Genomic DNA, 43,694 nt, shown 5'->3' on the forward strand with positions numbered 1-43,694 from the left:
CAGCCCTGCAGTGGTACCCCGCGCCGGCGGCGGGCGCGCCGCCGCCCGCCCCCCCCCCCGGCCGCGCGTCAGCCCTCCTGGGAGTTGCGGCGCTCCATCTCGTGGATCTGCTCGACGAGTTCGGCGGCCCTGGCCTTGATGGTGTGCAGCCCCTCCCGCCCCCAGGGCCGCGGTTCGAGGTCCACCACGCAGACGGTGCCCAGCACCATGCCCGTCCGGTCGATCAGCGGCGCGCCGAGGTAGGAGCGGATGCCGATCTCGTCGACGACCGGGTTGCCGGCGAACCGCGGGTAGTCGCAGACGTCGTCCAGGACGAGCGCCTTGCGCCGGTGGACGACGTGCGGGCAGTAGCCGTGGTCGCGGGCCATCACGCGGCTCGGGTGGCCGCTCGGCGGCGCCGGGCCGAGCTCCACGGCCTTGTCGTCGTCCGGCGTGTAGAGCCCGGCGAAGTACTGCTGGTGCTCGTCGATGAAGTTGACCATGGCGTACGGCGCCCTCGTGGTCCGGGCCATCTTCCGCGCGAACGCGTCGAAGGCGGGCAGCGGGGCCTCACCGATCCCGAGGGCGCGCAGCCGGGCGACGCGCGCCGGGGCCTCGTGGTCCTCGGGGGTGAGCAGCAGGTAGCGGGTCGGATCGTAGGAGAGGTAGGGCACGCGCGGGGCGGGAAAGTTCACGGCAGCTCCTGAGTGGCGGTGCGGACGGGGCTGAGCAGGTGCTGGACGAGCGAGACCAGGACGTTGGTCGTGGACCCGCGGTGGCGGGCGTCGCAGAGCACGACGGGGATGCCGGGGTGGAGGTCTATGGCGGCGCGCACCTCGTCCGCCGCGTAGTGGTACGAGCCGTCGAACTGGTTGACGGCGACGACGAACTCGATGCCGCGGTGCTCGAAGAAGTCCACCGCGGCGAAGCACTGGTCCAGGCGGCGGGTGTCGGCCAGGACGACGGCGCCGAGCGCTCCGTCGGACAGCTCGTCCCACAGGAACCAGAAGCGCTGCTGCCCGGGCGTCCCGAAGAGGTAGAGGACGTAGTCCCGGCTGAGCGTGATCCGGCCGAAGTCCATGGCGACGGTGGTGGTGGTCTTGTCCTCGACGCCCGCCAGGTCGTCCGTGCCCACCCCGATCTCGGTGAGCAGTTCCTCGGTGCTGAGCGGCTCGATCTCGCTCACCGCGCCGACGAACGTGGTCTTGCCGACCCCGAACCCGCCCGCGACCAGGATCTTGAGCGCGAACGGGAACGGGTCCTCGGCCCCATGGGTGGCGGGGCCGAAGGGTGAGGGGTCACAGCCGTTCACGCAGTCCATGCAGCACCGCCTCCAGCAGGGCTCGGTCGGTACGGGGCGCGGGGCCGCCGGTCGGGGCCGGCACGGGCGCCCGCGCGGTGAGCGCCCCGCAGGCGACGAGGTCGGCGAGCAGCACCTTGGTGACCACGGCCGGCAACCGTATGTGCGCCGCGATCTCCGCGACCGACACCGGCCCGCCGCACAGGCCCAGCACTTGCGTGTAGTCCGGGCCCTGGCAGCCCGCGGGCCGTTGGCCGGTGGCCATCACCATGGTGAGCAGGTCGAAGTGGGCCGCCGGGCGGGTCCGGCCGTTGCTGACGGTGTACGGGCGGATGAGCCGGCCCGCCTCGTCGTCGACCCAGGCCGGATCCTGACCGCGCCGCCGACGACGACGCACCGCCACGGTCAGCGCCCGCCCGCCGGTGCCTGGTGCCGGGCGGGCGTCGCCAGGTAGGGCCGCACGCTTTTGACGAGCATCCCCATCTCGTAACCGAGCACGGCCACGTCCGCCTCGCGCCCGGCCAGGACGGCCAGGCAGGCGCCGGAGCCGGCGGAGGTCACGAACAGGAACGTGGTCTCCAGCTCGACGACCACCTGGAGGACGTTGTCGCCCTCCCCGAACCGGGATCCCGCGCTGCGCGCCAGGGAGTACAGGCCGGACGCGAGGGCGGCCATGTGGTCGGCGCTGTCCGGGTCGAACCCGTGGGCCGCCTTGACCAGGCCGTCGGAGGACAGCAGCAGTGCGCTGGCGGCGTGCGGCACCCGCTGCACGAGTCCGGTCAGCAGCCAGGACAGGTCGGTGTGGGACCCGCCCTTCCGCTGCGCGTGCGCCTGTGCGTGCACATCACTCACCATGGTTGTGGTCGTCTCCTCGGGGGCGGGCCTCGCGGATGTCGTAGCCGCTGCCGTGATCGGTGTCGGGTCCGGGGTGGTACGGGGAGTCGTGGCCGGTCTTCTCGCCGGTGTCGGAGGGGTCGGATGCCGGGATGCTGACGAAGCTGTCGTCGGCGAGGCTGAGGCCGCGCCGGAAGGTGGCCATGAGGTTGGGGTCGTGGCCGCGCTCGGGGTCCTCGGGGCGGCGGGTGGCCGGCAGGATCGGTCCTTCCCGAAGCTGCGGCACCATGTGCTCCATGCGGCGGCGACGCGGCAGGCTCGGGCGGTCCTCTTCGTCGTCGGCCGGCGACAGCGGGGCGGGCGGGAGCTGGACGGGGCCCGGGTCGGCGGGGGCCGCGGGCTCGCGGGGCAGGGCGGCGGAGGTCCCCCAGGACGTCCGGGGAGCGGGGTCCGTGCCTTCCGGCGGGACGAACTCCGCGGTGGTGCCGGCGGGCTCCGCCGCGGGAGGCTCGGCGGCGTGGCGCCGGGACGCCCGGCGGTGGCCGGTGTCCGCGCCACCCGAGGGAGCGCTGCCCGCTCCGTCGTCGGTGCCGTATCCGCCCGGTCCGTACGCGTCGGCGGGCCGCGCGATCGTCGGAGGGTTGTCCCCGGCCCGGCCGACCAGCGGGGAGGACGGCACGGACGGTGCCGGGAGGTCCGGCTCGGGGGCGGCGGGCTCGCGGGCGGCGCGGCCGAACCGGCGGCGCGCCCGGCCCTGCGTGGCGGGCGGCGCCTCGGCGGCGGGGTGGCCGTTGGCGCCGCTGTGGGCGGGCGCGGGCCCGGGCTGCGCGGCGGGGTGGGCGTTGGGGCGCTCGAAGTAGCCGGGGCGGCGCTCGTCCGGCGGGAGGGAGAGCGCGGCGAAGACGTCGGCGGCGTCCGCCGTCGGGTCCTCGTCCGGTTCGAGCAGCGCCTCCTCGTCCTCGGTGCCCTGCTCGGTCATCGGCCCGAGCAGCCCTTCGGGGAGGACGAGGACGGCCTGCACCCCGCCGTAGATGTTGCTGCGCAGCCGGACGGCGATGCCGTGCCGCCGGGCGAGCGCGGAGACGACGTACAGGCCGATCCGGCCGTCGCTCAGCAGCTCGTCCACGTCGACGTGGTCCGGGTCGTCCAGCAGGGCGTTCATCCGGGCCTGCTCGTCCGCGGTCATGCCGAGCCCCCGGTCCTCGACCTCGACGGCCAGCCCGGCCGTCACGACCTGGGTGCTGAGCTGGACGTGGGTCTGCGGGGAGGAGTAGACCGTGGCGTTCTCGACGAGCTCGGCGAGGAGGTGCACCACGTCGGCGACCGCGTGGCCGCGCAGGGTGCCCTCGATGGGCGGGACGAGCTTGATCCTGGGGTACTGCTCGACCTCGGCGACGGAGGAGCGCAGGACCTCGGTCATGCTGATGGGGCGGCTCCACTGGCGGCGGGAGATCGCGCCGCCCAGGACGGCGAGGTTCTCGGCGTGCCGGCGCACGCGGGTGGCCAGGTGGTCGACGTGGAAGAGGCCCTTGAGCAGGTCGGGGTCCTCGACCCGGTTCTCCAGCTCGTCCAGCAGCCGGATCTCGCGGTGCACCAGGGACTGGAGCCGCCGGGCGAGGTTGACGAAGACCTCGACCTTCTGCTCGTTGCCGTCGGCGTTGCTGCGCGCGATGGCCACCGCCTCGATCACGGCTGCCTCGGCGGCCCGGCCGGCGGCGGTCACCTCGTGGGCGAGCAGGTCCAGGGCGTCGCCGGAGGAGAGGTTCAGCGGCTCGGGGTCGCGCTGCTGAAGCCATTCTCCTTGCCGTACGCGGTGCAGCAGGTCGTACAGGTCGGACTGGCTGCGGGCGCAGACCTGCCGCAGCCGGGCGTAGCGGGTCACGGCGGCGCGCGCCTCGGAGTTGGCGAGCACCGCGGCGACCAGCACCACGCCGCAGACCAGCACGAAGGCGACGAGCAGCACCGCGCCGTCGCGGCCCGTCAGCCGGACGCCACCGACCCGGGCGACGTAGGCGGTGGCGGCCGAGCAGGTCGCGGCGACCAGCAGGCACGGTACGGCGGCGAGCCGCACCAGGCGGGACCGTATGGCCGAATCGGCGGCCGACTCCGGGAACGCGGCCCGGCCGTGCCGGCCGCCGTCCCGTTCGCGTCGCCGTCCGGCGGGGGATGTGGGGGCCGTCCCCCGGGAGTCCTGGGGTTCTTGGAAGCCCTGGGTCTCCGGGGACATCTCCGTCCCCTGGGGGAATACAGCAGGCATCGTGGCTCTCCGGATCGGCCGTCGGCAGTTCGCGGAGCACGCACGCTAGTTGTTGCGGGGGCCCGTTACGGACCCCCTTCGGGGTTTCGCTACCCCACGCCACCTCCTTTGGGGGGCACCCCTCGCACGGCGTTGCGCTTCTTTACGCACTGGCGTTCAGTTGGCGGGGCTCGCGGTCCGCGGGGCCGCGCTCGGGGCAGTCCCGCGCGCCGGGGGCCAGCTCGGCCAGCCGTGCACCGGGGGCACGGCGACGGTGCGCCACCACGGCTCCACCACCTGCTCGTCGGCCGGTTCGAACGGCTTGCCCGGCACCGGCACGGCCACCTTCGCGCCCGCGGCGTACGCCGCCGCGACCGTGCGCTCCGCGGGCTCGGCCCAGGGGTGCGGGGCGAGGTTGAACGTCCCCCAGTGGATGGGCAGCAACGTGCCGCCGCCCAGGTCCTGGTGGGCCCGCAGCCCTTCCTCGGGGGTCATGTGGATGTCCGACCAGAACTCGCTGTAGGCACCTATCTGGATCATCGTCGCGTCGAACGGGCCGTGCGCGGCGCCGATCTCGGCGAAGCCGGGGAAGTAGCCGGTGTCGCCGCTGTGGTAGACCCGGTGCTCGGGGCCGGCGACGACCCAGGAGGCCCACAGCGTGTGCTGCGGCCCGCGCAGGCCGCGCCCGCAGAAGTGCTGCGCCGGCGTGGCCGTCAGCGTCAGGCTCGCCACGTCGGCGGACTCGTGCCAGTCCAGCTCGATGATCCGCGCGGCCGGCACGCCCCAGAACTCCAGGTCGGCCCCGATGCCCAGCGGCACCACGAACACGGCGTCGGTACGGGCCAGTCGCCGCACGGTCGGCATGTCCAGGTGGTCGTAGTGGTCGTGGGAGACGACCACGGCGTCCAGCGGCGGCAGCGCGTCCAGGCCGACGGGGACGGGGTGCAGGCGCCGCGGCCCGGCCCAGGTGAAGGGGGAGCAGCGCTCGCCCCACACGGGGTCGAAGAGCACCCGCCGCCCGTCGATCTCGGCGAGCACACTGGAGTGCCCCATCCATGTCAGCCGCAGGCCGGAGGCGGGCGGCCGGGCCCAGTCGGACGCGGCCGGCCGGTGCAGGGGGACCGCGCCGACCGGGGCGCGGCGCAGCCGTCCCTCGCGGCTGAGCTGGGTGCGGGCCAGGGACAGGGCGGTGCCCCGCGGCAGCGGGCGGGTCGGCACGGGGTTGCGGAACTGCCCGTCCGCGAACTGCGGCGACCGGCGCATCCGCGCCAGCCGCTCCCCCGCGGGCGCCGCGCCGAAGCTCGCCGGTCTGAGACCGGTACGCGGCCCGGGCAGGGACCGGGGGCGCGGCGCCGGGCCGGACGGGGCGCCGGGCACGGGCGGGTTCGCGGGACGGTTACGGGTCACGGCACCTCCACGGTTGGGACGTTCGGGAGGTGAACGGGCCGGGCGGGCGGGAGGTTCCAGGCGGCCGGACAAGGTCCCCGCACGCCCCTCGGCCCGAGGCGTGCGGTCCGGGCGGAGGGGCGTCGGCACCGCGTCCGTCGCCTGTGTTCGACGCGCGGGGAGCCGGGCCCGGGGGGCGGGTGCTCCCCGGCCCAAGGCGCGGGGCCGGGGTCGCGTCAGGAGACCACCCGTCCCGCACCAGGGTGCGGGACCGGGCCCGTCAGCGTGCCGCTCCACCCGGAAGCGGTTCGATGGTCATCGGCGGTGCCGGCAGCCCCGGCAAGCGCGGGAGCAGGAGTGTGCGCAGGGCGACGCGCGGCTTGACGAAGTGGGAGAGCGGCCGGGTCAGGCACAGGACGTCGCGGAACGTGGCGCCGACCACGGCGTCCACGGCGGCGCGGGCGGCCAGGCGCCGGAGGTACCAGGTGGTCACCCGTTCCGTGACCCCCGCCTTCCCGTCCCGTCCGTCCACGTACGGCCGGTCGGCCCCGACCGCGAGGACCCAGGCCGGTTCGGTGGCCCGGGAGATGGCGCCCTGGGCCCGGGCCGAGAGGCCGGGGCCCGGCCCGCCGGCCGCGTCGAGCGTGTGGCGCAGCGCCCGCGCGCCGAGCGCGGCGACCGACATCCCCTGCCCGTAGATGGGGTTGAAGGTGCAGTGCGCGTCACCGAGCGCGACGTATCCGTCGGGGGCGGCGCCGGGCCGTTCGAAGTGCCGGCGGCGGTTGCGGGTGTCGCGGAAGCCGTGGATGGGCGAGATCGGTTTGGCGCCGGTCACCGCTTCGCTGACGTAGGGGTGGGTGACCGTGCCGGTGAAGCCGGCGAAGCCGTCCTCGTCGGTGGGCGGGTGGTGGCCGCGCACTCCGGCGATGGTCAGCAGCCACTGGCCGTCCTCGACGGGGACGTAGATGGCGGCGCGCGGGCAGTCGGGGTGGCCGGGGATGTTGATGCCCGCGTCCGGGGCGGCGGCGGGGTCGATGGGCCGGTACATCCGGGTCGCGTAGGCGATCCCGGCGTCCACCGCCACTTCGCGGGGCGCCGGCAGGCCGAGCTCGGCGAACCACTGCGGGGCGCGGGAGGCGCGCCCGGAGGCGTCCACGACGAGGGCGGCCTCAAGGACGCGTTCGCCCCGGGCCTGCGCGCTCCCGGACGCCCCGGCACGACCCTCCGCGCTCCCGGACGCCCCGGCTCCGTCCTCGTCGTCCGGCGCGGCGCCCGCCCGCCCGTCGGCGCGCTCCGCGCGGGAGCGCACCCGTACGCCCGTCACGTGCCGCGCGTCGCCGGTGAGGCCGATCGCCTCGGTCGCCTCCAGGACCTGTACGCGGGTCGGCGAGTCGGCCGCCGCGCGCAGCGCGCGGTCGCGCACCACGCCGTCCAGGAGGGGGCGGGTGACGCTCATGCAGGGGTGCCGCCGTTCGTCGAAGCGGCGCTGCCAGCCCGTGGGTGTGCAGGTGAGCAGGTCGCGCGGGATGAAGAGCTGCCGGGCGCCGGCCGCGGCGAGCTCCGCGACCGCGCCGGGCAGCAGTTCCTCCAGCGCCCGCTGCCCGCCGCTGAGAAACACGTGCAGGTGGCGGGCCTGCGGGACGCCCTTGCGGAAGACGTGTTCGTCCGGATAGCGGTCACGCTCGACGACGGTGATCTCGTCGACGTGGCCGAGCAGAGCGGCGACGGCCAGCATGCCGCCGAGTCCGCCGCCGATCACGATCGCGGCCCGTGCCGCGCCCGCAGCTTCCCGCATGGCGTCCCCATTCCCCCGTCGCGAATCGGGGACAGCCGTAGGGTCGCCCCCTCGGTTTCAGGTTTCAGGGCGGCGGACGGCCGTGTCAACGGCTTCCCCCGCCCTGCCCTCATGCCTGCGGGAACGCTTTTCTTTTCCCTTGGTAAAACTTTTTCAGGGTTGTTTCGGAAGCGCTCAGCCTTTTGTGCCGACACCACCGTAGAAAACGATGTTGTTGATCTCCTCGGGCGTGCCCACCGGACCGTCCGGACGCCACAGCGGCACCCGGACGACACCCGGGTCCAGCAGCGTGAAGGGGCCGAACAGCGGCTCGATCTCGGCCTTGGTGCGGAGGTTGAGGGTGGCGGTGGACTTCTTGTAGACGTCCACGACGCTGTCCCGGGCCTCCTCGTCCGTCCGGCCCGCCTCGTACGCCTCGTAGGGCTCCCCGGTCGCGTGGGAGAGGACGAGGCGGCTGCCGACGGGCAGCGCCTCGGCGAGGGTGGCGACGATCCCCGCCGGGTCCTCGTCGTCGCGGACGAAGTGGAGGACGGCGACGAGCAGCAGGGCCACCGGCTGATCGAAGTTGATCAGTTCACGGACCGTGGGGTGTTCGAGAATGGCCTTGGGCTCGCGCACATCGCCCAGAACGAAACCGGTGTGATCGGTATTGGTCAACCGCGCGCCCGCGTGGGTGGCGACGATCGGGTCGTTGTCGACGTAGACGACCCGGGTGCCGGGAGCGGCCTGGCGGGCCACCTCGTGGGTGTTGGGCGAGGTCGGTATGCCGGTGCCGATGTCGATGATCTGCCGGATGCCGCCGCGGACGACGTCGCGGACCGCCCGGTGCAGGAAGGCGCGGTTGGCCCGGGCGCTCACCCGGGCCTCCGGGTGCACCTGGATGACGCGTTCGGCGGCCTCCCGGTCCACCTCGTAGTTGTCCCGGCCGTCGAGGTAGTAGTCGTACATCCGGGCGGGGTGCGGCCTGCTGGTGTCGATCTGCTCGGCGGTGAATCCCCCCGGCCCCGGGGTGCCCGGCGTCCCGAGAGACTCCCGTCCCCCGGTAGCCTCCCGCGAGCCTGCTGCGTTGTCCCGGTCGTTCACGCGGTCCTCCGTTCGGTGTGCCCGCAGGGCGCCGCGGTGAGCAGGAAGTCGGCCTCGCCCGCCTTGGCGCCCTCGATGAAACTCTTGATCTCGCGCTGGGTGTAGATCAGCGCCGGGCCGTCGGGGTCGGTGGACTGGCGCAGCGCCACCCGTCCGTCCCCGAGGCGCATCGCCTCCACGCACTCTCCGCCGTTCCCACCGCTCCAAGGCTTGTGCCAGCCTTCGCTGCCCAGCTCCTTGGCGGGCATGCCGTTGTAGATGCGTACGCGATCCATGGTTCAGATCTCCTTGCGAAAGCCACCCAGAAGGTCCTCGGTGGTCTGTGCCGGCGCGGCCTGCGCGCACAACCGGTCCAGGGCCTCCAGGAACTGCGAGACGTCGTCGCGCTGGTCGAAGTACGCGCCCCCGACCAGGCTCTCCGTGTAGGCGATGTCGGGCAGTTCCGGGATCGGGAACCGGAAGATGTGGAACGGCCCGTACATCGCGGGGTGCGGGCCGGCGGCGAAGGGGATGATCTGCAACCGGACGTTGGGCAGCGCGGTCGCCTCGGCCAGCCGGTCGATCTGGTCGCGCATCACCTGCGGGCCCCCGATGGGGCGGCGGAAGACCGTCTCGTCCATGACGACCCACAGCATGGGCGCGTTCTCCCGGGTGAGCAGTGACTGGCGCTCCATCCGGAGCGCGACGGTGCGGTCGATCTCCTCGCGGGAGGCGTGCGGCATGCCGGCGCGCAGGACGGCGCGGGCGTAGTCCTCGGTCTGCAACAGGCCGGGGGCGTAGTGGGGTTGGTACGCCCGGATGAGGTTGGCCTCCCCCTCCAGGCTGACGAAGGCGCTGAACCACTCGGGCAGCACGTCCCGGAAGCGGTGCCACCAGCCGGGCCGGTTGGCCTCCCGCGCCAGGCGGAGGAAGTCCTCTATCTCCTTCTCGTCCGCGACGCCGTAGGTGGCCAGCAGCTTCTCGACGTAAGGGATCTTGAGGCCGACCTCGGCCTTCTCCATGCGCCGGACGGTGGCGTGCGTGACATCCAGCGCGCCGGCCGCCTGTTCGTAGGTCAACCCGGCTTTCTCGCGCAGGTCTTGCAGCCGCTTGCCAAGGACCACCCGCAGGACGGTGGGCGCACCGCCGGACCGTGCCTCGGCCACTGCCGATCCCCTCCTCATCGTGTCAAGTGATCCGCAGTCTGTCATGACGCTCCCCTAACCGAACAGACTGCGATTGCGTTTCTGCAAATTACAGATTGATCCTTGCCATCAGTGACCAACATCGCACATAGTTACGGAGTGGCTTCCTCCAACAACGCTCCTTCGTTAGAGCGCTGTGGCGGCTTCGTCGCCGAGCGCCTTCAGGACGCGTTCCACTTGCCCGCGCGACGCACCTCCGTTCCCGAGGCACGCAGACGCGTCCTGTCGGTGCTGAACGAGTGGGGTGCGGCACAACACGTCCGGGACGACGTGGAGTTGGTGGTCTCCGAGCTGTTCACCAACGCGGTGTGCCACAGCCGGAGCGAGCGGATCGGCTGCGAACTGACCGTCGTCGGCGCCCATGTGCGGGTGGAGATCAGCGACCAGGGACGCGGCACCTCGATGCCGCGCGTCCAGCCCGGCAGTCTGGACAAGGAGGGCGGCCGGGGCCTGTTCCTGGTGGGCGCGCTCAGTGAGAACTGGGGCGTACGGGCCGGGGACGACAGCGCGGGCCGGGTGGTGTGGGCGGACCTGCCCTACAAGGCCGCCTCCCGCGGCGGACACTGAGCCGACGACGGAAACCCGCCGACCCTGAAACGGGCCTCCGGCCGGACAGGCCGACGGGCCCCGTCCTCACCAGGACGAGGCCCGTTCACGACCGGCCGGCCTCAGAGCGGCAGCAGATCCGGACGCTTGGGCTCGACGTGGTCGCCGGAAGACTCGCCGCGCAGCCGCCGCCCGATCCACGGCACCAGGTGCTCGCGCGCCCACTGGATGTTGTCCCGCCGGGCGTCCGCCGCGGTCCGCTCCGCCACCGGGGGCCACGCCTGGTCCGGGTCCGCGGGCACCTCCAGCCCCAGCACCTGGGCGGCACGCAGCGCGACCCGGGTGTGGCCGTCGGCCGACAGGTGCAGCCGGTCGTCACTCCAGGCCCGCCGGTCCTGCACGGAGCGCAGCGACCACAGGTCCAGCACCGGGCAGTCGTGCCGGTCGGCGATCGCCCGCACATGCGCCGTGTACGTCGCGATCTTGCCGCGCAGGTGCTTGAGCACCGGCACGCCGCGGGTGTCGAAGCCCGTGCACAGCAGCACCGTCGGCACCGAGGCCCGCAGGTCGGCCACCGCGGCCTCGTACCGCTCCGCGACCGCGTCCGGGTCCGAGCCGGGCCGCAGGATGTCGTTGCCGCCGGCGCAGAACGTCACCAGGTCCGGGGCCAGGTCCTTGGCCCGCGGCACCTGCTCCTCGACGATCTGGTCCAGCAGCCGCCCCCGGACGGCCAGGTTCGCGTAGCGGAAGTCGCCCTCGCGCCGCCGGTCCGACAGGAGGACCGCCAGCCGGTCCGCCCAGCCGATGAACACGCCGTCCGGGCCGGGATCCCCGACCCCTTCGGTGAAGCTGTCCCCGACGGCCGCGTACGACTCGATGGCGCCGCGTGCGCCGCTGCTCGTCTTCTTCGAATCGTCTGCCACGTTGGGACATCCTTCACCTCTTGAAGTGACTTACGCCACCGTAACCAAGGGTTGACGGGAGGTGATTTATCCCACCCGGTCAATTCTTTCCCAAGTCGGAATAACCTTCGGAACGAGTTGTGTACGGTTCGGCCGCAACCCGGCCAGAGCCGGTCGCGCGGTCGTCGCGCGCCCCGCATCCTGCGTAGATCCGCGCCACATCGTCCCGATTCGGTGTGGGGCCAATGACGTATCGTCGGGAGGCGCCTGTCTCGTCGGCGAGCAGCGTCGGCGGCCGAGTGGAGGAGAGCCCGTGACGCAGCAGACGCCACACGTCCCGTCGACCGGAGTCGAGCTGGCGGAGGTGCGCAACTTCCGTGATGTGGGCGGGCTCCCGACGGTGGACGGGCGGCGGGTGCGGCACGGCCGGCTGTTCCGCAGCGGCCACCTCGCGCACGCCACCGAGGCGGACGCGGCCTTCCTCGGCGGCCTCGGGCTGCACACCGTCTTCGACTTCCGCAACGCCGCGGACATCAGGCTGGAGGGCCCCGACGTCACCCTGCCCGGCGTTCGGAACGTGAACCTCCCCCTCACCGACCCGGCCGACGGCGCCGAGTTCTGGGCCATGGTGCGCGACGGCGAGCTGGGCCTGCTGCGCACGCAGCTCGGCGACGGCAGGGCGGCGAGCAGGATGGCCAGGACCTACCGCGAGATCGTCCGCACCCGTACCGCCGACCACAGCCGGCTGCTGCACGCCCTCGCCGAGGACAGCGTCCCCGCGCTGATGCACTGCGCGGCCGGCAAGGACCGCGCGGGCCTGTCGATCGCGATCACCCTCCTCGCGGTGGGTGTGGAGCGCGACGCCATCGAGGCCGACTACCTGGAGTCCAACGCCCCGCACCGCCGCTACAAGGTCCGCCGTTCGGACAGTTCCGCCGCCCCCATGTCCCCGGAGGTCCTGGAACTGCTCGCACCGCTCTTCGACGCCCGCGCGGAGTACCTGGCCGCGGCGTTCGACACCATGGAGCAGATGTGGGGATCGACGCAGAAGTACCTCACCGAGGGCCTCAAGCTGGCGCCGCTCACCCTGGAGCGGCTGCGCGACCGGCTGCTGACGGACTGAGGGGCGCGCCCGCCCCCTACGGGCACGCCCCCGAAGAGCCCCCAGGCACCGACGACACGCGCTGCCTCCGGGATCGCGGCGCCCCGGTCAGCGGTTCGCCACCGCCTGCTTGACCAGCGTCCGCCCGAAGTCCCACAACAGCCCGCCGCCGCTGTGCGCGTCGTCCATGACGGCCGTGAAGGCGTCGACGAACCGGTCCACCTCGCGCTCGCCGATGATCAGCGGCGGGATGAGCTTGATGACCTCCAGGTGGTCGCCGGAGACCTGGGTGAGGATGCGGTGCCGCTGGAGCAGCGGGACGACGACCATCTGGGCGAACAGGCCCTTGCGGGCCGCCTGGAGCATCGTCCACCGGCCGCGCAGGCCCAGCGACCTGGGCTTGCCGAACTCGATGCCGATCATCAGGCCGCGCCCGCGCACGTCGTGCAGCAGCTCGTAGCGGTCGGTGAGCGCGGCGAGCCGGGTGCGCAGCAGGTCGCCGCAGTGCCGGGCGTTGGCGACGATCTGCTCGTCCTCCATGACCGCGAGCACCGCCAGACCGGCCGCCATGGCCTGGGCGTTGGCGCCGAAGCTGGCGGAGTGCACCAGCACCCGGTCCATGGAGGAGTAGACCTTCTTGAAGATCCAGTCCTTGCCGAGGGTGGCGCCCACCGGGACGTAGCCGCCGGACAGCGCCTTGGCCACGCAGACCAGGTCCGGTTCCACGCCGTCCTCGTGCTGGTAGGCGAAGAAGTCGCCGGTGCGGCCGAGGCCGGTCTGCACCTCGTCGGCGATCAGCAGCGCCTTGTGCCCGCGCAGCAGGTCCTGTGCGGCGCGCAGGAATCCGGGCGGGGTGGGGTGGACGCCCTTGCCCTGGATGGGCTCGACGACGAAGGCGGCCACGTCGCCGCGCGCGAGCTCCCGTTCCAGCGCGGCCAGGTCGCCCATCGGGACCGGGGTGTCGGGCAGCAGCGGGGCGAAGCCGTCGCGGAACCCCTTCTCGCCGTTGACCGACAGCGAGCCGGTGGTCAGGCCGTGGAAGGCGTGGTCGCAGAAGAGGACGCGCGGTTTGCCGGTGGCGTACCGGGCGAACTTCAGGGCCGTCTCGACCGCTTCCGTGCCGCTGTTGCCGAAGAAGACCCGGTCGAGGTGGGGCGCGTAGGTCAGCAGCTTCTCGGCGAGGAGGCCGGGCAGCGGCTGGCAGTCGAAGCGGGTCAGGTCGGCGAGGTTCGCGTCCAGCACGTCGTGCAGCGCCTGGCGGACGACCGGATGGTGGCGGCCCAGCCCCATGACGCCGAACCCGGCGAGCATGTCGAGGTAGTCCTGGCCCTTCTCGTCCCAGAAGTACGCGCCCTCGGCCCGCTCGTAGACCTTGTCGAAGCCGATGGTGTGCAGCATCCGCGGCAACTGGTGGTTCACGTACCGGGCGTGCAGGTCGTAGCGCTCCGCGCCGCGCTCGGCGAGCAGCTTGTTCAGGTCGAATCCGGTCACGAGTCGTTCTCCTTACGGGCCAACGTGGCGCTGATCCGGCCGGCGATCTCCGCCGGGGTCAGTCCGATGTCGGCCAGGACCTCGCCGCGCTTGGCGTGCGGCAGGAACTGTTCGGGTATGCCGAAGGTCCGCAGCGGCACGTCGGCCTCGGCGTCGCGCAGCGCCTGGCCCACCGCCGCGCCCACGCCGCCGTTGCGGCTGTTGTCCTCGACGACGGCGACCACGGCGTGGTCGCGGGCCAGCGCGGGGATGGCGGGGTCGACCGGCTTGATCCAGCGCGGGTCGATCACCGTGGCCCCGGTCCCGCGGGCCGCGAGCAGGTCGGCGGCCTCCAGACAGACCTCGGCCATGGTGCCGACCGCGATCAGCAGCACGTCCGGACGCTCACCGCGCCGCAGCACGTCCACGCCGCCGACGCGCTCCAGCGCGGGGATCGGCGCGCCCACCGACTCCTTGGGGAAGCGCAGGACGGTGGGCGCGTCGTCCACGTCCAGCGCCTCGCGCAGCTCGGCCCGGAGCTGGTCGGCGTCGCGCGGCGCGGCGATGCGCAGGCCGGGGACGACGCCCAGCACCGACAGGTCCCACATGCCGTTGTGGCTGGGCCCGTCGGTGCCGGTGACGCCGGCCCGGTCCAGGACGAAGGTGACCCCGCACTTGTGCAGCGCCACGTCCATGAGGACCTGGTCGAAGGCGCGGTTGAGGAAGGTGGCGTAGACCGCGACGACCGGGTGCAGTCCGCCGGTGGCCAGCCCGGCGGCGGAGACGGCGGCGTGCTGCTCGGCAATGCCCACGTCCCAGACCCGGTCGGGGAACCGCGCGGCGAACTTTCCCAGGCCCACGGGTTGCAGCATCGCGGCGGTGATGGCCACCACGTCCTCGCGCTCCGCGCCGATCCGCACCATTTCGTCGCCGAAGACGGACGTCCAGGAGGGCGGGCCCGGAGGGGCGACGGGCTCGCAGGTCAGCGGGTCCATGGCGCCGACGGTATGAAACCGGTCGGCCTCGTCCTCCAGGGCGGGCCGGTAGCCGCGCCCCTTCTCGGTCAGGCAGTGGACGAGGACGGGGCCGTGGAAGCGGGCGGCGCGGCGCAGCGCGGACTCCACCGCCGCGACGTCGTGGCCGTCGATCGGGCCCACGTACTTCAGGCCGAGGTCCTCGAACATGCCCTGCGGCGCGAAGGCGTCCTTGAACCCCTTCTTGGCGCCGTGCAGCGACTCGTACAGCGGCTGCCCGACGACCGGGGTGCGCTGGAGCAGGTCCTTGCCCCAGGCCAGGAAGCGTTCGTAGCCGTCGGTGGTGCGCAGGGTGGCGAGGTGGTTGGCCAGGCCGCCGATGGTGGGCGCGTAGGACCGCTCGTTGTCGTTGACGACGATGATGAGCGGGCGGTCCCGGGCGGCGGCGATGTTGTTGAGCGCTTCCCAGGCCATGCCGCCGGTGAGGGCGCCGTCGCCGATGACGGCGACGACGTGGTCGGTGCGGCCGAGCACCTGGTTGGCCTTGGCCAGGCCGTCGGCCCAGCCCAGGACGGTGGAGGCGTGGCTGTTCTCGATGACGTCGTGGACGGACTCCTCGCGGGAGGGGTAGCCGGACAGGCCGCCCTTGCCGCGCAGCTTGGAGAAGTCCTGACGCCCCGTCAGGAGCTTGTGCACATACGCCTGGTGGCCGGTGTCCCACAGGATGCGGTCGGCGGGCGAGTCGAAGACGCGGTGCAGGGCCATGGTCAGCTCGACCACGCCCAGGTTGGGACCCAGGTGACCGCCGGTGCGCGCCACCGCGTGCACCAGGAACTGCCGTATCTCCTCGGCCAGCGGGCCGAGCTCGTCCTCGGGGAGCGCCTTGAGATCACGCGGATCCCGGATGTGTTCCAGCAACGACATGCTCGGACCCCTCCACCTCTTCAGCCGACGGTGACGCTCGGGGTGCCGGACGCGGCACCCTCGGCTGCCATCCCGTCAGCGATCTTCATCGCTTCCTCGATGAGCGTCTCGACGATCTTCGACTCCGGAACGGTCTTGATCACCTCGCCCTTCACGAAGATCTGCCCCTTGCCATTGCCCGAGGCCACGCCCAGATCCGCCTCACGCGCCTCACCGGGACCATTGACCACACACCCCATCACGGCGACCCGCAGCGGCACCTCCATGCCCTCCAGACCCGCCGTCACCTGATCCGCCAGCTTGTACACATCCACCTGCGCCCGCCCGCACGACGGACACGAAACGATCTCCAACCGCCTCTGCCGCAGGTTCAGCGACTCCAGGATCTGGATGCCGACCTTGACCTCCTCCGCCGGCGGCGCCGACAACGAGACCCGGATCGTGTCCCCGATCCCCTCGCTCAGCAGCGCCCCGAACGCCACCGCCGACTTGATCGTCCCCTGGAACGCCGGACCCGCCTCCGTCACCCCCAAATGCAGCGGATAGTCGCAGCGCTGCGCCAGCAGCCGGTAGGCGTTGACCATCACCACCGGGTCGTTGTGCTTCACCGAGATCTTGATGTCCCGGAAACCGTGCTCCTCGAACAGCGAGCACTCCCACAGCGCCGACTCCACCAGCGCCTCCGGGGTGGCCTTCCCGTACTTCGCCAGCAGCCGCCGATCCAGCGACCCGGCGTTCACCCCGATCCGGATCGGCACCCCCGCCGCCGACGCCGCCTTGGCGATCTCCTTGACCTTGTCGTCGAACTGCTTGATGTTCCCCGGATTCACCCGCACCGCCGCACACCCCGCGTCGATCGCCGCGAACACGTACTTCGGCTGGAAGTGAATGTCCGCGATCACCGGAATCTGCGACTTCCGCGCGATCACCGGCAGCGCGTCCGCGTCATCCTGCGTCGGGCAGGCCACCCGCACGATCTGGCAGCCCGACGCCGTCAGCTCCGCGATCTGCTGCAACGTCGCCCCGATGTCCGACGTCCGCGTCGTCGTCATCGACTGCACCGACACCGGCGCACCCCCACCGACCGTCACCGGCCCGACCTGGATGGCGCGCGAGGCGCGCCGCTCGGCCAGGGGCCGGGCCGGGACGTCGGGGAGACCCAGCGCGACAGGTTCGCCACTGGTCATGGCGTCACCCGCGGTTTCCGGCGACGGTCTCGCGGGCGGCGCGCAGCGACTCCTTGAGGGAGCCCATCGTGGCGAGGACGGCGGTGGGCTCGTAGCCGCAGTGCGCCATGCAGTTGGCGCAGCGCGGGTCCTTGCCGCGGCCGTACTTCTCCCAGTCGGTCTCCTCGATCAGCTCCCGGTAGGTCGGGACGTAGCCGTCGCTCATCAGGTAGCAGGGGCGCTGCCAGCCGAAGAGCGAGTAGTTGGGGATCGCCCAGGCCGTGCAGGGGAAGTCCGCCTTGCCCTCCAGGAAGTCCAGGAACAGCGGGCTGTGGTTGAGCCGCCAGCGTCGGCGGTTGCCGCCGGCGAACGCCTTGCGGAACAGCTCCCTGGTCTGCTCGACGCCCAGGAAGTGCTCCTGGTCGGGGGCCTTCTCGTAGGCGTAGGCGGGCGAGAGCATCATCTCGTCGACCTTGAGGTCGTCGTTGAGGAAATTCAGGACCTCGATGATGGTCTGCGGGGTGTCGGTGTTGAAGAAGGTGGAGTTGGTGGTGACCCGGAAGCCGCGCCGCTTGGCCTCCTTGATGGCCTCCACCGCCTCGTCGAAGACGCCTTCCTTGGCGACCGACTCGTCGTGGCGCTCGCGCATCCCGTCGATGTGCACCGCGAAGGCGAAATACGGCGAGGGCTTGAACTTGTCCATCTTCTTGCGGAGCAGCATGGCGTTGGTGCACAGGAAGACGTACTTCCGCTTCGCCACGAGCTGCCGCACGATCTCGTCGATCTGTGGGTGCATCAGGGGTTCGCCGCCTGCGATGGAGACCATCGGCGCGCCGGATTCCAGCACCGCGCCGACCGCCTGCGCCACCGGCATCCGCTGCTTGAGCACGCCGGCCGGATGCTGGATCTTGCCGCATCCTTCGCATTTGAGATTGCAGGCGAAAAGCGGCTCCAGTTCGACGATGAGCGGGAACTTCTCGCGCTTGCGGAGCATTTTCTGTTCAAAGAGATACGTACCGACCCGGATGGTCTGACGGAGCGGCATGGCCATCTGGCTCACCTCCTGGGGAGCGACAAAGAACGGTGCCATTCGAAAAAGACAGGTAGGACGGAGCGCAACACCCGAAAAGCCGATATTCCACCGCGCACCGTCCCGAGACGGAGGAGCTCGTGCCGGGGAGCGTCCACGATCACCCGTACGGCCGCGACCGGGCGGTCGCCGTCCCGCGTGGCCGCGCGCAGCGTCGCGGCGGACTCCATGTCCACCGCCACCGCGCCGGTCCGGCGCAGCGCGGCCCGCTCGGCGCCGCGCACGACGTGGTCGCTGCCGCGCAGCAGCCCGGTGTGCACGGTCAGGCCGCGCCGGCGCAGCGCGTCCAGCAGCGGCGCGTTGTCCCGGCAGGCCACCTCCGGCGCGTCCGGCCGGTGGTCGCGGGTGGCCTCGGCGACCACGACGTCCCCGGGGCGCATCCCGGGGACGAGGCCCGCGCAGAAGCCGGTGGCGAGGACCGCGGCGTGCTCGGCCGGGGCGCCGGCCGCCAGCGCCGCGGTGACGGCGCGGTCGGCGGCGTACGGGCCCATGCCGGTGCGCAGCAGCAGCGCGCCGAAGCGGCCGGGTCCGCGCAGCGCGAACCGCTCGACGCCCAGCGCGCAGGCGACCAGCAGCGGCGGCCCGCCGTCCGGCGCGGGCGCGCGGACGGCCGGGACGTCGTCGTGCGGGCGGGCCATCAGGCCCTCGCGGGGGCGTCCGGTGGGCCTCCGTTGACGAAGCGGCCCAGGGCCGTCAGCGGGAAGACCTGGCGGTACAGGTGGTAGTTGATGGAGAAGTCCCACGGGAAGCCGGTCCCGGTGAAGTACGGCTCGTCCCACGACCCGTCCGGGAGCTGGTTCTCCACCAGCCAGCGCACCCCGCGCCGGACCGCCTCGCCGTTCCGCTCACCCGCGGCGAGCAGCCCCATCAGGGCCCACGCGGTCTGCGAGGGGGTGGAGGCGCCGCGGGCGTGCCACCGGCGGTCCTTGTAGGAGCGCTGGTCCTCGCCCCAGCCGCCGTCCTCGTTCTGGACGCGCTCCAGCCAGCCGACCGCCCGGCGCACGGCGGCGTGCGAGCCGGGGATGCCGGCCGCGGCCAGCGCGGGCAGCACGGAACCGGTGCCGTAGACGTAATTCGTGCCCCAGCGCCCGAACCACGAACCGTCCGCCTCCTGCTCGGCCAGCAGCCACGCGATGCCGCGGCGGGTCCGCGGGTGGTGCGCGAGGCCGAGGTCGGCGAGCATCTCCACGACGTGCGCGGTGACGTCGGCCGACGGCGGGTCGATGACCTCGCCGAAGTCGCAGAAGGGCAGCCGGTTGGGGAACGGGCTGGTGTTGTCGGCGTCGAAGGCGCCCCAGGCGCCGTTCTTGGACTGCATTCCGGCGGTCCAGCGGGCCGCGCGCCGCACGACGGCGTCGACGCGGTCCGGGTCGGGGTGTTCGACGCGGCGCAGCGCGAGAACGACCTCGGCGGTGTCGTCGATGTCCGGGTAGTTGTCGTTCTCGAACTCGAACGCCCACCCGCCGGGGGCGAGCCCGGGCCTGCGGACGGCCCAGTCGCCGGGCTTGGTGACCTCCTCGGCCAGCATCCAGTCGGCCGCCTTGACCAGCTTCGGGTGGTCGGTGGGCAGCCCGGCGTCGGCGAGGGCGATGGTGGCCAGGCAGGTGTCCCAGACCGGGGACTGGCACGCCTCGACCATGCGGACGGGGGCGCCCCCCGGGCTCTCCTCGCGCCATACGGCGAAGCGGTCCAGCGACTCCAGACCGGCGCGCAGCACGGGGTGCTTGAGGTCGTACCCGAGCAGGTGCAGGGCGATGATCGAGTAGACGGCCGGGGGCTGGATGCCGCCGAAGCAGCCGTCGTTCTCCTGGCGCTGGACGATCCAGCGCTCGGCGGCGCGGATCGCCGCGCGGCGCAGGCCGGGCACCGCGACCTTGCGGTAGTGGTGCAGCACCTTGTCCAGGCGCTGGAAGACGCCGTCCCAGGTGGTGGCGGGGGCGAGGGGGCGCGGCGGGTTCGGGTGCGCCGGGTCGGCGTGCAGCTCGTCCACGGCGAACGGCGCGGGGCGGACCGGGCGCTTGGCGCCGACGATGGTCAGCGGCACTATGGTCTGCCGCGCCCAGCTCGCGAAGGAGTAGACGCCGAGCGGGAACCACTTCGGGAAGAAGATCAGCTCCGGCGGCATCTCGGGCAGGTCCTCCCACTTCCACCAGCCGAACAGGGCCAGCCAGATGCGGGTGAAGACCCGGGCGGCGGCGATGCCGCCCTGCTCGCGGACCCACGCGGAGGCCGCGGCCATGTGGGGGGCGTCCGGCGCGTCACCGGCGAGCCGGAGGGCGATGTACGCCTCGACGGTGGCGGAGAGCTCGCCGGGGCCGCCGTAGAAGGTCGCCCAGGTGCCGTCCGCGCGCTGCTCGCCGCGGATGTGGCGGGCGGCGGCCTCGGTGGTGCGCGGGTCCTGGATGCCCAGGAACTGGCGCAGCAGGAGGTCCTCGGCGTCCATGGTGACGTTGGTCTCCAGGTCGCCCTTCCACCATCCGGCGTCGTCCTGGAGGGAGAGCAGGAAATCGGTGGCGCGCTCGGTGGCGCGGCGCGCGGCGGCGTCCGTGTCCTGCGGCACGGACGGGCTCGATGCGGTTGTCTCAGCGGTGGCATCGCTGGCCGAAGGGGCACGGGGCGGCAGCGCCTCGGTGCTTCCGTCGGTCGTCGCTGTCATGGCTTCCCCTTCTGCAGTGAACTGTGAAGCGTGCACGGGGTCTCCGTCGGCCGGTACCCGGGAGGCACCGGCCGGCGACTGCGAGCTAGGTCGACTCGATACGGATCATCTCTCTCTGACGACGACGAAGTCCGCGAGCGCGACGAATTGCGCGCGGACCGGTTCGGGCATGTCCACCTCGTCGAGGGCGGCGACGGCGGTGGCGTGCTGGCGGCGGGCCTCCTGGGAGGTCCACTCCCGGCCGCCCGCCTCCTCGATGAGGGCCGCGCGGAAGGCGAAGTCCTCCTCGGTGAAGTCGGCGAACTCGTCCTGGCTCTTCTTCGCGTCGTCGGCCAGGATGCGGGCGAGCCGTTCGGACGCCGGGCCGGAGGCGGCCAGCGCGGCGACGACCGGCAGCGACTTCTTGCGCTGGCGCAGGTCGCTCCAGGTCTGCTTGCCGGTGGACTGCGGGTCGCCCCAGATGCCGAGCACGTCGTCCACCGCCTGGAAGGCGAGGCCGAGGTGGTGGCCGTACCGCTCCAGGACGTCGGCGGTGCGGTCGTCCGCGCCGCCGAGCACGGCGCCGATGGAGGCCGCGCAGGCCAGCAGGGCGCCGGTCTTGTTGCCCTCCATCTCCAGGCACTCCTGGACGGTGACCCGCTCGCGGTGCTCGTAGGAGATGTCCTGCGCCTGGCCGTCGATCAGCTTGCGGGTGGCGACGGTGAGCCGGCGGGTGGCCCGGCCGGCTTCCGCGGTGCCCAGCTCCAGCAGTATTTCGCCGGCGAGTGCGAAGAGCGCGTCCCCGACGAGGATGGCCTGCGCGGGGCCGTGCACCTTCCAGACGGTGTCGCGGTGCCGGCGCTGCTCGTCCCCGTCCATCAGGTCGTCGTGCAGCAGCGAGAAGTTGTGCACCAGCTCGACGGCGACCGCGCCGGGGACGCCCGCCTCCGGGGGCTGCCCGGCGGCCTGCGCGGACAGGAGCGCCAGCGCCGGGCGGACGGCCTTGCCGCCGTCGCCCGCGGCGGGGCGGCCCTGGGCGTCGATCCAGCCGAAGTGGTAGGCGGCGACGGTGTCCATGGGGGGCGCCAGCCGGTCGACGGCGGCACGCAGCACGGGAGTGGCGAGCGAGCGCCCGCGCTCCAGCAGCGCGGTGACGCTCTCGGTGTCGATAGCTGGGGAAGCCGGGTGCACGGTTTCTCCTCTGTTTCCGATGCTCGTGCTCGTGCGAGTGCGCGTACTCGTGGTCATGCCGTCTCCTTGGGCAAGTGGCCCGCGGGGTGGCCGAGTTCGACGAGTGCCTCGCGCGCGGCTGCCAGGCCGCTGCGCACAGCGCTCTCCATGGTCGCGGGCCACCCGGTGGCGGTCCACGCGCCGGCCAGGTAGAGGCCGGGGTTCTGGGTGCGGGCGGCGGGGCGCAGGGCGCCGACGCCCGGGGTGGGCGCGAACGTGGCGGTGCGTTCGCGGGTGACGAAGAAGTCGCGAACGCCGGCGCCGCGGGCGGCCGGCAGCAGCCGCTCCAGCTCGGGCAGGTAACGCGCGCGCAGCTCGGCCACCGGCAGGTCGATCTCCTCCTGTGCCGCGGACTGCGACACCGCCAGGTACTGGCCGGGGCCGGTCAGGCCGGAGGCGTCGGTGCGGTCGAAGACGAACTGCACGGGCGAGCCGACCGCGGCGAAGAACGGCCGGCGCAGCACCTTGCGGTCGTAGACGACATGGACGTTGAGGATGGGCGCGGTGCCGATGTCCAGCAGCCGTCCGGGGTCGGCGAGGGAACCGTCCGGCAGCAGCGCGTGCGTCTCGCGCTGCGGGACGGCCAGCACCACGGCGTCCGCGTCCAGTTGCTCCCGCCCGTCCGGCCCGCTCTCCACCGCGACCCGCCAACCGCCTTCGTCCGTACGGGAGACGGCGGCGGCGCGGGCGCGCAGCGCGACGCGGACGCCGGCCCGTTCCAGGGCGGCACGGGCGCGGGTGTCGTGCACCTCGCCGAGCGGCACGTGGGCCCAGCCGATGTCGGCGGCGCCCGGGTCGGAGAGCAGCCCGGTCTTGAAGACCTTGGCCGCCAGCCCGAGCGAGGCGTCACCGGCGCGGGCGTTCAGCGTGGCGACGCCGACCAGGTCCCACAGCGCCTCGACGGCGCGGTCGGACTGGCCGTGCCGGCGCAGCCAGCCGGCGAAGTCCGCGCGGTCCAGCGCCGGGTCGTCCGGGTCCAGGCCCTTGAGCGCGAGCGCGGCGCGCCCCACGGCCGCGCGCTCGGCGAGGGACAGGTGCGGGTACAGCGCCAGGCTCTTGGCCAGGTGCAGCGGCACGGGCAGCGCGGTGCGCCGCAGCCGCCCCAGCCGCATCCGGTCGGCGTCCAGGACGGGCACGTCCATGCGGTCCTGGAGCGGCACCAGGTGGCGGGCGCCCAGCCGGTCCAGGAACCAGTCGTAGGCGGTGCAGCAGCGCAGGTAGACGTGCTGTCCGTTGTCGACGGTCAGCTCGCCCACCGGGCTGCGCCTGCGGAAGGAGAAGACCAGGCCGCCCAGCCGGGGCCGGGCCTCGACGAGGGTGACCCGGGCGCCGGCGTCGGCCAGCGCCAGCGCGGCGGTCACTCCGGCCAGACCGCCCCCAATGACCACCGCAGCCGCCCCCGGGGGACGGCCTGCTTCCTGTGCACCGTGCCGGTCGGGCCGCACTCTCTCGGTTGTCATGCGCCCTCCCTGATGACTGCCGTCAGGGACGCACGCCGCCCGTGGAAGGTTGCCCGCCGCTTTGAGTGGGGGTCGTCGGTTCCGTTCCTCCGCATCAGCCGCGCCTCCTGGCGGCGGGGCGTGGCCCGCGGCGGCGGCCGGCCGCCCGCGCGTCCAGTCCGGACAGGCCGCGGACGGCGACGAACGCCTTCTCCCGGCCGGGCAGCGAGACCCGGCCGCGCAGCACGGCCTCGGGGTCGGCGGCGATGCGGCCGAGCAGGCGGTGGTAGATGCCGGCCATCGCCGCGACGCAGGCGCCGCTGCGGCGGTCGAGCATGGGCAGCAGCTTGAAACCCTCGGCGAACAGGGCGCGGGCGCGGCGCACTTCGAAGTGCACCAGGCCGGTGAAGTCCGCGCCGGGCGGCGGCACCGGGCCGTGGAAACCGGCCGAGCAGCCGAACTTGGCCAGGTCGTCGGAGGGCAGGTAGGTGCGGCCGTTGGCCGCGTCCTCGCGAACGTCCCGCAGGATGTTGGTCAGTTGCAGGGCGAGCCCGAGGGTGTCGGCGTACTCGGCGGCGCGCTCGGTGTCCGGCGCGCCGGGCACCGTGCCGAAGATGCCGAGCGAGAGGCGGCCGATGGCCCCGGCCACGCAGCGGCAGTAGGTCTCCAGGTCGTCCCAGGTCTCGTAGGTGCGGCCTCTGACGTCCATCAGGACGCCGTCGATGAGCTCGTCGAGGCCGCCGAGCGGGAGGGGGAAGCGGCGCGCGGTGTCGGCGAGCGCGACCGCCACCGGGTCGGTGTCGTCCTCGGCGATCTCGCCGTCGCGGATGCGGCCGAGCAGGGCGCGGGTGTCCTCCAGGCGCTGCTCCTTGGCGGCCGGGTCCAACGGTCCGTCGCCGATGTCGTCGACCCGCCGCGAGAAGGCGTAGAGCGCCGACATGGCCTGCCGTTTCCCGGTCGGCAACAGCCGGATGCCGTAGGCGAAGTTGCGGGCCTGCTGCCCGGTCACGGCCTCGCAGTATCGGTACGCAGCGAGTACCGGCGCGGACGCGTGTGCGATTGCCTCCACGGTCCGACTCACCCCTCTCTTCGCAGTGTCGCCCTTACCTCGCGCAGCAGGCTGAGCTTGGTCGGTTTGGGCGGGCCAGGGAGTACGTCGTGATCAGCGGCAGCGACCGCCTGAAGTGCGGCGCGTCCACCGGCCACGAAGCCGGCGAGCAGCAGTTTGAGCCTGCCGTGGACGCTACCCACCAGGGGGGTGCCCTCATTCAGCAGCGCGCGGGCGCGTTCCGCCTCGTGCGCGATCAGCGCGCGCACCGATGCGCCCCCGCTGGGTGCGGCCAGGTCGGACTCGCTGACACCGAAGTGTTTCAGGTCTTCGCCGGGAAGGTAGACACGGTCCCGGCCAAGGTCCTCGGCCACGTCCTGGATGTGCTCGACGATCTGGAGCCCGGTGCAGACGGCGTCGGAGTGCCGGATGCGCTCGGGGCTCGCGGTGCCGGTGATGCCCAGGACGAGCCGGCCGACCGGGTTGGCGGACAGTTCGCAGTAGGCGGCCAGGTCCTCGTAGGTGGCGTACCGCCGTACGTGCTGGTCCTGCCGGTTGGCCGCGATCAGTCCGAGGAAGGGCTCGGGGCTCAGGCCGCAGCGGCGCACGGTCGGGCCGAGCCGGCGCATCAGCGGGTGGCGCGGTCCGGGGGCCCGGTCGCTGAAGACCCGGTGGAGGTCGGCTTCCAGCGCGTCCAGCAGGGCGAGGCGGTCGTCCGCCTGGGCGCGGTCCAGCCCCAGGAGCACCGCGTCGCCGCCGCCGGGCGCGAGGTCGCCGTCGCCGATGTCGTCCACCAGCCGGGCGAAGCCGTAGACCGCCATGAGGTCGGTCCGCCAGGCCCGGGGGACGAAGAACGGCGCCACCGGGAAGTTTTCGTGGGCGGCCTTGTCCAGCACGGTGCGCGACTGGGCGACGCGGTCGACGGCGCTCGAACGCATGACCGGTCGGCCGTCACCCGCCGTGTGGCGGAAAGCGGCACGCGCCGGTCCCGTTTCTCGGCTCACCGGAGGCTGCCCGGCACGTTTCGGAGCCGGAGCGATCCAGTAGCCATTGCCGTCACGTCTCCCGTTCTACACCGCCGAGCCAAAACATCCCATTCCGGACACGCCGCAGGTCGCGTCCCGACCGTCCGGGCCTCTCACCTCGACTGAAGGCGAATTTTGCCCGACTTGTGCCACTTGTGCTGTTCAGTACCCGTACAGCTTACGCCGTACATCTCACCCGCGACCGAGGGGGTGCCGAACCGTGAAGCAACGATCCGGTCAACATCCATCACGACATAACTGTTCCAAGTCGGGATCGAGTTGACCATCTTTTAACGATCACCGCTCACACGCGCACACATGAAGCCCCACGCGGCGCTCTCGCGGGAACGCCCGAGGCCCCCGCGCAGCGCTCACGCGGGGGCCTCGGGACGGGGAGGGAAGCGGGCTACTTGCCCGTTTCCTTCTCGTACGCCTTGATCACTTCGTCGGTCGGGCCGTCCATCAGCAGCTCGCCCTTCTCCAGCCACAGGACGCGGTTGCAGGTGTCCCTGATCGACTTGTTGTTGTGGCTGACGAGGAAGACCGTGCCCGCTTCCTTGCGCAGCTCGCGGATGCGCGCTTCGGACCGCTTCTGGAAGGCCCGGTCACCGGTGGCCAGCGCCTCGTCGATCATGAGCACGTCGTGGTCCTTGGCCGCGGCGATGGAGAACCGCAGCCGGGCCGCCATGCCGGAGGAGTACGTGCGCATCGGCAGCGAGATGAAGTCGCCCTTCTCGTTGATGCCCGAGAAGTCGACGATCTCCTGGTAGCGCTCGCGGATCTGCTCCCGCGACATGCCCATCGCCAGGCCGCCCAGGATCACGTTGCGCTCGCCCGTCAGGTCGTTCATCAGGGCGGCGTTGACGCCCAGCAGCGAGGGCTGGCCGTGCGTGTAGACCTTGCCGCGCTCGGCGGGCAGCAGCCCGGCGACCGCCTTGAGCAGGGTCGACTTCCCCGAGCCGTTCGAACCGATGAGGCCGATCGACTCCCCGCGGTAGGCGGTGAAGGTCACTCCGCGCACCGCGTGCACCTCGCGGACGCCCGCCGACGGCTTGCGGCGGATGATGCGGCTCAGCGCGGCGGTGGCGCCGCCCTTGCCCGCGCCGGCGCCGTACACCCGGTAGACGATGTGCAGGTCGTCGGCGACGACGGTGGGCACCCGCGGCTCCGCCGTCGCCTGCCCGGCGCCGTTCTGCTCGGCGTTGTGCTCAGCCACGTCCGTACCGCTCCTCAGCCTTCCAGAAGTACACGAAGCCGGCCGCGCCGATGACGACCGCCCAGCCGACGGCCAGCGCCCAGATGTGCGGCGGCAGCTGACCGGACGTGAAGCTGTCGATCAGCGCGAAGCGCATCAGGTCGATGTAGACGGCGGCCGGGTTGCCGTCCAGGAGGACCATGACGAACCCGGGGATGTCCTTGCCCGCGGTGATCTTGTCGATGCTGAACATCACACCGGACGCGTACATCCAGGTCCGCATGATGAACGGCATGAGCTGCGCCAGGTCGGGCGTCTTGCTGCCCAGCCGGGCCATGATCATCGCCAGGCCGGTGTTGAACACGAACTGGAGCACCAGCGCCGGGATCGCCAGCAGCCAGGACCAGCCGGGCACCTGCCGGAAGGCCAGCAGGATGACGACCAGCACGCCCATGGAGAACATGAGCTGCTTGAGCTGCATCAGGCAGAAGGAGATGGGCAGCGAGGCCCGGGGGAAGTGCAGCGCCCGGACCAGCCCGAGGTTGCCGGAGATCGCCCGCGTCCCCGCCATCACCGAACTCTGGGTGAAGGTGAAGATGAAGACACCGGTCACCAGGAACGGCACGAAGTCGGGGACCCCGTTGCGGGTGCCGATCAGGAGACCGAAGATCAGGTAGTAGACGAGCGCGTTGAGCAGCGGCGTCACCACCTGCCATACCTGGCCCAGCTTCGCCTGGCTGTACTGGGCCGTCAGCTTGGCGCTGGAAAAAGCCGAGATGAAGTGCCGCCGGTCCCACAGTTGCCGGACGTACTCGGGCAGGCTGGGCCGCGCCCCGCTCACCGACAGCCCGTACTTATGGGCAAGCTGGGCCGGGGTCAGCCCGTCGTCGGCTGATGCCGGGGCACTCATGGCGACCGCACTGTCGTGCGTTGTCTCGCTCACAGTTGACACTTTCGTCCTCAAGGTGCGCTGCCGGGGCCACGCCCCGGATCGCGCCTGATGCTCTCAGATACGAGCTTGTCAGATGACGGGAGGGCGGCCCAGTCGGGTCAGTCGCCAAACCGTACGCCACTTCATGGGGCGCCTGGGGCCGCAGGGGGCGGTCCAGCCCTCCTTGAAACCGCCCAGCCAGGCCCGCAGCGCGGGGCCGGAGGGACGGCGGGCCAGGGTGAGCAGGAGCCAGACGCCGAGGTAGACCGGGACCAGAAGGGCCGGAAGGTTTCGCCTGGCCAGCCAGACGCGGTTGCGGGCCACCATGCGGTGGTAGACCGCGTGCCGGCTGGGCGCGGTGGCGGGGTGCAGCAGCACCATGTCCGCGCGGTAGTCGATCAGCCACCCGGCGTCCAGCGCGCGCCAGGCCAGGTCGGTCTCCTCGTGCGCGTAGAAGAAGTCGTCGGGCAGTCCGCCGACCTCCTGGAAGACCTTGGTGCGCACCGCGTTGGCGCCGCCGAGGAAGGTGGTCACGCGCGAGGACCGCATCGGGTCGGAGGCGCGCAGCCGCGGGACGTGCCGCCGCTGGGTCTGCCCGGTGTCCGGATCGGCGATCCGGAAGCTGACGATGCCGAGCCTCTTGTCGCGGGCGAAGGCCTCGCGGCACAGCTCGGCGGTGTCCGTGCGGTCCAGCAGCCCGTCGTCGTCGAGGAACAGCAGGATGTCCATCTCGGAGCCGCCCGGCCCGAACGCCTCGATGCCGACGTTGCGGCCCGCCGGGATGCCGACGTTCTCGGGCAGCTCGACGGTGCGGACGCCCTCGGGGAGCGGCGGCAGCGGCGAGCCGTTGCCGACCACGACGACCTCGATGGGGTCGCCGTCCTGCTTGGCGACCGAGTCGAGCAGCGCCCGCAGCTCCTGCGGCCGGTTGCCCATGGTCAGCACGACCGCGCCGACCTTGACGGGCTTGTTCTTGGCATCGCGCATCGCGGGCCTCCTCACTTGAGCCTGCTGGAGGCGAGGATGGACACGAGGTGGAGCAGCGTCTGCACGATGGCGATGCCCGCCAGGACGGCGATGCCCAGCCGCGTGAAGAACAGGTCGCCCTTGATCTGGTCGGCGATCGCCACGACCAGGATGACCAGCGACGCCTCCACGCCGCCCACCAGCCGGTGGAACTTCAGCGCGGCGGCGGCCTTGCGGGCCAGCGCCAGGCCGGAAGAGCGCGGGGTGGCCGCCTCGTCCTTGACGGCGGGCAGGCCGCTGCGCGCCCGGGCCACGTCCACCAGGTCGGTCTCGGCCTTGATCAGGATGGCGCCGAGCGCGGCCAGGGTGCCCAGGAAGGCCCACATCCAGTTGGGCCCGCGGTCGGCGAAGGCGTCCGCGCCGCGGACGCCGAAGCCGACCAGCAGGGCGGCCTCGGAGAGGTAGTGGCCGATCCGGTCGAGGTAGACGCCGGTGATCGAGGTCTGCTTGCGCCAGCGGGCGATCTCGCCGTCGACGCAGTCCAGCAGCAGGTAGACCTGGATGAGGACGGCACCCAGGATGGCCCCGGTCAGGCCGGGGACCAGCAGCACCGCGCCCGCCGCGATACCCGCGACGACCATCAGGTACGTGAGCTGGTTGGGGGTGATCCTGGTGTTCACCAGGTACCGGTCGCAGCGCAGCGAGATCTCCCGCATGTACAGGCGTCCGGCCCAGTGCTCACCGCTGCGCCGGTCCTTGACCCCTTCGGGGTGGACGACCGGGCGGAGTTCAGCTACTGACGGCTTGTGCATAGTCGGCGTATGCGTCCCTGATCTGGTCGGTGGAGAGGGCCAGGTGCTCCAGGATCGTGTAACGACCGGGGCGGGTGTTCGGGGCGTACTCGACGGCCTGGACGAATTCCTCGTCGCTGAAGCCGATCTCGCCCGGGGTGACGGGCAGCCCGTGGCGGCGCAGCACGTCGATCATCAGCCCGCACATCTCCCGGTCGCCGCGCAGGTGCGTGGCGAAGGCGGCGCCCAGGCCGCACTGCTCGCCGTGGCTCGCGGAGCGCTTGGGGTAGAGGATGTCGAGCGCGTGGTTGATCTCGTGGCAGGCGCCGGAGGCCGGGCGGCTGTCACCGGCGACGGACATGGAGATGCCGGTGAGGACCAGCCCCTCCGCCAGCACCTGGAGGAAGCCGTCGTCGCCGACGCCGCCGGGGTGGCGCAGCACGGCCTCGCCGGCCTGCCGGGCCATGGCCGCGGCCAGCCCGTCGATCGCCTCGCCGGTGACGCGGTGGGAGAGTTCCCAGTCCGCGACGGCGGAGATGTTGGAGATGGCGTCGCCGATGCCGGAGCGCACGAACCGGACGGGCGCCTCACGGATGATGTCCAGGTCGATCACGACGGCGATGGGGTTGGGCACCCCGTAGGAGCCGCGGCCCGCGTCGTTGTCGAGCGTGGCGACCGGCGAGCACAGGCCGTCGTGCGACAGGTTCGTCGCGACGGCGACCAGCGGCAGCCCGACGCGGGCCGCGGCGTACTTCGCACAGTCGATGATCTTGCCGCCGCCGAGGCCCACGACCGCGTCGTAGTGCCCCTTCTTCATGGCGTCGCCGAGCTTGATCGCGTCGTCCAGCGTGCCGCCGTCGACCTCGTACCAGTCGGCGCCGGGCAGCGCCGGGCACAGCCGCTCGCGCAGCCGTGCCCCGGAGCCGCCGCTGATGGCCACGGCCAGCTTCCCCGAGGCGGAGATGCGCTGGTCGGCCAGCAGGCCCGCCAGGTCGTCCAGGGCGCCGGCGCTGATGTCGACGACGACCGGGGACGGAATGAGGCGGGTCAGTACCGGCATGCGATCTCCCGGCCTTTCGCGAGGTCGTCGTGGTTGTCGATCTCGACCCAGCTGACCTCGCCGATGGGGGCCACGTCGATACGGAAGCCGCGGTTGACCAGCTCCTGGTAGCCGTCCTCGTAGTAGAGGTCGGGGTCGCGCTCGAAGGTGGTCTTCAGCGCGTCGGCCAGCTCCTGCGCGGCCTCGCCCTCGATGAGGGTGACGCCGATGTACTCGCCGGTGGCCGTCTCCGGGTCCATCAGCTTGGTGATCTTCTGGACGCCCTTCTCGGGGTCCACGACGACCTTCATCTCCTCGTCGGCGAGCTTCTTGACGGTGTCCAGCGCGAGGATGATCTTCTTGCCGTCACCGCGCGCGGCCAGCAGCGTCTTCTCGACGGAGACCGGGTGCACGGTGTCGCCGTTGGCGAGGATCACGCCGTCCTTGAGGGCGTCCCGGCCGCACCACAGGGAGTAGGCGTTGTTCCACTCCTCGGCCTTGTCGTTGTCGATGAGGGTCAGCTTCAGGCCGTACTTGCGCTCCAGGGCCTCCTTGCGCGCGTACACGGCCTCCTTGCGGTAGCCCACGATGACCGCGACCTCGGTGAGGCCGATCTCGGCGAAGTTGCCGAGGGTGAGGTCGAGGACGGTGACGGCCTCCTCGTCCCCTTCGGGCCCGACCGGCACCAGTGCCTTGGGCAGGGTGTCGGTGTAGGGGCGCAGACGCCGTCCGGCGCCGGCCGCCAGCACGAGGCCGATCATGCGGGTTCTCCTTCATCGTGTACGGCGGGTGCTTGCGAGGACACCCAGAAACGGATGCTCTCGATGAGCACCAGCAACGCCAGGGCCACTGCGAGGGCCGTCAGCGCGATTGTGAAACCTGTCGAGTGCAGCAGGGCGGCGAGGACGGCGACCACCAGGGTCCGTCCTTCGTGCCCGCCGGTCGCGCGGACCAGCCACCGCGGGGGCGCTCCGCTGCCGCCGCGGATGCGGTACACCGTGTCGTAGTGATGGTAGGCGACCGCGGCGACCAGCCCGAACGCCGCGGGCAGCGCGCCGGGCACGCCGGAGCGCGCGGCCAGTACCAGAATCGTGACGTACTCGCCGACGCGGAAGAGCGGCGGCACCAGCCAGTCCAGCGGTCCCTTCAGCGGCCGGGCCACCGCGGCGCCGGCGAACAGGACGTACACCGCGGCGCCCAGCACCGGCCACCACGTCCCGGCGGGCTGCCAGGCGAGCTGGGCCAGCAGGAAGGCCAGCCCGGCGAACGCCATGACGGGCGCGGTGACGGCCCCGCCCGCGGCCGGGCCCTTGGCGACGATCCGGGCGAGCGGCCCGGAGTCGGCGAGGTCGGCCAGCGCCTGAGCGGCCCGGTCGGTGCGCCGGGCCCGGCGGGTCACCGAGCGCAGCACCCGGCCGGCGGTGGTGTAGCAGGCGGCCAGGGCGCAGCCGATCAGCAGCGCGTAGTAGACGATCCGGGGGGTGGTGACGGCCGTGAGGACTGCGATCATCGCCCAGCGCTCCCCGATGGGCAGCACGATCATGCGCCGTACCCACACCGTCCACCCGACGCTGTCGAGCCGGTCGGAGAGGGCGGCGGTGGGGCTGGTGTTGGCGGTGGCGTCGTGGTTCGCCTCGTTGAAGGAGAAGTCCACGACGTGCCGGCAGGTCTGGAGCACCATGGCGCCCAGCGCGAGCGCCCACACGTCGTCACCGCCGCGCGCCGCCCCCAGGGCGAGCCCCGCGTAGTAGGCGTACTCCTTGGCGCGGTCGAAGGTGGCGTCCAGCCAGGCGCCCATCGTGGAGTACTGGAGGGAGTACCGGGCGAGCTGGCCGTCGGTGCAGTCCAGGACGAAGGACAGCAGGAGCAGCACGCCGGCCGCGACGAACCCGCCGCGGGTGGCGGTCGCCGCGCACCCCGCCGCGATCAGCGCGGTGATCAGCGACGCGGTGGTGACCTGGTTGGGGGTCAGGCCGCGGCGCGCGCACCAGCGGGCCAGGTAGCGGGAGTACGGGCTGATGAAGAAGGTCGTGAAGAAGCCGTCCCGGGACTTGACCGCCGACCGCAGCCGTACGGCCTCCTCGTCCACGGCGGCGACGGCGGCCTCGGCGCGCTCCCGCTCGGCGGGCGTCAGCGGCACGGCGGCCACCAGCGACCCCAGCTCGACGCGGTGCGGGGGCTCGTCCCCGGCGTCCAGGGCCGCGGCCAGCGCGTCCGGCAGCGGCTCGTCGTCGGTGGAGGCGGCGGACGGGCCCGCCGGGACGGCGGTCGCGGCGCGGGCGAGCGCGGCGCGCGCCTGAGGCTGCGCGGTGAGCGCGCCGGGGACCGCCGCCGCGGCGAACCGCGGGTCGGTCAGCGCCAGGCGCAGGGCGTGGAGGTGGCCCACGAACCGGGGGTCGACCAGCGCCACCCGCTCCCCCGCGGGCACCGCGGCCAGGAGATCGGCCGCGGCGTGCGGGCCGTCGGCGGTGCGGACGTCGAAGCCCAGCGCGCGCAGGTTCCCCTCAAGCGGCGACCCGGCGACCGGTGGACCGGTGAGGATGGCGGTCGACAGTCGAACTCACTCCTTGGAAGCTGGCCGGCCGCGTCCGTGAGGCCCGTCCGGTCGCCCGCATTCGGAACGGACTACCCGGGTGACGGGCGCGGCACACCTCGGCCCCGTGGGGTCGGGGGCACGTCGGCAGAGGCTATCGGATGGCCGTAGGCGGCCGTTCACCGTGCATTCATCACACGATCGAGTGACCGACGGCTTCTCTGCCGCGATCATCATGGTGGATCGGGCCGTTCGGGAACAACTGCGCGTATGCGGGGTGGCGCCGGGCCGTCCCGCTGTGGAGCTCGTCACGGAAGCGCGGGGTGTGCGGGGGCGGGCGCGGGGGGGGCGCGGCGGCGGGAGGCCGCCTCAAGGAGCGTCCGGTCGGCGCGTCTCTCGCGGGATCCCTTTCCGGCCACCGCCAGGAGCGTGTTTCCGGTCACCCTCGGAAGGGGCCGCCGCGCTCCGCCGGGTGGGCGTCCGCGGCCCGCACGGAGATCGCCCCCGGTCAGCGCACCATTCCGGGATTTTCGGCATCGTCGCAGGTCAGAGGCAATGACAACGGCTTTCAGTGCCGCGTTGCATATACCCCCCACCCGTAGTTGACTGCGGGCACGCCCGGCCCCTGCCGGGTGATCGGTCACACGGTTTCCAGGAGGCGTACGGGTATGGGGGCAGGGCACAGTCATGGGCATTCCCACGCGGGGCCGCGGCCCGACGCGACGGGCACCGCGGCGGCGGCGCACCGCGTCCGGCTGCGCTGGGCGCTGGCGCTCACCGCGTCGGTGATGGTGGCGCAGATCGTCGGCAGCGCCGTCACCGGTTCGCTCGCGCTGCTCGCGGACGCCGGGCACATGGCCACCGACGTGGTCGGGCTGGTCATGGCCCTGGTGGCGATCCACTTCGCCAACCGGCCACCGTCCCAGCGGCGCACCTTCGGCCTGGCGCGGGCCGAGATCATCGCGGCGGTGGCCAACGCGCTGCTGCTGTTCGGCGTCGGCGGGTACGTGCTCGTGGAGGCGGTGCCCCGGCTGTTCTCGCCGGTCGAGGTGGAGAGCGGCCCGACGCTGCTGTTCGGCGTGATCGGCCTGGTGCTGAACCTGGTCTCCCTCGCGCTGCTGATGCGTGGCCAGAAGGAGAGCCTGAACGTGCGCGGCGCCTTTCTGGAGGTGCTGTCGGACGCGCTGGGGTCGGTGGCGGTGATCGTCGCGGCGCTGGTGATCGCGGTGACGGGGTGGGCGGCGGCCGACCCGGTGGCGTCCCTGGTCATCGGCCTGATGATCATTCCGCGGACGTGGAAGCTGTTCCGGGAGTCGCTGGACGTCCTTCTGGAGGCCGCGCCGAAGGACGTGGACATGGCCGACGTCCGGGCGCACATCCTGGCCCTGCCGGGCGTCGCGGACGTGCACGACCTGCACGCCTGGACGATCACCTCCGGGATGCCGGTGCTCTCCGCGCACGTCGTGGCCGACCAGGACGCGCTGGACGCGATCGGCCAGGAGAAGCTGCTGCACGACCTCCAGGGCTGCCTTTCCGGTCACTTCGACGTCGAGCACTGCACCTTCCAGCTCGAACCGCGCGGGCATGCCGCCCACGAGGCCCAGCTCTGCCACTGAGGCACCGGAGGCGAGCCCTCCGTGGCGGGTATGGCGGGCCCGCGGCGACGGTTCTGACGGCAGGGGTGTGTGGGCGGCCGGGAACGGGGCAACAACGGCGTACCGGCGGCCGGACGGGGGCGGTGGCCGCACGGGCGGGCACCGCGCCGCCGCGGAGATCCGCGCCCCACCCCGTGAGGCAGACTTGGCCTGGAAGACCGACGACAAGGATGGGCATGCCGATCACACCTGCCAACGGACGAACCGCCGGGACCACGGCGGTGAGCGCTTCGGGCGACGCCGCCGATCCGATCTTGCTGGAGCTCGTCGACGAGGAAGGCCGGACGATCGGCACCGAGGAGAAGCTCGCCGCCCACCAGCCCCCCGGCCGGCTGCACCGGGCGTTCTCGGTCTTCCTCTTCGACGGCGAGGGCAGGCTGCTGCTCCAGCGCCGGGCGCTGGGCAAGTACCACTCCCCCGGCGTGTGGTCCAACACCTGCTGCGGCCACCCCTACCCCGGCGAGACACCGTTCGCCGCCGCCGCCCGGCGCACCGCCGAGGAGCTGGGGGTCGCCCCGGCCACGCTCTCCGAGGCCGGCACCGTGCGCTACAACCACCCGGACCCGGCGTCCGGCCTGGTCGAGCAGGAGTACAACCACCTCTTCGTCGGGCTCGTCCGGGCCCAGCCGGCGCCCGACCCGGAGGAGGTCGGGGAGATCGCCTACGTGACGGCGGAGGAACTGGCCGCGCGGCACGCCCAGGGCTCGTTCTCGGCCTGGTTCATGACCGTCCTGGACGCGGCACGTCCGGCGATCCGGGAGCTCACGGGGGCGGCGGCGGGGTGGTGAGAGGCGGCACGCCGATCGGCGTGCGGATCACCGGCCTGCCGCGAGACAGGCGGAGGCGCCGCCCGGTGGCCCGCTGAGGACCGTACGGTTACCGGCTCGCCGGGCCGGTCGCCCCTGTGGCAGGCCGGGAAACCCGCGGATCACCGGCCTGGTGGCGGGCCGGTGAGGGGCAGCTCGGCCCAGATCGCCTTGCCGCCGTTCGCCGTGTCCTCCACGTCGCACCGGCCGCCCGTCTCCTCGCTGATCATCTTGACGAGCCACAGGCCGCGCCCCCCGATGTCGTCCTCGCCCGCCCGCAGCGCCTTGGGGCGGTAGGGGTGCTCGTCCTCGACCGCGATCCGCACCGCGTCCGTCGTGATGGTGACCTCGACGGTGACCTTCGGGGAGAGCAGCGCGGCGTGCTGTACGGCGTTGGTGACCAGCTCGGAGACGATCAGCAGGAGCCCCTCCGCGACCTCCTCGGCGACGGGCACCCGCTGCCGGGTCAGGAGATCGCGTACGGCGTGCCGCGCGCGCGGCACCGTGGACTCCAGTGCCGGGGCGGTGAACCTCCAGACACCTTCGCGGCCGAGCGGGGAGGTCAGCTCATCGGGGGGTTCGGCGGGGGGTCCGGAAGGCGTCCTCACCCTTCGTAGTCTTGGGACCTGGCTGGTCCGTACCGGCCTACTGAACAGAAGTAGGCATCATTCGACGGCTTCTGACCACATCCGTAATGCGTGATCAGTCCCAAGACTGGTCCTGATTCATTTCTGGCATATTCAAGCGCCGTCCGGGATCGCCCCCGGAGGAGAAAAGAGCTGTTCGGGGCGCCGGGGAGTCCCGGACCGGCGGCGCGGGCCACCGACGGCACGGGTCGCCGACGGCATCGGCTCCCCGCCGCCGGACCGTCGCGGCGGGTCTCGTGCGCCGCGTACGCGCCCCGGTCAGCGCTCCGTGACCCGGCCGTCCGCGACCTCGATCCGGCGCGTGGTGTGCACCGCGTCCAGCATCCGCCGGTCGTGCGTGACCAGCAGCAGCGTCCCGGTGTACGAGGCGAGCGCGGACTCCAGCTGCTCGATCGCGGGCAGGTCCAGGTGGTTCGTCGGCTCGTCCAGGACCAGCAGGTTGACCCCGCGGCCCTGGAGGAGGGCGAGTGCGGCACGGGTCCGCTCCCCCGGGGAGAGGGTGCGCGCCGGACGCAGGACGTGCGCCGCCTTCAGGCCGAACTTGGCGAGCAGGGTGCGGACGTCGGCGGGCGACATGTCCGGCGCGGCGGCGCGGAAGGCGTCCGCCAGCGGCGCGTCACCGAGGAACAGGCCGCGCGCCTGGTCCACCTCGCCCACCACGACCCCGGGGCCCAGCGACGCCTGCCCGGTGTCCAGCGGCAGCCGGCCCAGCAGCGCGGCCAGCAGCGTCGACTTGCCCGAGCCGTTGGCACCGGTGATCGCGACGCGGTCGGCCCAGTCCACCTGGAGGTCCACCGGCCCGAAGCGGAAGTCCCCGCGCCGCACCGAAGCGCCGCGCAGCGTCGCCACCACCGCGCCCGCACGCGGCGCGGCGGCGATCTCCATCCGCAGCTCCCACTCCTTGCGGGGTTCCTCGACGACATCCAGCCGCTCGATGAGCCGCTGGGTCTGCCGGGCCTTGGCGGCCTGCTTCTCCGTGGACTCCACCCGCGCGTTGCGGCCGATCTTGTCGTGGTCGGTCATCTTGCGGCGGGCGTTCTTGACGCCCTTCTCCATCCAGTTGCGCTGCGTGTGCGCGCGGGCCTCCAGGGCGGCCTTGGTGTCGGCGTACTCCTCGTACTGCTCCCGGGCGTGCCGCCGGGCCCGCTCGCGCTCCTCCAGGTAGGAGGCGTAGCCGCCGCCATAGGTGTTGACCTGCCGCTGGGCCAGGTCCAGTTCCACGACGCGGGTGACCGTGCGCGTCAGGAACTCGCGGTCGTGGCTCACCAGGACGGTGCCCGCGCGCAGGCCCGTCACGAAGGACTCCAGCCGGTCCAGGCCGTCCAGGTCCAGGTCGTTGGTCGGCTCGTCCAGCAGGAAGACGTCGTAGCGGGACAGGAGCAGCGAGGCGAGCGAGGCGCGGGCGGCCTGGCCCCCGGAGAGCGTGGTCATCGGCTGGTCGAGGCTGACGCCCAGGCCGAGCTGGCCGGCCGTCTCCTCGGCGCGCTCCTCCAGGTCGGCGGCGCCCAGGGAGAGCCAGCGCTCCAGCGCGATGGCGTACGCGTCGTCGGCGCCCGGCTCGCCGTCCGCCAGCGCCTGGGTCGTGGCGTCCAGGGCACGCTGGGCGGCGGCGACGCCGGTGCGGCGGGCGAGGAAGGCCCGTACCGACTCACCCGGGCGGCGGTCCGGCTCCTGCGGGAGGTGGCCGACGGTGGCGGTGGGCGGGCTGAGGGCCAGCTTGCCGTCCTCGGGAGCGGTCAGACCGGCCAGCAGCCGCAGCAGGGTGGACTTGCCGGCGCCGTTGGCACCGACGAGGCCGACCACGTCCCCCGGGGCGACGACCAGGTCCAGGCCGGTGAACAGGACGCGCTCGCCGTGGCCGGCGGCGAGGTCTTTGGCGACGAGAGTTGCTGACATCAGATCGCCGATCGTATCCGGACGGGCGGGGGTGGTCGCTCGTTTATTCGGGGAAGGGGGCGGGTGCTCGTTTCTTCGGGGAAGGGGGCGGATGCTCGTTTATTCGGGAAGGAGGCGGGTGCTCGTTCGGGGATGACGGTTGTCCGTGGGGGACGCGGGGGGGGCGGGCGCGGATCGGGCGGGTGTGCGGCGGGGCTCGTTCCCGCGACGCCCGGGCGTCCGGTCCGGGTCACCGCGCCACGTCCCGGGCCGGCGACGCGGCATCCGGTCCGGGCCGCGGGTTCCGCTTCGCGGGCTGCGGCGCGTCGTACGTCAGGCGTTCCGTTCACCGCGTGTTTCCCGGCCGTGGCACGATCCTGGCCATGGAACCGGGCCTCATGACACACGTCACCGACGGGACAGCGACCGTCACCATCTCCCACCCCGCCAAGCGCAACGCCATGACCAACGCCATGTGGCAGGCGCTGCCGCCGCTGCTGGAACGCCTGGCGGCCGACCGCTCCATAAGGGCCCTGGTGCTCACCGGTGCTGGCGCCACCTTCTGCGCCGGCGCGGACATCGGGTCGCTGCGCGAGGCTCCGGAGGAGTCGAAGCGGCTGGCGGTCGCGGCCGAGGAGGCGCTGGCCGCCTTCCCCCGGCCGACGGTGGCGGCGATCCGCGGGTACTGCGTGGGCGGCGGCTGCCAGTTGGCGGCGGCCTGCGACCTGCGCTTCGCGCAGGAGGGCACGCTGTTCGGGGTGACCCCGTCGAAGCTGGGCATCGTCTACCCGGCCTCCTCCACACAGCGGCTGGCCCGGCTCGTGGGCCCGGCCACCGCCAAGTACCTGCTGTTCTCGGGCGAACTGATCGACACCGAACGGGCGCTGCGCACCGGCCTGGTGGACGAGGTGCTGCCGGACGGCGAACTCGACAAGCGGGTGGCCGATTTCACCTCCCTCCTGGCGCAGCGGTCCGCGCTGACCCAGACGGCGGCCAAGGAGTTCGTGAACGGCCCCGGGAGCGCGGGCCGGTCCGTCCACTGGGAGGCCCAGGAGCGGGCGAGCGGCGACACGGTGGAGGGGGTGGCGGCGTTCCTGGAGCGCCGGGAGCCACGGTTCGTATGGCCGGAGGCCCGGGAGGGGGCGGAAGGCCGCTGAGGGGGCAGGGGCCGGGCGGGCGGCTCAGGGGGACGTTCCCTGGCCGTCCGTGGGCGGGCGGGCCGGGGTGACTGACGGAGGGTCACCGCTCGGCGCACCGTGCGTGAGGTGATCTTGTTCACCGCCATTACCGTGCGGAGTCGCATGGCGATCAATTTGCCGGTTACCTTCCGAATTCACGTCACGTGAAGTGATCATCGCGTTGCCGACTCCCGCCCACCGGCCACCGCGCGCTCGCGCCCCCGGTGTCCCTTGACATACGGTCTGATCAGTTTTGAGCGGGTCGCCCAGCGAAGCGGCCCCGAATACCGCGGGCGTGGCCTGACCAGCCACACTCTCCCGCCGCCTCGCGACCTCAAGGGGGATCCATGACGGAGAAGTGCTCGCGCCGTGAGGCGCGCGTCCTGCCGCACTCCGCGTGCCACGCGCCACGGCGAAAAGGTGGCGCGCGGCAACGTGGCGCTGTTGCCGCCCGGCAGGCGGGCGGCCGGTAGCGGTCCGCCGACCGCGTGCAGGCGGTGGCCGCCCCACTCGGCACTCGCGAAGTCCGGCCAGGACACCCGTTTTCAGCCAGGACATCCACGTTCGGCCAGGGCCACCGCTCGCGAAGCCGACGTCTCGGCATCGCCGTGGACGGGTTCACCCGCTGCCCGGCCCGTTCCGTCGATACCCCTGCTCATGGCGGCGATGGCTACCCGGTTCGTTCCGGTTGGCCCTGACGCGGCGACGCCCGGCCGGGGTCGGTGGGCGGCTCCCGGGCGGGGTCAGTGAACAGCTTCCAGCCGGGGCCGGTGGGCCGCGAGTGCCTTCGAACCGGTCCGCGGTGTCGCCGTCATCGATACGGCCGTCGTCGGCAGGGGCCGGATTCCCGGCCCCGTGCGACGGGGAATCGACGGCAGCGGCCCTTCAGGTTCCCCTTCCTCCTCCCCTACCACGGACGAGGACCCGCCACATGCCGCGGGAGGCACACCGGCCGTTCCCGACCGTTCCCGACCGTTCCCGACCGTCCCCCAGCGGCGTTCCCAGCCGTCCCGCACCGCGCCCCGGCCGCGTTCCCAGCCGTCTCCGGCCCTCCCCGGACGGTTCTGCCAACACGCCGCGTGTCCGCGCGACCCGAACGCTTCGCCCCTCCCCCTCCGTCCATCCGTCTTCCGTGAGGACCCACGCATGTTTCGCCGCATCTCTTCGCTTTCCTGGGCCCGGTGCCTGGCCGCAGCCGGGGCGCTCACCGTGCTGACCGCGACCGGCGCGGTCGCGGACCCGGTACGGCAGCCGGGCGGCGTCCAGGCCCTCGGCGCCGCCTTCGCGTCCGCGAACGCCGCCCGGCCTGTCTCCTCTGCCGACGCGCCCAAGGCCACCGCTCCTCGGCTGTCGTACGACGGCCCCACGTCCAGGATCGAGGTGGGCGGGGCGGTCTGGTTCAGCGGCGACCACATGCCGGCCGTGGACAAGGTGATCGTCACCTCGCCCGCTCTCGTGAAGCCGATCACGCTCACCCCGGAGAAAACGGGCTCCACGACGTTCGTCCAGGTCAACGAACCGGATGAGAAGCCCCAGCTCCGGAGCGACATCGCGCCCGGCAGCTACCAGGTGTCCGCGCTGGTGCACGGGCGCACCGTCGCCACCACGCGCCTGACCCTGGTCCCGGAGGGATCGGCGGTGATCGGCCGGTTCGTCGTCGGGCCGAAGGACGCGCTGCCGGGAATCGACACGCCGTCCCGCGTCCGCCCCGGCAGCGACGCCACCGTCCTTCTCACCGACAGGTCGCCCGCGCCGGACGAGGACGAACTGACAGTGACCTCCCCCCTCTTCGACGACCCCGTGGTCATCCGGAAGGACCAGGACGATCCCGGCTGCAAATGTGATGACGGGGCCACGCTCTACGGGGGCCACTCCCGGGTGCGGGACGACATCCCGGCGGGCACGTACCCGATGAAGGTCACCGTCCACCACGGCCAGGAGACCCTCACCCGCCAGGTCGTCGTCGCCGGGCAACCCGTCCCGCGGCCCTTCCCCTGGCCGGCCGTCGGCATCGCCGCCGCCGCGACCGTACTGATCGGCGCGGTCGCCGGATGGCTGCTTCGCCACAGGCGGCGCGAGACCGCCGCCGTCTCTTCCTGAGCGGCGGCGCATGCCCTGACGCGCCGCCCGCGACCGGCGCGTCCCGCCCCGCCCCGCCACCCTCCGCGCGACCGGCACCCACGCCTCGCCTCAGCCGGTGCCGGTGCGGCCGGCTGCCCGTTCCCGGCGGCCCGCCGGGCCTTCCCCCGGGCTCCCCCGGACTCCCCCGGTGCCCCCAGCTTCCTCCGGCCGGATGTGGCCGGAGGCCGTTCACCCATGAGCAAAAGGAAATCCTTGCGCGCCTCGTCCCTACGAATACGCCGTCTCGCGGTCTCCGCGGCCTGCACCGCCCTGTTCCTGACGAGCACCGGCTCCCTCGCCCACGCCGTCGGAACGGTGTCCACGGTCCCCGAGCCGACCGTCACCGCACCGAGCGCCGATCCGTCGGCCGGCACGCCGAAGGAGACGCCCTCCGGCCCCGCGTCGTCGTCTCCCACCCCGGAACCGGGTTCCACCACGCGCACGCCGGAGCCCGTCACCACCCCGGGGGACCCGGCTCCCGAGCCGGACGCCGACGGCTGGACGGACGCGGACGCCATCCGGTTCTGGACGCCCGAGCGCATGGCGTCCGCCGACGACCCCGCGCCCGCCCCCGGCCCCGACGCGCCTCCCGCCACCGCGCCCCGGCAGGCCGCGCCGCGCGGCCTGATGGCAGCCGCCGCCATGCCCAAGGCGGAGCACTTCCTCGGCATGAAGTCCGTCGGCGTGATCTTCTCGTACGCGAAGGACCCGACCACCGGCGAGATGCGGGCGCACCGGTGCACCGCCAGCGTCGTGGACAGCCCCGGCCGCGATCTCGTCCTCACCGCGGGGCACTGCAAGGGCGACAACTCGGTCTTCGTGCCCTGGTACCGCACCGAGAAGTCGCTGGCGCATCAGGAGTACGGGTTCTACCGGATCGCGAACGGCGACTGGTTCGCCGACAAGCGCTACCGCAACAACAGCAAAGCGAAGATCTCGGACCTGGACTTCGCGTTCGCCCGGCTCGCACGGTCCGCCGACGGCAAGAACGTTCAGGACGTCGTGGGCGCCAACCGGCTGTCCCGTACCCCGGGGTACATCAACGACGTCACGATGGTCGGCTACCCGGCCCGCAAGCACGACTCGGCCGACCACTCCGTACGCTGCCCGGTCAAGACGTCGGCGCTGCCGGGCTTTTACCAGATCCAGGCCACGTGCGGCGGCATGTTCGGCGGGGTCTCCGGCGGCCCGTGGTTCTCGAAGATCGACGGGAACGGCGGGACCGGGGAGATCATCGGCAACGTCGGCGGTTACAACGGCGGCGGCAACGACAAGAACGTCGACTGGATCACCTACAGCCCCCTGCACGGCGACTGGTTCTTCCAGCTGTACGACGAGGCCAAGAAGGGCGTGCACGGCCAACGCGGCAGCACCTACCGGCAGCCCCCGCTGCCGTACTCGATGGGCGACGGCGATCTGTGGAAGCACGCGAAGCTGATGGCCTCCGGTGACTTCGACGGCACCGGCCGCAGCGACCTGCTCGTGGTGTGGACCGACGGCGAGGTCACGCTCTACAACAGCGACGGCAAAGGCCGCTTCACCTCCGAGCGCCGCCTGCTGGCGGCCAACGGCACCTGGAAGTACGCCCGGACCATCACGGCCGGCGACTTCACCGGCTCCCACCAGTTCGACCTGATGGTCGGCTGGTCCGACGGCGAGGTCACCCTCTACGGAGACGTCGGCGGCAAGGGCCTTGACCGGGCCGGCACCCGCATGGCCGCCCGCCACTCCATCTGGTCCAAGGCCACCCAGATCACCGCCGGCCGCTTCAACGCCGCCCACTACGTCACCGACCTCATGGTCCGCTGGTCCGACGGCGAGCTGACCCTCTACACCAACGTCGGCGCCGGCACCTTCGGCCAGGAGCACAAGCTCAGGAACCCCGACCCCCTGTGGACCCACGCCACCCTCCTCACCAGCGGCGAGTTCTCCGGCGGCGGTAAATGGGACCTGATGGTGCGCTGGTCCGACGGCGAACTCGACACCTACGCCGGCACCACCACCAAGGCCCTGGGCGCCGAATCCCGCGTCCTGAACGCCAACGGCCTGTGGACCCACGACACCGTGATGACCACCGGCAACTACACGGGCAACGGCCGCACCGACGACCTCGTCGTCCGCTGGTCCGACGGTGAGACCACCCTGTACGCCGACACGCGCTCCCGCCGCGTCGGCACCGAGCGCACGCTCGTGGCCCCGGGGAGCTAGCCAGCCCTGTCGTCAAAGTGGCGTCGTTCGCCCGAAGGGCGGGCCGGGCGTCTCCCTCAGCCTCCGGCCGGGGGACCCCCAGTGCGTGCGATCGCAAGGCGGAGGGTCTCCCCGGTACTGGATACAACGCCGCGAGCGTGCGTGCCTGGGGGCACCTTCCAGCCGGAGGCTGGGGGAGCGGCGACCGGCAGGCACCACTTTGACGACAGGGCCCAGCCAGCCCTGTCGTCAAAGTGGTGTCCGCTGACCGGCGCTCCCCCGCCCTCCGGGCGAACCCCACTTCGTCGGCGGGACCTCAAACCGGCGTCGTCTGCTCGGTGCGGCCCTCCGGTCCGCTCCGCGACCGTCGGTGGGCGGGCCGGCCGGGCGCGTTCGGGCGGCCCGCCCCGGGGGCGGGCCGC

At 72.6% G+C, this 43,694-nt stretch carries 37 protein-coding genes; 7 read left to right on the forward strand and 30 right to left on the reverse strand.

Annotation, left to right across the window (positions count from 1 at the left end):
• Nucleotides 1-68: 68 nt before the first annotated feature.
• The 10 genes from ABZX96_RS32075 to ABZX96_RS32120 form a co-directional block, all read right to left on the reverse strand.
• Complete coding sequence (locus tag ABZX96_RS32075) at nucleotides 69-674, reverse strand: GAF domain-containing protein (RefSeq protein ID WP_355551180.1); 606 nt, start codon at nucleotides 672-674, stop codon at nucleotides 69-71.
• Nucleotides 671-1,300, reverse strand: coding sequence for an ATP/GTP-binding protein (locus ABZX96_RS32080; protein WP_355551182.1), 630 nt, complete (start codon nucleotides 1,298-1,300; stop codon nucleotides 671-673). Before ABZX96_RS32080 ends, ABZX96_RS32075 begins: the two co-directional genes overlap by 4 nt.
• Nucleotides 1,278-1,682 (reverse strand): DUF742 domain-containing protein, encoded by a 405-nt coding sequence (locus ABZX96_RS32085; protein ID WP_355551184.1) that lies wholly within the window; start codon nucleotides 1,680-1,682, stop codon nucleotides 1,278-1,280. Before ABZX96_RS32085 ends, ABZX96_RS32080 begins: the two co-directional genes overlap by 23 nt.
• 2 nt (nucleotides 1,683-1,684) lie before the next feature.
• Nucleotides 1,685-2,134 (reverse strand): roadblock/LC7 domain-containing protein, encoded by a 450-nt coding sequence (locus tag ABZX96_RS32090; protein WP_355551186.1) that lies wholly within the window; start codon nucleotides 2,132-2,134, stop codon nucleotides 1,685-1,687.
• A complete protein-coding gene (locus ABZX96_RS32095; protein WP_355551187.1) occupies nucleotides 2,124-4,370 on the reverse strand; it encodes an ATP-binding protein in 2,247 nt (748 codons plus the stop codon). The genes ABZX96_RS32090 and ABZX96_RS32095 overlap by 11 nt, the downstream gene beginning before the upstream one ends.
• Nucleotides 4,371-4,526: 156 nt before the next feature.
• Nucleotides 4,527-5,684, reverse strand: a complete 1,158-nt coding sequence (locus ABZX96_RS32100; protein WP_355551240.1) for an MBL fold metallo-hydrolase — start codon at nucleotides 5,682-5,684, stop codon at nucleotides 4,527-4,529.
• A gap of 331 nt (nucleotides 5,685-6,015) precedes the next feature.
• Nucleotides 6,016-7,530 (reverse strand): hydroxylase, encoded by a 1,515-nt coding sequence (locus ABZX96_RS32105; RefSeq protein ID WP_355551189.1) that lies wholly within the window; start codon nucleotides 7,528-7,530, stop codon nucleotides 6,016-6,018.
• 174 nt (nucleotides 7,531-7,704) lie between these two features.
• Nucleotides 7,705-8,508: an SAM-dependent methyltransferase gene (locus tag ABZX96_RS32110; protein WP_355551242.1), complete on the reverse strand. Its 804-nt coding sequence runs from the start codon at nucleotides 8,506-8,508 to the stop codon at nucleotides 7,705-7,707.
• 101 nt (nucleotides 8,509-8,609) lie between these two features.
• Nucleotides 8,610-8,888 carry a DUF397 domain-containing protein gene (locus ABZX96_RS32115; protein WP_355551191.1) on the reverse strand — a complete coding sequence of 93 codons (279 nt, stop codon included), beginning with the start codon at nucleotides 8,886-8,888 and terminating at the stop codon, nucleotides 8,610-8,612.
• A gap of 3 nt (nucleotides 8,889-8,891) precedes the next feature.
• A complete protein-coding gene (locus tag ABZX96_RS32120; protein ID WP_355551193.1) occupies nucleotides 8,892-9,758 on the reverse strand; it encodes a helix-turn-helix transcriptional regulator in 867 nt (288 codons plus the stop codon).
• Nucleotides 9,759-9,896: 138 nt separating this feature from the next.
• Here ABZX96_RS32120 and ABZX96_RS32125 point away from each other — a divergent pair, with 138 nt between their 5' ends.
• Nucleotides 9,897-10,364, forward strand: coding sequence for an ATP-binding protein (locus ABZX96_RS32125; protein WP_355551195.1), 468 nt, complete (start codon nucleotides 9,897-9,899; stop codon nucleotides 10,362-10,364).
• 101 nt (nucleotides 10,365-10,465) lie between these two features.
• On the opposite strand, the gene ABZX96_RS32130 is transcribed toward ABZX96_RS32125, so the two are convergent.
• Entirely contained in the window at nucleotides 10,466-11,266 is an 801-nt protein-coding gene (locus tag ABZX96_RS32130; RefSeq protein ID WP_355551197.1) for an SGNH/GDSL hydrolase family protein, read from the reverse strand.
• Nucleotides 11,267-11,558: 292 nt separating this feature from the next.
• Here ABZX96_RS32130 and ABZX96_RS32135 point away from each other — a divergent pair, with 292 nt between their 5' ends.
• Nucleotides 11,559-12,368, forward strand: a complete 810-nt coding sequence (locus ABZX96_RS32135) for a tyrosine-protein phosphatase (RefSeq protein WP_355551199.1) — start codon at nucleotides 11,559-11,561, stop codon at nucleotides 12,366-12,368.
• An 87-nt stretch (nucleotides 12,369-12,455) separates the two neighbouring features.
• Here the strand turns inward: ABZX96_RS32135 and ABZX96_RS32140 are convergent, their stop codons facing one another.
• The 17 genes from ABZX96_RS32140 to ABZX96_RS32220 form a co-directional block, all read right to left on the reverse strand.
• A complete protein-coding gene (locus ABZX96_RS32140) occupies nucleotides 12,456-13,838 on the reverse strand; it encodes an aspartate aminotransferase family protein (protein WP_355551201.1) in 1,383 nt (460 codons plus the stop codon).
• On the reverse strand, nucleotides 13,835-15,715 hold the full coding sequence (gene dxs, locus ABZX96_RS32145) for a 1-deoxy-D-xylulose-5-phosphate synthase (RefSeq protein WP_355551203.1): 1,881 nt from the start codon (nucleotides 15,713-15,715) through the stop codon (nucleotides 13,835-13,837). Before dxs ends, ABZX96_RS32140 begins: the two co-directional genes overlap by 4 nt.
• Before the next feature lie 20 nt (nucleotides 15,716-15,735).
• Nucleotides 15,736-16,902, reverse strand: coding sequence for a flavodoxin-dependent (E)-4-hydroxy-3-methylbut-2-enyl-diphosphate synthase (gene ispG, locus ABZX96_RS32150; protein WP_355551204.1), 1,167 nt, complete (start codon nucleotides 16,900-16,902; stop codon nucleotides 15,736-15,738).
• Nucleotides 16,903-16,906: 4 nt separating this feature from the next.
• A complete protein-coding gene (hpnH, locus tag ABZX96_RS32155; RefSeq protein WP_355551206.1) occupies nucleotides 16,907-17,932 on the reverse strand; it encodes an adenosyl-hopene transferase HpnH in 1,026 nt (341 codons plus the stop codon).
• Nucleotides 17,933-17,937: 5 nt separating this feature from the next.
• Nucleotides 17,938-18,609 carry a 1-hydroxy-2-methyl-2-butenyl 4-diphosphate reductase gene (locus ABZX96_RS32160; RefSeq protein ID WP_355551208.1) on the reverse strand — a complete coding sequence of 224 codons (672 nt, stop codon included), beginning with the start codon at nucleotides 18,607-18,609 and terminating at the stop codon, nucleotides 17,938-17,940.
• Complete coding sequence (gene shc, locus ABZX96_RS32165; protein ID WP_355551210.1) at nucleotides 18,609-20,627, reverse strand: squalene--hopene cyclase; 2,019 nt, start codon at nucleotides 20,625-20,627, stop codon at nucleotides 18,609-18,611. Before shc ends, ABZX96_RS32160 begins: the two co-directional genes overlap by 1 nt.
• Before the next feature lie 105 nt (nucleotides 20,628-20,732).
• The gene (locus ABZX96_RS32170; protein WP_355551212.1) at nucleotides 20,733-21,854 is read right to left on the reverse strand and encodes a polyprenyl synthetase family protein; all 1,122 of its coding nucleotides are present in this window, start codon (nucleotides 21,852-21,854) and stop codon (nucleotides 20,733-20,735) included.
• Nucleotides 21,851-23,296, reverse strand: coding sequence for a hydroxysqualene dehydroxylase HpnE (gene hpnE / locus ABZX96_RS32175; RefSeq protein ID WP_355551214.1), 1,446 nt, complete (start codon nucleotides 23,294-23,296; stop codon nucleotides 21,851-21,853). Before hpnE ends, ABZX96_RS32170 begins: the two co-directional genes overlap by 4 nt.
• Nucleotides 23,297-23,390: 94 nt before the next feature.
• Nucleotides 23,391-24,356, reverse strand: coding sequence for a presqualene diphosphate synthase HpnD (gene hpnD, locus ABZX96_RS32180; RefSeq protein ID WP_355551216.1), 966 nt, complete (start codon nucleotides 24,354-24,356; stop codon nucleotides 23,391-23,393).
• On the reverse strand, nucleotides 24,353-25,219 hold the full coding sequence (gene hpnC / locus ABZX96_RS32185) for a squalene synthase HpnC (RefSeq protein ID WP_355551244.1): 867 nt from the start codon (nucleotides 25,217-25,219) through the stop codon (nucleotides 24,353-24,355). Before hpnC ends, hpnD begins: the two co-directional genes overlap by 4 nt.
• A 535-nt stretch (nucleotides 25,220-25,754) precedes the next feature.
• Nucleotides 25,755-26,564: an ABC transporter ATP-binding protein gene (locus ABZX96_RS32190; protein WP_355551218.1), complete on the reverse strand. Its 810-nt coding sequence runs from the start codon at nucleotides 26,562-26,564 to the stop codon at nucleotides 25,755-25,757.
• Nucleotides 26,557-27,486, reverse strand: coding sequence for an ABC transporter permease (locus ABZX96_RS32195; RefSeq protein ID WP_355551220.1), 930 nt, complete (start codon nucleotides 27,484-27,486; stop codon nucleotides 26,557-26,559). The genes ABZX96_RS32190 and ABZX96_RS32195 overlap by 8 nt, the downstream gene beginning before the upstream one ends.
• Nucleotides 27,487-27,564: 78 nt before the next feature.
• Complete coding sequence (locus ABZX96_RS32200; protein WP_355551221.1) at nucleotides 27,565-28,461, reverse strand: glycosyltransferase; 897 nt, start codon at nucleotides 28,459-28,461, stop codon at nucleotides 27,565-27,567.
• Between the two features lie 11 nt (nucleotides 28,462-28,472).
• Nucleotides 28,473-29,252, reverse strand: a complete 780-nt coding sequence (locus ABZX96_RS32205; protein WP_355551223.1) for a CDP-alcohol phosphatidyltransferase family protein — start codon at nucleotides 29,250-29,252, stop codon at nucleotides 28,473-28,475.
• Nucleotides 29,230-30,291: an iron-containing alcohol dehydrogenase family protein gene (locus tag ABZX96_RS32210; RefSeq protein ID WP_355551225.1), complete on the reverse strand. Its 1,062-nt coding sequence runs from the start codon at nucleotides 30,289-30,291 to the stop codon at nucleotides 29,230-29,232. The genes ABZX96_RS32205 and ABZX96_RS32210 overlap by 23 nt, the downstream gene beginning before the upstream one ends.
• A complete protein-coding gene (locus tag ABZX96_RS32215; RefSeq protein ID WP_355551227.1) occupies nucleotides 30,279-31,031 on the reverse strand; it encodes a phosphocholine cytidylyltransferase family protein in 753 nt (250 codons plus the stop codon). Before ABZX96_RS32215 ends, ABZX96_RS32210 begins: the two co-directional genes overlap by 13 nt.
• Nucleotides 31,028-32,824, reverse strand: coding sequence for a DUF5941 domain-containing protein (locus tag ABZX96_RS32220; RefSeq protein ID WP_355551246.1), 1,797 nt, complete (start codon nucleotides 32,822-32,824; stop codon nucleotides 31,028-31,030). The genes ABZX96_RS32215 and ABZX96_RS32220 overlap by 4 nt, the downstream gene beginning before the upstream one ends.
• A gap of 647 nt (nucleotides 32,825-33,471) precedes the next feature.
• Between ABZX96_RS32220 and ABZX96_RS32225 the strand changes: the two genes are divergently transcribed.
• Nucleotides 33,472-34,419 carry a cation diffusion facilitator family transporter gene (locus ABZX96_RS32225; protein WP_355551229.1) on the forward strand — a complete coding sequence of 316 codons (948 nt, stop codon included), beginning with the start codon at nucleotides 33,472-33,474 and terminating at the stop codon, nucleotides 34,417-34,419.
• A 215-nt stretch (nucleotides 34,420-34,634) separates the two neighbouring features.
• Complete coding sequence (gene idi / locus ABZX96_RS32230; RefSeq protein ID WP_355551231.1) at nucleotides 34,635-35,246, forward strand: isopentenyl-diphosphate Delta-isomerase; 612 nt, start codon at nucleotides 34,635-34,637, stop codon at nucleotides 35,244-35,246.
• A 140-nt stretch (nucleotides 35,247-35,386) separates the two neighbouring features.
• On the opposite strand, the gene ABZX96_RS32235 is transcribed toward idi, so the two are convergent.
• Both ABZX96_RS32235 and ABZX96_RS32240 read right to left on the reverse strand, forming a co-directional pair.
• The gene (locus ABZX96_RS32235) at nucleotides 35,387-35,830 is read right to left on the reverse strand and encodes an ATP-binding protein (protein ID WP_355551248.1); all 444 of its coding nucleotides are present in this window, start codon (nucleotides 35,828-35,830) and stop codon (nucleotides 35,387-35,389) included.
• A gap of 339 nt (nucleotides 35,831-36,169) precedes the next feature.
• On the reverse strand, nucleotides 36,170-37,807 hold the full coding sequence (locus ABZX96_RS32240) for an ABC-F family ATP-binding cassette domain-containing protein (RefSeq protein WP_355551232.1): 1,638 nt from the start codon (nucleotides 37,805-37,807) through the stop codon (nucleotides 36,170-36,172).
• A 362-nt stretch (nucleotides 37,808-38,169) separates the two neighbouring features.
• On the opposite strand from ABZX96_RS32240, the gene ABZX96_RS32245 reads away from it, so the two are divergent.
• The 3 genes from ABZX96_RS32245 to ABZX96_RS32255 all read left to right on the forward strand — a co-directional run bounded on the left by ABZX96_RS32245 (nucleotide 38,170) and on the right by ABZX96_RS32255 (nucleotide 43,293).
• Nucleotides 38,170-38,943, forward strand: a complete 774-nt coding sequence (locus tag ABZX96_RS32245; protein ID WP_355551234.1) for an enoyl-CoA hydratase/isomerase family protein — start codon at nucleotides 38,170-38,172, stop codon at nucleotides 38,941-38,943.
• A 1,167-nt stretch (nucleotides 38,944-40,110) separates the two neighbouring features.
• Nucleotides 40,111-41,064: a hypothetical protein gene (locus tag ABZX96_RS32250; protein WP_355551236.1), complete on the forward strand. Its 954-nt coding sequence runs from the start codon at nucleotides 40,111-40,113 to the stop codon at nucleotides 41,062-41,064.
• A gap of 216 nt (nucleotides 41,065-41,280) precedes the next feature.
• Nucleotides 41,281-43,293: an FG-GAP-like repeat-containing protein gene (locus ABZX96_RS32255; RefSeq protein WP_355551238.1), complete on the forward strand. Its 2,013-nt coding sequence runs from the start codon at nucleotides 41,281-41,283 to the stop codon at nucleotides 43,291-43,293.
• Nucleotides 43,294-43,694: the final 401 nt, after the last annotated feature.

This window comes from Streptomyces sp. NPDC003077 (assembly GCF_040611095.1).
Lineage (GTDB): Bacteria > Actinomycetota > Actinomycetes > Streptomycetales > Streptomycetaceae > Streptomyces.

Bases quoted from the DNA above. Each gene is read 5' to 3' on its own strand.
- ABZX96_RS32080 (WP_355551182.1), bottom strand. From the start codon at position 1,300: ATGGACTGCGTGAACGGCTGTGACCCCTCACCCTTCGGCCCCGCCACC.
- ABZX96_RS32090 (WP_355551186.1), bottom strand. From the start codon at position 2,134: ATGGTGAGTGATGTGCACGCACAGGCGCACGCGCAGCGGAAGGGCGGG.
- ABZX96_RS32095 (WP_355551187.1), bottom strand. From the start codon at position 4,370: ATGCCTGCTGTATTCCCCCAGGGGACGGAGATGTCCCCGGAGACCCAG.
- ABZX96_RS32105 (WP_355551189.1), bottom strand. From the start codon at position 7,530: ATGCGGGAAGCTGCGGGCGCGGCACGGGCCGCGATCGTGATCGGCGGC.
- ABZX96_RS32115 (WP_355551191.1), bottom strand. From the start codon at position 8,888: ATGGATCGCGTACGCATCTACAACGGCATGCCCGCCAAGGAGCTGGGC.
- dxs (WP_355551203.1), bottom strand. From the start codon at position 15,715: ATGTCGTTGCTGGAACACATCCGGGATCCGCGTGATCTCAAGGCGCTC.
- ispG (WP_355551204.1), bottom strand. From the start codon at position 16,902: ATGACCAGTGGCGAACCTGTCGCGCTGGGTCTCCCCGACGTCCCGGCC.
- hpnH (WP_355551206.1), bottom strand. From the start codon at position 17,932: ATGGCCATGCCGCTCCGTCAGACCATCCGGGTCGGTACGTATCTCTTT.
- ABZX96_RS32160 (WP_355551208.1), bottom strand. From the start codon at position 18,609: ATGGCCCGCCCGCACGACGACGTCCCGGCCGTCCGCGCGCCCGCGCCG.
- shc (WP_355551210.1), bottom strand. From the start codon at position 20,627: ATGACAGCGACGACCGACGGAAGCACCGAGGCGCTGCCGCCCCGTGCC.
- ABZX96_RS32170 (WP_355551212.1), bottom strand. From the start codon at position 21,854: ATGACCACGAGTACGCGCACTCGCACGAGCACGAGCATCGGAAACAGA.
- hpnE (WP_355551214.1), bottom strand. From the start codon at position 23,296: ATGACAACCGAGAGAGTGCGGCCCGACCGGCACGGTGCACAGGAAGCA.
- ABZX96_RS32200 (WP_355551221.1), bottom strand. From the start codon at position 28,461: ATGCGCGATGCCAAGAACAAGCCCGTCAAGGTCGGCGCGGTCGTGCTG.
- ABZX96_RS32205 (WP_355551223.1), bottom strand. From the start codon at position 29,252: ATGCACAAGCCGTCAGTAGCTGAACTCCGCCCGGTCGTCCACCCCGAA.
- ABZX96_RS32210 (WP_355551225.1), bottom strand. From the start codon at position 30,291: ATGCCGGTACTGACCCGCCTCATTCCGTCCCCGGTCGTCGTCGACATC.
- ABZX96_RS32215 (WP_355551227.1), bottom strand. From the start codon at position 31,031: ATGATCGGCCTCGTGCTGGCGGCCGGCGCCGGACGGCGTCTGCGCCCC.
- ABZX96_RS32225 (WP_355551229.1), top strand. From the start codon at position 33,472: ATGGGGGCAGGGCACAGTCATGGGCATTCCCACGCGGGGCCGCGGCCC.
- idi (WP_355551231.1), top strand. From the start codon at position 34,635: ATGCCGATCACACCTGCCAACGGACGAACCGCCGGGACCACGGCGGTG.
- ABZX96_RS32240 (WP_355551232.1), bottom strand. From the start codon at position 37,807: ATGTCAGCAACTCTCGTCGCCAAAGACCTCGCCGCCGGCCACGGCGAG.
- ABZX96_RS32245 (WP_355551234.1), top strand. From the start codon at position 38,170: ATGGAACCGGGCCTCATGACACACGTCACCGACGGGACAGCGACCGTC.
- ABZX96_RS32250 (WP_355551236.1), top strand. From the start codon at position 40,111: ATGTTTCGCCGCATCTCTTCGCTTTCCTGGGCCCGGTGCCTGGCCGCA.
- ABZX96_RS32255 (WP_355551238.1), top strand. From the start codon at position 41,281: ATGAGCAAAAGGAAATCCTTGCGCGCCTCGTCCCTACGAATACGCCGT.